This is a genomic window from Actinoplanes sp. CA-252034, assembly GCF_050956125.1.
In the GTDB taxonomy this organism is placed as follows: Bacteria; Actinomycetota; Actinomycetes; order Mycobacteriales; family Micromonosporaceae; genus Actinoplanes.
The window spans coordinates 7,805,255-7,862,925 of record NZ_CP191846.1; the positions used below are offsets into that span (position 1 = coordinate 7,805,255).

Below are 57,671 nucleotides of genomic sequence, written 5' to 3' on the forward strand. Positions count from 1 at the left end.
CCACCCAGGGTGGTGGTGTGGGTGCGGCCGGTGGCATGAGGCCGGGCGTGGAAGGCGACCAGGCGGGGCGGGTCGCGGCGACGAGCCCGGAGGCTTCGGCGAGGCCGGCGGCGGCGAGGACCTCGGCGGCGGCCTGGGCGGTACGGCAGGGAAGCGGCTCACCGCAGGCGGGACACTCGGTGATCCCGTCGTGGGGGCCGAGCCCGCCTCCGTGTGCCTCGACCATCTTGGTCGCGGTGCGGGCCAGCACACTTTCCGGTTTGACGTAAGTCGATGCCATCGCCCTGTCGCCCCCATCCCGGCCTCGTCCACCTGCCGGGACGACACGATGGTCCCGCCGGTTGTCTCGGCTCCGCTCCAGTTCACCCCTTCGGGGGTACCCGGAGGGCGGATTTCCCCAGATCAGTGCGGATCGGGGTGCGGGTCGGCGGAAATCGGGACGGGCCGCCTGACCGGGCGGTATGCAGTTAGAGGAAATTCACTCACGGTGTTTATCCGTGCTCGCTCCGTAGCATGAAGGTACTTCCAGGAGGTGACCCCCCATGGACGACACCGAGCTGCACCGCGAGCGGATCCTCCGGCACGTCAGTCCGATCATCACCGGCCGCTTCGTCGGTTTCCAGACGTCCTACACCCGTGAGGTGCGCATCGGCCGGCCGGTCGCCCTCGCCGTCTTCCTGATGGCCGGCATCGCCCAGCTCATCGGCTCCCTGTTACGGATGACCCCGGCCCGGCGCACTCTCAAGGAGCTGCGCAAGGGCCCGGAGTTCCTGGTGACCCCGGTGCGGCTGCGTGACGACCTCGGGCAGATCTACGAGATCGAGATGCACGGGCAGCTGCCGCAGTCGGCGTTGCACCGCGGCGATCTGATCCAGGTGCGCACCGAGCCGCAGGCCGATCCGACCCTGCCGGTCCGGCTGTTGCAGGTGGTCAATCTGACGACGATGCAGCCGCTGACGCCGCGCATCCCCACCCAGTGGTCACACCTGGGCCCGGCGCTGTTGCTGCAGGCCGCCGTGGGCGTGACGATCTTCGGCGCCGTCATGGCCGTCTGGCTGGGATGATTTTCCTCCCGGCGGGGTACGAACGACGCCCATGAAAGATCGTTTGGACAACTGGCGAGAATGGACGGTCCGCACCGGGCGCTCCGCCATCGACAGCCGTCATCATGTCGAGGGGGGACGGCGGCTACGGCGCCGCACGCTCCCCTGGCGTCTCTGACGGCTCGAAAGGTGGTGCGCGGTGGGCGAGAAAGTCGACCAGACCAATTTCACCCGCGAGGACCGGACCCGCTACCGGCAGAAGATCCGCCGTAGCCTCGACGTGTTCGCGACGATGTTGCGCGAGGCACGGTTCGAGTTCGAACGTCCGCTGACCGGCATGGAGATCGAGCTCAACCTGATCGACGAGCATGCCGATCCGGCGATGCGCAACGCCGAGGTGCTGGGCGCGATCGCCGATCCGGACTTCCAGACGGAGCTGGGGCAGTTCAACATCGAGATCAACCTGCCACCGCGGCGGCTGGCCGGCGACGACTTCGCCGAACTGGAGCGCGGCCTGCGGTCCAGCCTCAACCAGGCGGAGCGGCGCGCCCGGGCGGCCGGCGCGCACATGGTGACGATCGGCATCCTCCCGACCCTGCGCCGCGAGCACCTCACCGGCGAGGCGCTCACCGCCAACCCGCGGTACCAGCTGCTCAACGAGCAGATCTTCGCGGCGCGGGGCGAGGACCTGGACATCCGCATCGACGGGGTGGACCGGCTGGCCGTCACCACCGACACCATCGCGCCCGAGGCGGCGTGCACGAGCACCCAGTTCCATCTGCAGGTGAGCCCGGCGCAGTTCGCCGCGTACTGGAACGCCTCGCAGATCGTCGCCGGCATCCAGGTGGCGCTCGGCGCGAACTCGCCTCTGCTGTTCGGCCGGGAGCTGTGGCGCGAGACCCGGATCCCGCTGTTCGAGCAGGCCACCGACACCCGCTCGGAGGAGATCCGAGCCCAGGGGGTGCGCCCGCGCGTCTGGTTCGGGGAACGCTGGATCACCAGTGTCTTCGACCTTTTCGAGGAGAACGTCCGGTATTTTCCGGCGCTGCTGCCGATCTGCGACATCCACGACCCGGCCGAGATCCTGGAGCGTGGCGAGATCCCGGAGCTGAGTGAGCTGCGGCTGCACAACGGCACGGTCTACCGGTGGAACCGGCCGATCTACGCGGTCGTCAACGGCCGTCCGCACCTGCGGGTGGAGAACCGGGTGCTGCCGGCCGGGCCGACGGTCGCCGACACGATCGCGAACGCCGCGTTCTACTACGGCCTGACCCGCACGATCGCCGAGGCACAGCGGCCGCTGTGGACACAGATGAGCTTCAAGGCGGCCGAGGAGAACTTCCACAACTGCGCCCGGCACGGCATCGACGCGACCGTCTTCTGGCCCGGCCACGGCACGCTGCCGGTCACCGAGCTGGTGCTGCGCTGGCTGCTGCCGCAGGCCGCGGCCGGACTCGACCTGTGGGGCGTCGCCCCGGCCCACCGCGACCGGCTGCTCGGCATCATCGAGCAACGCTGCCTACGGCACCGCAACGGAGCGTCGTGGCAGGTGGAGACGTTGCACGCCCTGGAGGACCAGGGGTACGACCGAGACCGCGCCCTGCACGAGATGGTGCGCCGCTACCTGCCGCTGATGCACGACAACATCCCGGTTCACGAGTGGCCGGCCGCCGCCAAGTCCTGACCGGCGATCGCCGCGGTCACCCCGTCGCGGGTGGTCTTCGGCAGCATCAGCACCGCGCCGGGGCCGGCGGCCAGCAGCGCCGCGGCCTCGGCGACGCTCGGGGAGCCCGTCGCGGCGGCCACCCGCCGGCTCGGGTTCGGCGCCGGCTGGGCGGCCAGCTCCGCCGCGGTGAACCCGGTCAGCCGCCACCCGAACTCGGCGGCCAGATCCCGGAACCGGGCCTCGGCCGCCCGCCGGTCCAGGGTGGCGAGCAACCCGACGTCGGCGGGCCGGAGCCGTGCGCCGGCCAGCGCGGCCAGCACCGGCGCCCGCAGCGCGACACCGCCGCGCGCGCCGAGGCCGAGCACGATCATCGCGCCGCCGCGGCGACCAGGTTCCGGGCCAGGGACGGCGTGCCCGCCCAGTGCAGGTGCAGGTAGGACGCGTGCACCGAGCCGGTCGCGAAGCCCTCCGGGTCGGCGCCCCGCCACGCCCAGGCCGCGCCGCCGGCCGGGGACAGCAGCAGACCCGACCGCGGGTGCACGGTGGTGCGGTGGAACTCGTGCCCGGTGACCCGGGTGCCGGCAGGGGCGAGAGGGCTGTCCGACAGCGCCACCGCGTCCCGGTAGCCGAGGGTCAACGTCGGGGTCATCACCGCTTCGGCGTCGAGCACGCCGCACATCGGCTGCCCATCGAGGGTGCGGCACAGCCAGAGCAGGCCGGCGCACTCGGCGGCGACGACACCCGTGAACCCGGCCACCTCGGCGCGCAACGCCGCGTTGGCGGAGAGCGCGGCGGCGTGCACCTCGGGGAAACCGCCGCCCACCACGATGGCGCGGGTCCCCGCCGGCAGCGACTCGTCGTGCAGCGGGTCGAACGGGACGACCGTCGCCCCGGCCCCGGTCAACAGCTCGGTCGTCTCGGCGTACGAGAAGGTGAAGGCCGGGCCACCGGCGACCGCGACCACCGGGCTCCCGGGCACCGGGTCCTCCGCGGCCGGTGACCACGGGTCGGCCGTGAAGGGTGCCGCCGACCGGGCCACCGCGGCGACCGCGTCCAGATCGATCGACGCCGCGATCAGCGTGGCCAGGGCGTCCACCGAGGCCAGGGCTTCGGCGCGCCGTTCCGCGGCGGGAACCAGCCCGAGGTGCCGCGACGGCGCGGCGACCGCGTCGGCCCGCCGCAGCGCGCCCAGCACCGGGGTGCCGACCTCCTCGCAGGCGTCCCGCAGGATCTGCTCGTGCCGGTCCGAGCCGACCCGGTTGAGGATGACCCCGGCCATCCGCACGTTGCCGAAGCTGCGGAACCCGTGCACCAGCGCCGCGATCGACCGGCCCTGCGCGGCCGCGTCCACCACCATGATCACCGGGGCGTCGAGGAGCCCCGCGACCTGCGCGGTCGATCCGGTCTCGCCGGCGCCGGTCCGCCCGTCGTAGAGCCCCATCACGCCCTCGACGATCGCCAGGTCCGCGCCCGCCGACCCGTGCGCGAACAGCGGCCCGACCAGGTGCTCACCGACCATCACCGGGTCGAGGTTGCGGCCCGGCCGCCCGGCCGCGAGCGCGTGATAGCCCGGGTCGATGTAGTCGGGCCCGACCTTGAACGGCGCCACCCTCACCCCGCGCCGCGCGAACGCCGCCAGCAGCCCGGTCGCCACCGTCGTCTTCCCGTGCCCGCTGGCCGGAGCGGCGATGACGATCCGGTTCACCATTCGATGCCCTGCTGTCCCTTACGGCCGGCGTCCATCGGATGCTTGACCTTGGTCATCTCGGTCACCAGGTCGGCGGCCGCGATCAGATCCGGGTGCGCGTCCCGCCCGGTGATCACCACGTGCTGGGTGCCCGGGCGGTTCGCGAGGGTCTCGATCACGTCGGCGACGTCCACCCAGCCCCACTTCATCGGGTAGGTGAACTCGTCCAGCACATAGAACCGGAACGTCTCCGCCGCCAGGTCACGCTTGATCTGCGCCCAGCCCTCGGCGGCCTCCACGGCATGGTCGCGCTCGGTGCCGGCCCGCTGGATCCAGGACCAGCCCTCACCCATCTTGTGCCAGGTGACGGGGGCCTGCCCGGCCGCGCCGAGCGCCTTGAGGGCGGCCTCCTCCCCCACCTTCCACTTCTCCGACTTCACGAACTGGAACACCCCGATCGGCCACCCGGCGCTCCACGCCCGCAGCGCCATCCCGAACGCGGCCGTCGACTTGCCCTTGCCCGGCCCGGTGTGCACGGCGAACACCGCCTGCCGCCGCCGCTGCCGCGTCGTCAGCCCGTCATCGGGCACACTCGTCACTTTCCCCTGCGGCACCATTCCTCCTTCCGCACGGCCTCACGCCGCTCACCGTCTTCACAAACCTGCAGTGGTACGGCCACTCCGCCCGCCGAACCCACGCCGTCCCGCCGGTTCGCGCATACGCCCAAGACGCGGCTCACGCCCCTCACCGCCCCGGACCGCGAACGGTCGACGGAGTACGCAACCGCATGACCCGCCCGCGCGACGGCCCGCCGCCGATCCCGATCCGGCCGGGACGGGTCACGCAGCGCGACGGTACGCGCGGTCGGGAGTCGGAGCCGGGCCGCCCGCGGCAGAGGCCGGCGTGCCGCGACGGACGGTGGCGGCCTCGAGATGGTCGAGGGGCATGACGTCGGCGTCGAGGGCGGCGGCCAGTTTGCGGGCCAGGCCCAGGCGGATCGGGCCGGATTCGCAGTCGACGACCACGGAGGCCACGCCCGCGAGCATCGGCGCCAGGCGCAGCGGGTCGGGACCGCTGGTCGCCCGGCCGTCGGTGACGATGATCAACAGCGGACGGCGGCGGGGGTCGCGGCGGCGCTCGGTGGCGATCGTGGCCGCAGCCGCCCGAAGACCGGCGGCCAGTGGCGTCCGGCCGCCGGTGCGCAGCGCGGCCAGCCGCTGCACGCCCACCTCGTGGCTGGAGGTCGGCGGCAGCACCACGTCGGCGTCGGCGCCCCGGAACGTGATCATCCCGATCCGGTCGCGCCGCTGGTAGGCGTCCCGCAGCAGGGAGAGCACGGCGGTCTTGACCAGCGTCATCCGCTTGCGCGCGGCCATCGAGCCGGAGGCGTCCACCACGAACAGGACGAGGTTCGCCTCCCGCCCCACGTGAACCGACTCCCGCAGATCGCGCGGCAGCACCCGAATCCCCGAGGACCCCGGAGCGACGCGCCCCGGAGCGGCGCGATCCAGAGCAGCCCGGTCCAGAGCAGCGCGATCCAGAGCAGCGCGATCCAGAGCAGCGCGATCCGGAGCAGCGCGATCCGGAGCGGCCCGATCCACAGCGGCCCGATCCACAGCGGCCCGGTCCAGAGCAGCGCGGTCCAGAGCGGCCCGGAGCGTGGCGAACAGGTGGGGAGCGCCGGAGAGCTTGCCCTGTGGGGGGCGACTTCCCACGACCCGGCCCCGGCGGGCGAAGGCCGGCGAGCGGCGGCCGGCGTGGCCGCCCTCACCGCGGGCCGCGATGCGCAGCATGCGGGGGCGGTAGGCCGGGCCGGCCACGGCGGCCGCCCCGGCTCGGTGCGGCTCGGCGCCGGGCGAGGGCTCGGACGACGGCTCGGACGAGGACTCGGCGGCACGCGGACCAGCGTCGGGTGCGCCGTCGGCCGGGGAGCCCGAACCGAGAGGCGGGACGCCGGGCGGACCAGCGGACTCACGGGACGCGTCGGCCGTACCGCCGGAGGGGCCGTCACCGTCTCGCGGACCGTCACCACCGTCGGGTCCTCCCGGGCCGTCCGGGCCCGGATCCGGGTCGTCGTCCTCGTCGTCCTCGGGTGAGGCGGAGGCCGCGGCCTGGCGTTCGGCTTCGGCGAGGGCCTCGTCGAGTCGCTGCTCGTCGGTGCCGGGCGGGTCGAGGGGGTCGGTGCGGCGGCGGTGCGGGAGGGCGAGCCGGGCCGCGTCGGCGACGTCGCCGGCGGTGACCCGGTCGCGGCCGTGCCAGGCGGTGAGCGCGACCGCGCACCGGGCGACGACGATGTCGGCGCGCATGCCGTCGACGCCGTAGGCGAGGCAGACCCGGGCGATGCGGTCGAGCTCGGCGTCGGGCAGCTCGACCGACGGGAGCACCGCGCGGGCCGCGGCGATGCGGGCGGCGTAGTCGCGTTCGTCTGCGGCGAAACGGGCGGCGAACGCGTCCGGGTCGGCCTCGTAGGCGAGCCGCCGCCGGACGACCTCGGCCCGCTGGACGGCGTCGCGGGGCGCGGCGACCGTGACGACCAGGCCGAACCGGTCGACGAGTTGCGGGCGGGGTTCGCCCTCCTCCGGGTTCATGGTGCCGACGAGCAGGAACCGGGCGGCGTGTTTGACCGAGACGCCGTCGCGCTCGACGTGGGCCCGGCCCATCGCGGCGGCGTCGAGCAGCAGGTCGACGAGGTGGTCGGGGAGCAGGTTGACCTCGTCGACGTAGAGCACCCCGCGATGAGCGGCGGCGAGCAGGCCCGGCTCGTACGCCTTGACGCCGTCGCTGAGTGCCCGCTGCAGGTCGAGGGTGCCGACGACACGGTCCTCGGTGGCACCGACGGGCAGCTCGACGAGGCTCGCGGCCCGCGCCACCGACGGCCCGCCGGGCGTGTGCGGGCCGTCGGGGCAGCCGGGGTCGGGCGCTGCCGGGTCACAGGCGAACCGGCAGCCGTGCACGACCTCCACCTGCGGCAACAGGCCGGCCAGGGCGCGGACCACGGTGCTCTTGGCGGTGCCTTTCTCGCCTCGGACCAGCACCCCACCGACGGCCGGTGACACCGAGGTCAGCAGCAGAGCCAGGCGCAGGTCGTCGAGGCCCACCACGGCCGAGAACGGGTACGGAGTCGTCAAGAGGATCCCTTCCGGCGGGTGTCCACGCCCGCGCGTCGGTTGTCACGAGCGGCCGGAGTTCCTGGCTCCCGGAATCGGTGTCCGGTCACAGTGGCGGGACCGTCCCGGATTCGCACCGGGTTCCTCCGCTACCGCTCGCCGGTCACTCTTTCCTACCGGCCGGTGACCCGTCAACGCGGGGTCCGTCACGGCAGGATCCGCGCCGCCAGGGTCGTAGCGATGCCGGCGATCTGCCCGGGTGTGAGCGGCGCCTCCCTCGGGGTGCGGTTGCCTTCGAGGACGTCGAGGGTCTGGACATGCAGCACCCGTCCGTCGGCGAGCTCGACGCCGACGCGGTGGGGTACGCCATCCGCCGGTCGGGATCAGCAGCGTTCCGGCGGCCGCCCCGGCGGGGCGCAGGCCGGTCCGGCGGCGTTTCTCCCGCCGGTAGGCGGACCGTCTCCACCGTTCCACCCCCTGCTCCAGGAGCTCGTGGTCGTCCACTCGGGACGAGGTGTTCCTTCCGGTGGGCGGGGTCGTAGTCACGCGTACGACGCCGCGCCCACCGGGCAGGGTTGCACGAGGGTCAGCGACCGACCGCCTTCTCGGTGGCGGGCAGGGGCTCGGGGGCCAGCTTGTCGAGCTCGGCGACGATGTCGAGGACGGCGAGGGCGGACTTCTCCACCAGGGGGCGCAGTCGCCGGTAGAGCTCGGCGTCGTCCGGGTCGGGCCGGACCGGGTCGCCGGTCGAGACGAGCGCGGCGGCCCGGTCCAGGTCGGGCAGCTCTCCGATGGCGTGCCGGGCCAGCAGGCAGGCGCCGAGCGCGGTGCCCTCGGGCACGTCGGCGACGGTCACCGGCAGGTCGAGGGCGGACGCGAGAATGGTGATCCACAGTTTCGAGGCGGCGGCCCCGCCGGTGGCCCGGATCTCGGTGAGCGGGTGGCCCTCGGCGTCGAACGAGTCACGGACCAGCGCCAGCTGCTGGCAGACGCCCTCGACGGCGGCGCGGACCAGGTGCGGGCGGCCGTGCTCGCGGCGCAGGCCCAGGTAGCCGCCACGCAGGCCGGGCCGCCACCAGGGCGCGCGCTCGCCGAGCAGGTAGGGCAGGCAGAGCAGGCCCTCGCTGCCGGCGGTGATCCCGGCGGCCTCCTCCAGCAGCTGGGCGTCGCGGTCGTCGGCATCCTCGCCGTCGCCGCCGGGCAGGAACGTCTGGCCCGCCCAGCGGACCACCGAGCCGGCATTGTTGACCGCGCCGCCGATCACCCAGCGGTCCTCGGTGAGCGCGTAGCAGAACAGGCGGCCCGCCTCGTCGCTGGTGGGGCTGCCGACGACGGTACGCAGCGCGCCGCTCGTGCCGAGCGACACCGCCCCGACCCCGGGTGGGGTGGCGCCGACCCCGAGGTTGGCCAGCGGCCCGTCGGCGGCGCCGATGATCAGCGGGGTCTCGGCCGGGAGTCCCGCGGCGGCGGCGACGTCGGCGTGCAGGCGCAGCGCGTGGGTGGTGGGCACGACCTCGGCGAGCTGCCCGGCGCGTACCCCGGCGATCTGCAGGGCCTCGTCGTCCCAGCGCCGGGCGTGGATGTCGTAGAGGCCGGTGCCCGACGCGATCGACAGGTCCACCAGGAAGGGCCCGCCGGTCAGCGCCGCGACGATCAGCTCCTTGACGCCGCCCCAGCGGGCGGTGGCGTGCAGCGTCTCCGGGTCGTCCTCGGCCCACCAGGCGAGCTTGGTGAGCGGCGACATCGGGTGCACGGGGGTGCCGGTGCGGGCCTGCAGCTTCCGGGCGCGGTTGTCGGCGACGATCCGCTCGCACTGTGCGGCCGACCGGTTGTCGGCCCAGGTGACCACCGGGCCGAGCGGCTTGCCGGCGGCGTCCATCGGGACCAGGGCGTGCAGGAAGGAGCTGAGGCCGATGGCGATCACCCGGTCGCCCTTCGCCCGGCACTCGGCGGCCACGTCGGTGAGGGCCTGGACGGCGGCGTCGGTCAGGGCGCCCGGATCGAGCTCGGCACGACCGGGGCCGGGCACCGACAGCGGATAGTGGACGCTGGTCAGGGCTCGGATCTCACCTCCGGGGCCGGCCGCGATCCCCTTCGTCGAGGTGGTTCCGGTGTCGATGCCGATCACGACGTCCATGCGTGTCCTCCTGCCGTACCGCCTGCTTCCGGAAGCCTTTCATGCCCGGCGGGCCGGAAATGCGAACGCCCCACCGGTGTCGGCCGGCGGGGCGTTCGCGGAGAGACGGATCAGCGCTGCTCGACCGGGACGAAGTCACGGACGGGCGAGCCGGTGTAGATCTGCCGCGGGCGGCCGATCTTGTTGGCCGGGTCGACCATCATCTCGCGGTACTGCGCGATCCAGCCGGGGAGCCGGCCGATCGCGAACAGGACCGTGAACATGTCGGTCGGGAATCCCATGGCCTTGTAGATGAGGCCGGTGTAGAAATCGACGTTCGGGTACAGCTTGCGGGAGATGAAGTACTCGTCGGAGAGCGCGATCTCCTCGAGCTTGAACGCGATCTCGAGAAGCGGATCGGGCTTGTCCAGGGTGTTCAACATCTCCTGGGCGGCCTTCTTCACGATGGCGGCGCGCGGGTCGTAGTTCTTGTAGACCCGGTGGCCGAAGCCCATGAGCTTGACGCCCTTTTCCTTGTTCTTCACTCGCGTGACGAACGAGTTGACGTCTCCGCCGTCCTTGCGGATCTGCTCGAGCATCTCGAGGACCGCCGCGTTGGCGCCGCCGTGCAGCGGGCCGGAGAGCGCGCCGATGCCGGCCGAGATGGAGGCGAACAGGTTGGCCTGGGAGGAGCCGACCAGGCGCACCGACGAGGTCGAGCAGTTCTGCTCGTGGTCGGCGTGCAGGATGAACAGCATGTCCAGGATCTTGGCGACCTTGGGGTCGACGTTGTACTGGACGGTCGGCAGCCCGAAGGTCAGGCGCAGGAAGTTCTCGACGTAGTCGAGGGAGTTGTCCGGGTACGGCAGGGGGTGCCCGATGGACTTCTTGTAGGTGTACGCCGCGATCGTCGGAAGTTTCGCCATCAGGCGGATCGCGGAGATGTCCACCTGCTCCGAATCGAGCGGGTCGAGCGCGTCCTGGTAGAACGTGGACAGCGCGGTGACCGCCGACGAGAGCACCGACATCGGGTGCGCGTTACGCGGGAAGCTGGAGAAGAACGTGCGCATCTCCTCCTGCAGGAGGGTGTGCACACGGATCTTGTCCGCGAAGTCCTGCAGCTGCGCGGCGGTCGGCAGCTCACCGTTCATCAGGAGGTATGACACCTCGAGGAACGTGCTCTTCTCGGCCAGCTGCTCGATCGGGTATCCGCGGTAGCGCAGGATGCCCTGGTCACCGTCGATGTAAGTGATCGCCGACTTGGTCGACGCGGTGTTCACGAAACCCTGGTCCAGGGTGACGTAACCGGTCTCCTTCAGCAGAGCACTGACGTCGATGCCGCCCGGACCGTCGACGGCCTTCGTGACCGCCATCGACAACTGACCACCAGGGTGGTCGAGCTTGACATCCGTCATGTATTTCCCTCACTTCACCGGCAGATGTCCCAAGGATTTTGCCGTTCACCGTAAACCCTCAACCTGAATGGGTCATCAGGTGGCCACCTGTTGAGGCATTGGTCACCAGTACGTATGGGTCGTTGCGCCATAGACAATGGTCGGTATATTGCGACTTCGTTACGGGAGGGCCCATGCAGATCCCGAACCAGGGACCCGTCGTCGTGGCGGTCGGCGACCCGGTGACCGACGCGGCCGCGGTCCGCCTCGCCGCGCGGGAGGCATGCTCCCGCGGACGGATGTTGCAGGTCGTGCACGCTTTCACCGGGCCCGGCGACGCCGGCTGGGGCCCGGCCCGGCGGACCGCCTCGCACCTGGTGGAGGAGGCGGTCTCCATCGCCAAGCGTTCCACACCCGGGGTCGACGCGCGGCCGCATCTGGTGGATGGCCCACCCGGACGGGTCCTTCTGCGCCTGAGCCGGGCCGCGGTCCTGGTGGTCGTCGGCGGGCCGCTGGTCGAGGTGGTGGCGCGGGCCTGGTGCCCGGTCGCGGTCACCCGTGCCCAGCGGACCCCGTCGGGGCCGGTGGTGGCCGCCGTGGACGACTCGCCCTACGCGACGCTGGCGCTGCGGTTCGCGGTGGAGGCGGCCGGCCGGCGGGGCGGGCCGGCGCACGCGGTGCACGTGACCGAGCCGGGGCGGGAGGCCGAGGGCGAGCGGGTGCTCGACGAAGTGCTCGCGCGGATGCCGGACACGACGGGCGTACGCCGCCGGATGCTGATCGGGCACCCGGGGGCCACCCTGGCCCGGGTGTCGCGTAGGGCCGGCCTGCTGGTGCTCGGGCCGCGCGGCGCGCACGCCTCGGGCCGGCTCGGCACGGTGGCCGAGGAGGTGCTGCGCCGTGCCGCCGGTCCTGCGGTCTTCGTGCACGGTGCGCGCCGCCCGGCAGGTTTCGTGAAGCCCGGTGACGTGGTGCCCGTATTGCTACCGTTGACGCATACATAGGTCTTCGGGCTGTACGGGAGGAATGCCCGGTGCGATCGGTACTCCCGCCGGGAATCGCCCGCCGGCTCTGGCAGATCATGGCCGCGGTCGGCGTCATCGCCACGGTCCTCTACGTGCTCTTCCCGTCCACCTCCACCGGTGACACCGCGTTCGCCCTGCTCGCCGTCACCGTGATGGCCGCCTGTGTGGTCGGGCCGCTGCGCTGGAACGCCGAACCGCCGTCGGCCTGGCGGTCGATGGCCGCCGCCGCGATCACGTTCATGATCGGCGTCCTGATCCGCCCCACGGTCAGCGAGATGGCGATGCCGTGGCCGCTGCTCGCCGACCTCGCCTCGTTCAGCGGCTATCTGCTGCTCGCCGCGTTCGTGCTGATCCTGCTGCAGCGCCGGGGCAGCCTCGACCGGCACGCCCTGCTGGACGGGCTGACCGTGTGCCTGTCGGCCGGCGTCGCGAGCGCCCTGCTGCTGGCCCTGCCCGCCGCCGAGGTTCCCGGCCGGCCCGTGCTGCTCTCCGTCATCCAGGGCATGTACCCGCTGGTCGACGTGATGGTCGTGCTGCTGATGGTGAACCTCACCTTCACCGCCAGGCACTGGCCGGTCAGCCTGATCGCGCTGATCATGATGATGGTCGGCATCTTCGCCGGCGACCTGGCCTACGCGATCGAGGGAGTGGACGGCAACGTCTACGCGTCGCCGCTGCTCAACGTGCCGTTCATGCTCGCGTACACGGCACTCGGGGTGGCCGCGCTGCACCCGTCCGTGGTGGACATGGGCCGGGCCGCGAAACCGCCCGCACAGGCCTGGTCCTGGCCGCGGCTGTCGCTGCTGCTGCCCGCGCTGGCCGTGCCGTTCGCCCTGCTGCCGACCCCGGTCTCGGAGTCCACCACGGGCCGGGCCCTGATCGCCGTGGCCGGCGCCCTGTCGGTCGCGCTGCTGCTGATCCGGGCCGTCTCCGCGGTCCGCGCCCAGGTCGCCGCCCAGCTGCGCTCGGAGCACCAGGCCACCCACGACCCGCTCACCGGCCTGCCGAACCGGCAGTCCATGTCGTCGGAGGTGGCCCGTCTGGTCACCGTGGCCGACCCGGAGGGGCACGATCGGGTCTGGGTCTACATGCTCGACCTGGACGGCTTCAAGTGGGTCAACGACTCGTGGGGCCACGACACCGGCGACCAGCTGGTGATCGAGGTGGGGCGGCGGCTGCGGGCGGCCGTGCCGATGAACATCCCGGTGGCCCGGGTCGGCGGCGACGAGTTCCTGCTCGGGTTCATCGGCGAGAAGGGCGGGGCGCTGCGCCTGGTCGACGACATCCGCGGCTGTTTCGCCCGGCCCTTCCCGGTCCGCGACCACGACGTGGTGATCAGCGCGTCGATCGGCATCTCGCACGCCGAGGCCGACCCGGTCAACGCCGCGGTCACCGCCGAGGCCCTGATGCGTGACGCCGACACCGCGATGTACCGGGCCAAGGCCGAGGGGCCCGGCCGGTCCACCATCTTCGACACCAGCATGCACGCCCAGGTCCGGGAGCGGATCGAGCTGGAGGTGGCGCTGCGGCAGGCGCTGGCCGACGAGCAGCTGTACGTGGCGTACCAGCCCCTGGTGCGCCTGGAGACCGGAGTCCCGCTCGGGGCCGAGGCACTGGTCCGGTGGGTGCACCCGGAGCGCGGGCCGATCCCGCCGATGACGTTCATCCCGATCGCCGAGGACGCCGGGCTGATCAACGCGATCGGCACCTGGGTCCGCAAGGAGGCGCTGCGCCAGCTCGGCGTGTGGCGTTCGGAGGGCACCGTCACCGACGACTTCTACCTGTCGATCAACGTGTCGCCGCGTCAGCTGTCCGACCCGGAGTTGCCGTTGATCGTCTCCGGGGAGATGCTCCGGTACGGGGTGCCGCCGCAGTGCGTGGCCCTGGAGATGACCGAGTCGGTGATGGTCGACGGGTCCAGCGTCACCTCACGGGTCCTCTTCGAGCTGCGTGAGCTCGGCGTGAAGCTGCTGGTCGACGACTTCGGCACCGGCTTCTCGGCGCTCGGCTACCTGCGCCGTTTCCCGGTCACCGGCGTCAAGATCGACCGCTCGTTCGTGACCGGTCTCGGCGTCAACCACGAGGACGACGAGATCGTCCGCGCCGTCGTGGCGATGAGCCACGCCCTCGGCCTCTCGGTGATCGCCGAAGGCGTGGAGACCCCGCTGCAGCGGGAGGCGCTGTGGGCGGTCGGCGTCGTCAACGGGCAGGGCTGGCTGTGGGGCGCGGCGGTGCCGGCCGCCGAGTTCGCCGAGCGCTGGCGGGACGCCATCGTGCGCGCGCCACACCTGCCGGCGATCCTGTCGGATCCGTCGGGCCGGCACCGCCGGCCCCACTGAGCTCCGCCGTCAGACCCGGGCCACCCGGCGGTCCTCCCCGCCGTCCCGCCGGCCCCGGTTGTACCCGGAACGCCGTTCCTCCCGCCGGAACGGGGCGTCGTTCTTCGGGAACTCGTACATCCAGAACGACTGCGCGTCCAGGCGGGTCGGCTGGGCCCGCCCGGCCTCGGCGGCCCGGCTCAGGATCACCGCGATCATCCGGGGCAGCTGGTGGCGCTCCTCGTTGTACGAGCAGATGTCGAAGAACACCTTGCCGTCCACCTCGCCGATCGGGGCGTACATGGCCCGCTGCAACGCGACGAAGACACCCTGGCCCCGGTGTCCCAGCGCGGAGCCCGCGAACAGGCAGTAGAACAGGCGGCGCTGCTCGTACATCTCGGGGAAGTGGTATTTGAAGTACTCCGCCGAGATCAGCGGGATCGACTCCAGCTCGTTGGTGAGCGTGCCCATGCCGATCACCGCGCCGTCCTCGTCGTCCAGCGCCACGTATTTGCCGATCCGTTTGTCGGCCATCACCTCGTCGAACTCGCTGCGGTACATCAGGTGCCGGTTGACCGCGAGATACTGCAGGTCGCTGAAGCAGTCCTGGTAGAAGTCCCAGGACTCGTCCAACAGCTCGGCCGGCAGCTCGGGCATGATCTCCAAGCGCACGTCGTCGCCCCCTCTCTCGACGACAAACCTTCCAGGGACCCCGGCCCCGCGAGGGCAACTCCGGCAATTCACCGGGTAGAAAGCGGGTATGCGCTTCGCCACCTGGAACGTCAACTCGGTCAAGGCACGCCTGCCCCGCCTGCTCGACTGGCTGGCCGGCACCGCCCCCGACGTCGTCTGCCTGCAGGAGACCAAGGTCACCGCCGACGGCTTCCCGGAGCGGGAGGTCGCCGAGCTGGGGTATGCGACGGCGGCGTACGGCCAGGGCCGCTGGAACGGGGTCGCCGTGCTCTCCCGGATCGGCCTGGACGACGTGCGCCGCGGTTTCGCCGGGGAGCCCGGATACCCCGACCCGGAGGCGCGGGCGGTCAGCGCGCTCTGCGGCGGCATCCGGTTCATGTCGGTGTACGTGCCGAACGGCCGCACCCCGAGGACCCGCACTACACGTACAAGCTGAAGTGGCTCGCCGCCCTCCGCGACGCCCTCGTCCCCGACCTGGAGGCCGGGCCGCTGGTGGTGGCCGGCGACTACAACGTGGCGCCCACCGACGCCGACGTGTGGGACGTCACCCGCTTCGCCGGCTCCACGCACGTGACACCGCCGGAACGCGCCGCGCTCGCCGCGATCCGCGACCTCGGGCTGGCCGACGTGCCGGCCCGGCCGCTCAAGGGTGATCACCCGTTCACCTACTGGGACTATCGTGCCGGGATGTTCCACCAGAACAAGGGCATGCGGATCGATCTGGTCTACGGCAGCGCCGACGTCACCGCACGGGTGTCCGACGCGTACGTCGACCGTGAGGCCCGCAAGGGCAAAGGGCCTTCCGACCACGCCCCGATCGTGGTCGACCTGACCGCCTGACCACGGGTGCACGTAGGCTGAGGCCGATTCACACGGGTCGACGGGGAAACGGAAGGAGGCGGCGATGACATCCCGAACACCGGCGGTTGCTCCGGCGGTCACGCCGGCACCCGCCCTGCTCGCCGCCGTTCTCGACGCCGCCGCCGAGGCCGTGGTGCTGTGCGAGACGGCCGGCGACGTGGTCGTCATGGCCAACGCGGCGGCCCGCCGGCTGCTGCCCGGTACGCTCCCCGGCCACCCGGCCGGCGCGCCCCTGCCGACCGGCGGCGCCGACTCGTTCCAGACCGAGCACGCGGGCCGCCGGCTGTCCGGGACGCGCCGCACGGTCGCCGACGGGCACTACGCGTGGTTCCTGCGGGACCGGACCGAGTCCGCCGCCCTGGAGCGGGAGCGGTCCCGGACGGCGTTCCTCGCCGAGGCGGGCCGACGGCTGTCCGCGTCGCTGCACGTGCGCCGCTGCGCCCGGACGGCGGTGGAGCTGGCCGCCGCGCATCTGGCCGACGCAGCCGTGGTGGTGCTGCCCCCGCAGCATCGGCAGAGCGACTGGACCCGGCTGTTGCCCGGCCTGCCGATCGAGGAGGGCACCCTCCGGGAGCCGCAGCTCGGCGAGGTGCCCGGCCTGGTCGAGGCGCTCGATGGCTTCCCGCCCATCCCGAGCCGCTGGCTCGACCCGGCGCAGGCGCCCGCCTGGCTGGTGCCCGCCGGGTTCGGCCCGGTCGGCGCGCTGCTGGCGATCCCGCTGCCCGGCAACGCCGAGCCGGCCGGGGCGCTGATCCTGGCCCGCTGCGGCCCCGGTGCCGTGTTCACCGCCGAGGACGAGGCGCTGGCCCGGGTGTTCGCGGCCCGTGCCGGCGCGGCGATCGCGGCGGCCGTGCTCTACCGCGAGCAGGTCGACACCGCCGCCGTCCTCCAGGCCGACCTGCTGCCGCCGGAGCTGCCGCAGCCCGACGGCTTCGAGTTGGCCGGCTCCTACCAGGCCGCCGGTGACGCGCTGCGCATCGGCGGCGACTTCTACGACGTGTTCGGCCCGGCCGGGGGCGACGGCGACACGATGATCGCCCTCGGCGACGTGTGCGGCACCGGCCCGGAGGCGGCGCTCCTCACCGGCAAGGTCCGCCAGACGCTGCGCGCGCTGCGCCTGGTGCGGACCGAGCCGGCGGCCATGCTGACGGTGCTCAACGAGGCGTTGCTGCAGTCCGCACGCCAGCCACGGTTCGTGACCATGGTGGTGGGCTCCGTCCGGCGTACCGACCACGGCCGGGTCCGGCTCGAGCTGGCCAGCGGCGGCCATCCCGCCCCTCTGGTGCTGCGCGCCGACGGCAGCGTCGAGGAGGTTCCGACCAGAGGCACCCTGATCGGCGTCCTTCCCCGCACGGTGGTGCACCCGGCCACCGTCGAGCTCGCGCCCGGCGAGTTGTGCCTGCTCTACAGCGACGGCCTCACCGAGGCGCGCGGCGGCCCGTCCGGCGGCGAGCAGTTCGGCGAGGACCGTCTGCACCAGGCGCTCGCCGAGTGCCGCGGCATGCCGGGCGCCGCCACCGTCGACCGGATCCGCCAGCTCGTCGCCGACTGGATCCGTGGCGGCGGCTCCGACGACATCGCGATGCTCGCGGTCCGCGCGCCGTCCCGCACCCCGCTGAGCCTGCGTGGCGGCGGAGCACCCACCCCGTCGCCGTATGTGGCGGCCGCCCGCCGTGGCGACCGCCGCCCCCGGACCCGTCCATGACCGTCTCGTCACGACCCGCCCAGGACGGCCTCACCGAGACCCGCGCCGCCGCCGGAGGACGCTCGTGACCGCGCCCGGCGGCACCCTCACGCCGATCACCGCGCCCATCGCCGACGCCTACCTCGGCCTGGTCGCCGACGGTGACGAGGTCGGCGCCACCGAGCTGATCGGCAGCCTCCTGGCCGACGGCGTCCCGGCCCAGCGGATCATCGTCGACCTGATCGGCGGCGCCCAGAGACGTGTCGGCGAGCTGTGGGCGGCCAACCAGTGGACGGTCGCCCGCGAGCACGCCGCCACCGCCGTCGGCGAACGCGCCCTGGCCGCCGTCGCCGCTCGCACCACCGTCCCTCCGAGGCGCGGCCGGATCGCCCTGGCCTGCGTCGACGGCGAATGGCACGGCCTGCCCGCCCGCATGCTCGCCGAGCTGCTGCGCCTGGACGGCTGGCGGATCGACTTCCTCGGCGCCAACGTCCCGGGCCGCCATCTGATCGTCCACCTGCACCAGACCGGCCCCGACGCGGTGGCGCTGAGCTGCATGCTCCCCACCCGTCTCCCGCGGGCACACGCCGCGATCACCGCCTGCCGCGCCGCCGGCCTGCCGGTGATCGCCGGAGGCCGCGGCTTCGGTCCGGGCGGCCGCTACGCGCAACGGCTGGGTGCCCAGGCGTGGGCCGCGACCGGCGAGGAGGCCGTCACCCGCCTGGCCACCGACTGGCCCCCGCGCAACGTGACCGACCTCCCTCTGCCGGAGGACGAGTCCTTCCTCGGCGACGAGGAGTACACGCACCTGGCCCGCTGCCGCCCGCAGCTCATCGCGACCGCCATGGACCGGCTCCCCACGGTGTATCCTCCCGCCCGCGACTACGACCCGGTCCAGGCGGAGTCCACCAGCGAGGACATGGGCCACATAGCCGATTTCCTGGCCGCCGCCCTCTACGTCGGCGAGCCGGAGATCTTCCTCGACTTCGTCAGCTGGACAGCCGAGGTCCTGAGCTCGCGGAGCATCCCGTCGACGGCCCTGCGCCAGGGGCTGACGCTGATCAGCGACCAGCTGGTCGACTTCCCCACCGCCACGTCGATGCTGACGACGGCCCTGCAGTCGCTCCCCCGCACCTGACGGGCATCATCGCCTCATGAGCGTGCGGCAATCACGGGAGGAACGGGCGGCTGCGCTGACCACCGCACTCCGGGAGGTTCAGGTTGCGGAGCACTGGCAGCGGTACGAGCCGTCGGGCTACATCGACACCGCGGTACGCCGGTGGACCAGATCAACTCGCCCGGCCGCCGGTACCCGATCAGGCGGATCTGCTCGCGCAGCGCCCGCACATGGAGCTCGATCACCGAGGCTCTCCGGCCGGGGCGGGGAGGCGGCGGGACGGGCCGGCGGTGACCATGGGCCACGCCCGTCAGGCGCGCCGCGTCGGTGAGCGACGCGGACGTCGCGCGGTGGTCAGGGACGCGATCGTTGCGGTCGGGGGCGGCGCCGGGCGTACGAGATAATCGGTGGCGGCCGTGCGAAGGCCGGATTACCGTGGGCGCCATGCTGTGATGCCGTCCCGACCGCCGCCCGCAACCCGCCGCATCTCGCGCCGGGGCCGCCGGGCCGCGTTGTTCTCCGCATGCCGATCCGGCCGGAGTGGGATGGTTCGCGCGTTCTCTCCGTTCCGTGGTGGCACGTCCGGGTGGTGGCCTCGCGCCGCGCCCGGGCTCACGGCCGTTCACCGCTCTCGCCGGGAGACCGATCCCGGGCGTCGCGGGTTCCGCCGTCGCCGAAATGCGCATTCACGCCGACCGTGCCCGTGACGCACGGTCGCTTCCCGCTCCCCCAGCGGGAGCCGCAAGGAGGTAGCTCATGCCTGCCAAACCGTTCTCCGTGCACCTGGACCTCGACGAGATCGCCCAGCGGGACATCGCCGCGGCGCTGCGCCCGGCCATCGGCTCGGGAGCCGCCGACGACCAGCAGGGTGATGCCGCGACGGCACACCACGGCGCCCGGGACGCCCGTCAGGCAGCCCGGGACCGATCGGGCCGCGATCACGCCGGACGGGCCGGTAACGCTTCCGGCGGACGCTCCTACGCGTTCCGCCGCAGCTAGGCCGCGACCGCATACCGCCGATGCCCGGCGCCGCACGCATGCGGCGCCGGGCATCTCCGTGTCCCGGAGGCACTGACGCCGGTGTCGCGGGCGCGGCGCCGGGCATCGGGTTCGGAGGATCAGCCGACCTGGACGTAGATGTCGTCGATCTGGCCGTGGTACATGTCGCTGTCCTTGGCGAAGTTGGGCCCGCCGACGCGCAGCGGCATCGTGTTGTCGACGGCGACGGTGGCCGGGACGGCGACCTTGCCGCCGGCGGACCCGTCGACGGTCACGGTGAGGGCGCCGTTGGCGCGCTCACAGACCACCCGGTGCCAGTTGCCGTCGGCGACCGGGTTGGCGGACATGACGGAGAACGTCTGGCCGCTGGTGCGCGCGACCAGGACGCACTGGGCGCGCCCGCTGCGGCCGGTGATCTGCATCTTCCACTGGCTCTCGACGTTGGCGACGCCCTTCTGCATGACGTTGGCGTTGCCGCTGAGCTGGCCGGTGGTGAGCCGTACGCTGGCCGCCCACTTGATGTTGCGGGTGCCCGGGTCGAGGTCGGCGTCGTCGGGCGCTTCGAGGAGAGCCTTGGCGCAGGTGGTCGCGCCGGCGGCGCAGACGCCGGGGAAGGACGCGAACCGGTTGGCGCCTTCGGAGGCGATGGCGACCTGTCCGTTGGCGGAGCCGCGGATGGTGAGGGCGGTGCCGCGCCCGGAGAGGTCGGAGATCTTGCCGGCGGTCGCGCCGCCGTCGAAGTTGTATCGGGCGACGAGGGCCGGGCCGACGGGGTCGTCGGCCGCCATCGCGGGAGCGCCGAGCAGAGGCAGGGTGAGCAGTGCGGTCAGGGTCGAGAGCCCGAGGATCTTCATGAGAAGAAGATGGACTATTGGGCGTTTTGTTGCACTAAATGCCTTAAAATGTAGATCTAACGAGTCAGAGAAGTCCCTCCGCCTCCGCGACGAGGCAGACCGCGACCAGTCGCAGCAGCGGGAACCCGGCGGCCAGCCACTCGGCGCCGGACATCGGGGCGAAGCCGGGCTCCGGCAGCGGGCGGCCGCTCCGGACGGCGCCGGCGGCGAGCGACCGGGCGTAGGCCGCGAGCCCCTCGGCGTCGGTGACCCGGCCGGCGTCGAGCAGCGCCTCACGGACCGCGGCGGCGTGCTGGTCGAGGCGGGCGAGCAGGGCGGGCTCGGCGAACGCGGCGGTGAGACCGTCGACGCCGACCCGGGCCATCATGTCGTCGAGGTAGGCGCCGGCGGAACGGGCGGCGGAAACGGCGGCGATCGGGGCGGCGAAATTCGTCATGCCGAGAAACCTAATGGTCGCCGTACGGCCACGACAGAGGCGTGACCGAACGGCACCAAGGGTGCACCGAGTCGCAACCGACTACAGCGGCAGAGCGTCCATGGCCTTGAATATGCGCTTGTCGGAGACGGTGTAAGCGGTGCCGAGCGCCTGTGCGAAGTAGTTGATCCGCAGCTCCTCGATCATCCAGCGGATCTCCCGCAATCCCTCCTCGGCGGGACCGTTCGGGGGCGTGGAGTTCCTCAGTTCGCGGTACTCCGCCTCGATCTCGTGAATCTGCGTGGTGAGCTGACGGTCCCGTCCGAGACTGCCGCCGAGCCGGTCCAGCCGGTGCACGATGCCCTTGAGGTAGCGGGGCATCTGGTGCAGCTGCCGCCACCCGGCCTCGGTGACGAACCCGGGATGGACCAGGCCCTTGAGCTGCTGCCGGATATCGGCCAGGGCGGGCAGCAGCGAGGGATCCCGCAGCGACTTGAGGCGCTGCTCGACGTCGTACGCCGTGGACAGCACCGCCTGCACCTGGGTGACCAGGTTGGCGACCGCGTCGACGAGGTCCTGCCGCACGGTGTCGCGCAGCGACGCGAACTCGACCGACGACCACACCGGTCCACCGGCCTCGGCCACGAGCCGGTCCACGGCCGCGCCCGCGCAGTCGTCGAGCAGCTCGGCGATCGACCGGTACGGGTTGGCCCGGGACAGCTCCAGCTTGGCCCGGTTGTCGAGCCGCCCCTGCAGGAACCGGGCGGCCGGGGGCAACGTGAGCAGCAGCAGCCGGCGCGTCCCGGCGACCATGGCGACCCGCTGCGACGCCTCGTCCTCGAAGACCCGGATCGCCACGCTGTCGCCCTCGTCGACGAGCGCCGGCCACACGTTGACCTCGTAGCCGCCACGGACCTGGGCGACCCGCCGGGGCAGCACGCCGAAGTCGTTGACGGTGATCCCGCGCCGTTCCAGGTTGCCGGCCGCCTTGGAGATGACGGCCTGCACCTTGGGCGCCAGCTGCCGGCGCAGCACGTCGAGGTCGCGGCCCTCACCGACGGTCTCGCCGGCCTCGTTGACGACCCGGAAGTTGATCCGCAGGTGATCGGGCACCTGGTCGGGCCGCCACGCGTCGCGCGGCACCACGGTCCCGGTGAGACGCCGCAGCTCGTTGCCGAGGGCGTCGGGCAGCGACCCGCGCCGGGCCGGCACCCGGTCGAGGACGGCCTCGGCCCAGTCCGGTGCGGGCACGAAGCTGGTCCGCAGGTGCTTGGGCAGGGCCCGGATGAGCGCGATCACGACCTCCTTGCGGAAGCCCGGCACCGACCATCCGAAGTCGTCGGCGTCGATCTTGTTGATCAGCTCGATCGGGACGGTCGCGGTGACGCCGTCGTGCGCGGTGTTGGGCTCGAACGTGTAGGAGAGCGACATGCGCACGCCGTTGCTGATCCACGCATCCGGGAAGGCCTGTGGATCGACGGTGTCCCGGCCCGCGTTGACCAGGTCGTCACGGGTGAAGGTCAGCAGCTCCGGATCGTCGTGGCGCGCTTTCTTCCACCAGCCGTCGAAATGGCGCGCCGACACCACCTCGGCCGGTATTCGCGCGTCGTAGAGGGCGTACACCGTCTCGTCGTCGACGGCGATGTCCCGCCGTCGGGCCCGGTTCTCGATCTCGATGATGCGGTCGAGGAGCCGCTTGTTCTCGGCGAGGAACCGGTGGTGGGTGTCCCAGTCGCCCTCGACGAGCGCGTGCCGGATGAACAGCTCCCGGGAGGCGACCGGATCGACCCGCGAATATCCGACCCGGCGGCGCGGCACGATCGGCAAACCGTAGAGGGTCACCTTCTCGAACGCCATCACGGCGCCCATCTTGCGATCCCAGTGTGGTTCGCTGTAACTGCTCTTGACCAGGTGCGGCGCGAGTCTCTCGGCCCATTCCGGCTCGATCCGGGCATTCACCCGGCCCCATAGCCGGCTGGTCTCGACGAGTTCCGCGGACATCACCCAGCGGGGCTGTTTCTTGAACAGCGCCGAGCCCGGGAAGATCGCGAACTTGGCGCCACGCGCGCCGATGTACTCGCGCTTCTCCTGATCCTTCAGGCCGATGTGGCTGAGCAGCCCGGCGAGCAGGGCGGTGTGCACCGGCTGCGGCGCGACGCCGGCCTCCCAGTCCTCCTTCAGGGACAGATCGAGGGTACGGGCGACCTGCTTCAGCTGCGAGTAGATGTCCTGCCATTCCCGCACCCGCAGATAGTTCAGGAACTCGCTGCGGCAGAGCCGGCGGAACTGGTTTCCGGACAGTTCCCGCTGTTTCTCACGCAGATAGCGCCACAGGTTGAGATAGCTGAAGAAGTCCGATTCCTTGTCCACGAACCGGGCGTGCTTCTCGTCGGCCTGCTGCTGTTTCTCGGCCGGGCGCTCGCGCGGGTCCTGGATCGACAGGGCGCCGGCGATCACCATGACCTCGGCCAGGACCTCCTGCCGGTCCGCCTCGATCACCATCCGGGCCAGCCGCGGGTCGACCGGGAGCTGGGCGAGCTGCCGCCCCATCGGGGTGAGCTTGCGGTCCTCCAGCGCCCCCAGCTCCTCCAGGAGCTTGATGCCGTCGGTGATGTTGCGCTGGTCCGGCGGGTCGATGAAGGGGAACTTCTGCAGGTCACCGAGGCCCAGGTTGGTCATCTGGAGAATGACCGAGGCCAGGTTGGTACGCAGGATCTCCGGCTCGGTGAACTCCGGCCGCTGCTCGAAGTCCTCCTCCGAGTAGAGCCGGATGCAGATGCCGTCCGACGTACGCCCGCATCGGCCCTTGCGCTGGTTGGCGCTGGCCTGCGAGACCGGCTCGATGGGCAGCCGCTGCACCTTGAGCCGATGGCTGTAGCGGCTGATCCGGGCGGTGCCCGGGTCGATCACGTATTTGATCCCGGGCACCGTCAGCGACGTCTCGGCGACGTTGGTGGCCAGCACGATCCGGCGCTCGCTGTGCCGCTCGAAGACCCGGTGCTGTTCGGCGGCGGAGAGCCGGCCGTAGAGCGGGACGACGTCGGTGTTGTAGAGGTTCTTCTTGGCGAGCGCGTCGGCGGTGTCGCGGATCTCCCGCTCGCCGGAGAAGAAGACCAGGATGTCGCCGTCGCGGGGCAGCTCGTCGACGGCGTCCGCGATGCCGTCGATCACGTCCCGCGGCTCCTCGGTGTCGTCCTCGGTGACCGTGATCAGGGGCCGGTAGCGGACCTCCACCGGGTAGGTCCGCCCGGTCACCTCGATCACCGGTGCCGGCTCGCCCCCGGCCGAGGCGAAGTGCTGGGCGAACCGCTCGGTCTCGATCGTCGCCGACGTGATGATCAGCTTGAGGTCGGGCCGTCTCGGCAGCAGGTCACGCAGGTAGCCGAGGATGAAGTCGATGTTGAGGCTGCGCTCGTGCGCCTCGTCGATGATCAGCGTGTCGTACCGGTACAGCATCCGGTCGGTCTGGATCTCGGCCAGCAGGATGCCGTCGGTCATCACCTTGACCATGGTGTCGTCGCTCACCTGATCGGTGAACCGCACCTTGTAGCCGACCGTCGACCCGAGCGGCCGGTCCAGCTCCTCGGCGATCCGCTCGGCCACCGTGCGGGCCGCGATCCGCCGCGGCTGGGTGTGCCCGATCTGGCCGCGGACCCCCCGGCCCAGCTCCAGGCAGATCTTCGGGATCTGGGTGGTCTTGCCGGAACCGGTCTCACCGGCCACCACGACCACCTGGTGATCACGGATGGCGGCGGCGATGTCGTCCTTGCGGGCGCTGACCGGCAGGCCTTGCGGGTACGTGATGCGCGGCACCGACGCGATGCGGCTGTCCAGCCGGAGCCGGGCCCGCTCGGTCTCGGCGGCGATCTCGGCGAGCGCGGCCGACCGGGCGTCCTCGTCACGGATGCGCCTGGTCCCGTCGAGACGGCGCTGGAGCCGCCGCTGATCACGGGGTAGCAGCTCGGAGATCTGGGCACGCAGGGTGGCGACAGGCGTTATCGACATGGCGGGCCAAGGATAGGCGCAAGCGGCCGTAAACGCCTGGTGATTAACACCGCCCCGTGTCCCGGGGCCACCGTCTCTCGATATATCGGATGACGCCACACACGCAACGACAGAACGGGGCCGACGGTGATCGTAGTCGCGGAGGATCACGACGACATCCGGTACGTGCTCAAACGCTCGCTGGAACGGGCCGGCCACCGGGTCGTGGCCGCGGCCGACGGGCGGACCGCGCTGGCGGCGATCCGTGAGCACCAGCCCGACCTGGTCGTCACCGACGTCGACATGCCGAACATGACGGGCCTCGACCTGTGCCGGGCGATCCGTGCCGACGACGCGCTGCGGCACATCCCGATCGTGGTGGCCAGCGGATCGCTGATGCCCGGCGACAACCTGGCCGAGGACGCGGGCGCCTCGGCCACGTTGCTCAAGCCGTTCGTCCCGGCGCAGTTGCTGGCGCTGATCGCCCGGTTGCTGCCGCCCCGTGTGGTGTCCGAAAGTCAGCCCTGATCCTGGCGCTGCCGTTCCGGGACGGGCGCGCGCAGCCGGCCGGGCTCGGCGACGGGCGCGGTGCCGGACGGCATGGCCAGGCCGGGCAGGCGGGCGGCCTCCATCAGGGCGGCGCGTTCGGCCAGGGCGCGTTCCAGGGCCTCGCGGACGGCCTCGTCGTCCTCGGGCCCACTGGTGTCGTTACCGGTCATGTCACTGTCCTCCGTGATCTCGGCGGCGGGGAGGGTGAACCAGAAGCGCGTACCCCCGCCGGGGTTGTCGGTGACGCCGATCTCTCCGCCGTGACGCTCGACGATGCGCCGGCAGATGGTGAGGCCGAGACCGGTCCCGGCGTAGCCGGCGGCCGCCTCGGTCCGGTGGAACGTCTCGAAGACGTACGGCTTGTCGGCGTCCGGGATGCCGATGCCGGCGTCGGCGACCTCGATCCGCACCCGTTGCGGCCCGGCCGGCCTGCCGGTCACCTCGACCCGGGGCGTGCCGCCGGGCCGCACGTACTTGATCGCGTTGCCGATCAGGTTGTCCAGGACGTGGCGCAGCATCGCCGGATCGGCCTGTACCGGTGGCAGCGGGTCCAGAGACCACTGCGGGGCCGGCCGGCCGGTGCTCAGCCCGCCGATCCGCTCCTCGATGATCTCCCGGATCATCGGGGCCGGGTCGACGGCGACCGCCCGCAGCGGCGCGTCGCGGGCGGTCGTGTACGCCAGCATCGTCTCGATCAGGGCGTCCATCCGCTCGACCGCGCGCACGATCCGCCACAGCCCCTCACGGACCCCGCCGGACTCCGGCCACCCGTCCGGCACGTCGTCGAGGACGAGCTCGGCGTGCCCGCGGATCAGCGCGAGCGGCGACTTCAGGTCGTGCGCCACCACCCCCGCGAAGATCGCCAGGTCCGACTCGTAGCGGCGCAGCTCGGTGATGTCCCGGCAGACCGCGACCGCCCCGTGCTCGCCGGCGCTCGGGTCCAGCGGCCGCCCGTCGATGCTGAGCAGCACTCCTTCTGGTCGTCCCGGGTTACGGACGAGCACCTCGACGCGGTCGGCGGTCTCCCCGTTGAGCGCGCGGAACAGCGGCATCTCGGCCAGCGGCATCGGTGTCCGCCCGTCCGGGTGGTAGACGCCGAAGTGCTCCTGCCACTCCTCCGGCCGGTCCGGGAAGCCGGCGACGCCGAGCAGCTCCTTCGCCGCCGGGTTCTCCAACAGGATCATGCCGCGCGAGTCGACCACGATGACGCCGTCGCTGATGGTCAGCATGATCGCGCCGAGCAGCTCGGCCTGGCGGCGGCTGGCCGCCTCGGTCTCGCGCAGGTCGGCGGTGGCCTCCTCGACCCGCGCGCGGGCCCGGGCCCGGCCGGTCGCGAGCACGTGCACCAACCACGCCAGCAGCGAGGTGAGGGTGAGCCCGCCACCGAGCGCGACCGCGGGCAGATACCATCCGGCGCCGGCCAGATGCCGCGAGTCGCCGTGGGTCTCCAGGATCCAGTTCTGGCCCGGGCCGACCTCGACGGTCCCGGTCCGCGTCAGGTCCCGCTCGCCCTCGCCGGTCCACTCGGCGACGGTGTGCCGGGTCTGGTCCTCGTCGACCGAGATCAGCTCGCCGGAGATCTGCCCCAGCGGGCCGAGGATCTTGTCGAGGAAGGTGCCGCCGCGCAGGCCGGAGGCGACCCAGCCACGGAACTCGGGGGTGTTCTCGCGGGTCCAGACCGGGGCGGCGAAGATGAAGGACTGCTGCTGCTCGGCGGCGGGCTTCTGCCGGTCGCGCATCAGCACGTACGCCTCCGACACGGTCAGCTGGTGGCGGTCCCGGGCGGTGCGCAGCGTGGTGGCCAGCGGCTCGACCAGGCCCGCGTCGGCGCCGGAACGCACGCCTTGCTCGTTCTCGTCGAGTTTGCGCACGAAGACAGCGAAGAAGTGCTCGTCGGCGGCCGGGTCGGGGCGGAACGTCAGGCCGAGGGCGCCGCGGGACCGCCACAGCCGCTGCGCCTCGGCCAGGCCGTCGGTGGGCACCGCGACGATGAACGCCACGGGCGCCGCCCCGAGCAGCCCGGCGTCGACCAAAGGCCCCGTCGCGGTGTCGAAGTCCTCCCAGGTCAGCTCGGGATCGTTGACGATCCCGGCGGCCAGGGTCTCGATCAACTGGCGGTACCGCTGGGTCTCGGTGCGGATCGTCGCCAGCGCCGTGTCGTGCCGCTTGTCCATCTCCCGGGCGGCGGTGTCCTGCTGGGCCGAGGAGAGGCCGGCCGCGGTCAGGATGGTGGAGATCAGTCCGACCAGAAGCACGAAGACGGAGAGCAGCGGACCGGTGGCCCGCCGCGCTCCGTCCGTTCGTCGCCCCACCGTTCGTCGCCCCACCATAAGGAGCGTAAGCCGCTAATTACTTCCAGGTGTCGTACCGGTACAAATCGTAGTTCGTCATGATCTTCGTTACCTTGGTGTAGTAGTCGGGGTCGGTCGCGTACCCGGCCTTCCACACCGCCATGATGAACTTGTTCGCGTCCCTGGTGAACGCGAACGCCGGCGCGTACCGCTTGTTGCTGCGCAGGAAGTGGCCGTGGTCGCGGAACGAGCGGCCCATCGAGGCGTAGGTGCGGAACGCGTCCGACGTGGCGAAGCACTTGCCCGCCTTGTCGCACTCGGTCGTCTCGTAGACGTGGCAGCCGTTCGCGTGCGGGCCGAAGGAGCCGTTCTGGCACTTGATGCCGAAGTAGTTGCGATCCACCGCGGACAGCCCGCTGCGGCCCCAGCCCGACTCCAGGACGGCCTGCGCGATGGTGATCGAGGCCGGCACACCGTACTCCCGCCAGCCCTGTTGCGCCCCGGGCACGGCGGCCGCGATGAACTGCTCCGGCGTCAGCGCGGGCACCGTGGGAGCGGGAGTGGCCGGCGGACAGGCCCGCACCGTCGGCGAGACCACATAGGCGTGTGACACGTACCGGCCGTCGCTCAGCCGGTCCCAGAGGGTGGTCGTGCGTACCGTGCCGGCGACCTTCGCGCCGGTCACCGCGCAGACGATCTTCACGGCGGAGCCGTCGGCGGCCTTGCGGACCACCGCGTTCAGCGTCGACGGGCCGGTGCGCACGTTCACCGCGCCGTCCCGGGTCCGGATCTTCCCGCTGACGTACGCCTGTGAGCCCGCCTTGGCCTCACACGCCGGGATCACCGCCGACGTGCGGACGTAGGCGTGCGAGATGTAGCGGCCGTCGGTGAGCCGGTCCCACTGAGCGGTGGTGCGGACCTTCCCGCTCACCTTCTGACCGGTCACGGCGCAGTCCACGGCGACCCTGCGGCCGTCGGCGAGCGTGCCCACCACACCGGCCGCCCAGCTCGGCGCGGACCGCACCTTGAGCTCGCTGTTCACGTCGATCGTCGCGGAGATCCCGGCCGCCTGCGCGGCGGTGGGTGAACCGGCCAGCCCGGCCCCGGCGGCGAGCACCAGCAGCGGGCTGATGAGCAGTCGTCGGGTGGTGTGCCTCATGAAGACGTCCCCTTCGTTCCGGCAGCGCCGGATGTATCCGTCGGCATCGGATATGAAGGTCCGTCGCGGGCGTTGCGCCCACCGGGCCCGATCGGGTGCGCGCACGTTGCGGACGGTCCGGAAAACAGGGCGCTTGGAAATCGGGCGTACGGGGAAAGGCGTGTCCGCATCGCCAGCCCGCAGGAGGTCCTAGATGACGGCCGTCGCGTCCAGCCCGGTCACCGAAGAAACCACCGAACGCCCGACGGGCAGCACGTGGCACACCGTCAGCCCACTACTGCTCGCGGTCCTCGCCGCGGGCGGGGCGTACGCCGTGCACCGCCTGTTCGTCGGCACGCCGCTGGGCCAGGCCATCGACACCGCGGCGCTGCGGGGCGGCGACTTCGACCATCCGCGGGTCATCGAGGTCCTCACCCGTACCCTCGACGCCACCCGTCTCGCATCGCTCGCGCTGGTCTGTGTCCTGGCCGCCGCGTTCGGCGTCGTCCGCCGTCGCCTCGACCTGGCCGTGGCCTCGGTGTTCGTGGTGATCGCGGCCAACCTGATCACCCAGCAGCTGAAGGCGAACCTGGACCGCCCGCTCCTCGACGACTTCCCGGCGCCCAACTCGTGGCCCAGCGGTCACGCCACCGCCGCCGCGTCGGTCGCGTTCGTGCTGGTGCTGGTCTTCCCGCGGGCGCTGCGGGGCATGGTGGGCCTGGTCGGCGCCGGCTACGTGGCGATCGTCGCGGTGGCCACCGTCTGGGCCGAGTGGCACCGTCCCAGCGACGTCATCGCGGCGCTGCTGATCGTGCTGGCGTGCGGCTCCCTCGCCGTCTTCGGGGTCCGCCTGCGCCGCACCGGGCCGTCCCGCCGCATCCACCTGCCGAACCGCCTGGTCATCATCGCCCTGGCGGTCGCCGGTCTCCTCGCCACCGCGGCCGGGGTGTTCGGCATGGCGTCGGTGGCCCTCTCCGAGCGCGCCCTCCCGGACCTGGTGTCCGAGCGCTTCGCATTCCTCACCGGCACCGCCGGCATCGTGGCCGCCACGGCTGTCACGTTCATCGTCTGGGTCAGGCTGACCGCCGCGGAACCCGCACCCCTTCAGGGAGGCACCAAATGACCACGTCGTCCAACGACTCCCCCACCGCGCCCATCGCGCCGGCCGACACCACCGCCGCGATCCCCCCGGCCGACACCACCGCCGCGATCCCCCCGGCCGACTTCCCGACGGCGCCGATCCCGCCGCAGCCCGGCCCCACCGGCTCGACCGCGCCGGCCGGCCACGCCGTACCGCCGGCCTCCTCCACCGGCCACGACGTTCCGCCGGCCTCTCCCGCGGGACCGGCCGGCACTCCCGACGGCACCGGGACGCCCGTCCCGCCCGGCCCGGCCGGCGCGGTGCCGACGCTCCCGGCCCAGACGACCGGCACCGGCCTCGCGACCGGGCCCACCGCCGTCGTCGGCACCTACCCCGACTACGCGATGGCCCAGCAGGCGGTCGACCACCTCTCCGACAACAAGTTCCCGGTCGAGCGGACGTCGATCGTCGGCACCGACCTGCGTCTGATCGAGAACGTCCTCGGCCGCCTCACCATCGGCCGGGCAGCCGGCGCGGGCGCGGCCAGCGGCGCCTGGTTCGGCCTGCTGATCGGCCTGTTCTTCGGCATCTTCAGCGACTCGAGCTGGCTGGCGGTCCTGTTCACCACGGTGGCCATCGGCGCGGTCTGGGGCGCGATCTTCGGCGCCATCGCCCACGCCGCCACCGGAGGCCGCCGCGACTTCACGTCGCGCAGCTCGCTGCAGGCCGCCACCTACGAGGTGCACGCCGCCGCCGACGTCGCCGACGAGGCGCGCACCCTCCTGATCAGCCTGAACTGGCGGGCCAGCGGCGCCAAGTGACCGTCACGGCCCGCGGTCCCCTCACGGTCCGCGGGCCGTCCTCTTCACCCTCATGTCGTACGGGACACGAGCCCTCGACCGCATCGAGGCTGTCCCGTGGCTCCCGCGCGGCGTGATCCCGGCGCGGGACCGCCCGGCGACCGCCGGGCCGGGACCCCGGTCACCGTCACCCCGGGCGGGCCCTCAGCACCGTCCGCCGCCGCCGGGTCTCAGTCGGTCAGCTCGCGACGCAGCTTGGCCAAGGCCTTGGTGAGCAGGCGGGAGACGTGCATCTGCGAGATGCCGATCTGGTCGGCGATCTGGCTCTGGGTCAGGTTGCCGTAGAACCGCAGCGACAGGATCCGCTGCTCACGCTCGTCGAGAGTGGCCAGGGCGGGCCCGAGCGCCACCCGTGTCTCGGCGATCTCGTACTCCCGGTCCTCACCGCCCAGGGTGTCGCCCAGCTCCGTCGTGCCGTCCTCGCTGATCGGGGTGGACAGCGACGTGGCGTTGTAGGCGCGGGCGCCTTCCAGGCCCTCCAGCACCTCCTCCTCGGTGATGCCGAGGTGGACGGCGATGTCGGAGACCTGCGGGGAGCGGCCGAGGGAGTGGGTGAGGGTGGCGTTGGCCTCGGTGATGGCGAGGCGGAGCTCCTGCAGGCGGCGCGGGACGCGGACCGACCAGGTGCGGTCGCGGAAGTGGCGCTTGATCTCGCCGATGATGGTGGGGATGGCGTAGCCGGCGAAGTCGACGCCGCGCTCGGGGTCGAACTTGTCGACGGCCTTGATGAGGCCGACGGTGGCGGTCTGCACGAGATCGTCGGTGGGCTCACCGCGGCCGGAGTAGCGGTGCGCGAGGTGGCGGGCGAGCGGCAGCCAGCCCTCGATCGCCCGGTCCCGCAGGCGGGAGCGCTGACGCCCGGCCGGCGCCGCGGCCATGGCGGCGAGTAGCTCCGACGCGCTCGCCGTGGGCGACGGGGCGGGCGGCGACGTATCGACGGTCGGTGATTGCAGCAGGGTCATGAGTGGTCCTCCATCCGACGGGCAGAGAGCCGTGCCCGCACGCGGCGACCGTTCTGAAGTGCAACGCTAGCCGAGAAGCCTAGCGACGCCTAGCTGAAAGTATGAGTGACAACGCGTGAACGAAGACATCACGCTGCGAATTCATCCTATGGTGTCCGCCCGACAGGTACCGGGAGACGCTGGATTCGATGTCGTCCGCACGTGGTACACAGCATCAGCGAACGCAACCTGACGAAGGAAGACGGATGACCATCCTCGGCATCGACATCGGCGGCTCCGGCGTGAAGGGGGCGCCGGTCGACCCGGCCGTCGGCGAGTTGCTCGCCGAGCGGTTCCGGGTGCCCACCCCGCAGCCCGCCGACGTGACCAGCGTCGTGGAGGCGGTCGCGGAGGTCGCCGCCCGCTTCGACGGATTCGACAGCATTGGTGTCACGTTCCCGGGCGTGGTCGTCGACGGTGTGACCCGCAGCGCCGCCAACGTCGACAAGTCGTGGCTCGACGCGCCGGCCGCCCGCCTGTTCACCGAGCGGCTGGGCACGCCGGTGACGGTGCTCAACGACGCCGACGCGGCCGGGGTCGCCGAGGTGGCCTTCGGCGCCGGGCGCGACCAGTCCGGGCTGATCATGATGCTGACCTTCGGCACCGGCATCGGCAGCGCCCTGTTCCTCGACGGAGTGCTCCTGCCCAACACCGAGCTCGGCCACCTGGAGCTCGACGGCGCCGACGCCGAGCTGCTCGCCTCCGACCGCGTCCGGGAGACCGAGGACCTGAGCTGGGAGCAGTGGGCGGCCCGCGTCGAGCGCTACCTGCGCCATGTGGAGATGCTGCTCTCCCCGCGCCTGTTCATCGTCGGCGGCGGCGTGAGCAAGAAGTCGGAGAAGTTCTTCCCGCTGCTCGACATCCGCACCCCGATCGTCCCAGCCACGCTGCTCAACAACGCCGGCATCATCGGCGCCGCGATCGCCGCCGGCCAGGCCGCCGCCGGTCCGGGCGGGCAGCACCCGGGCGCCATTCCGGTCGACGCCGCCGAGCCGGCCGCCCACGCCTGACGGAAGGAGCGGACATGGCACGCACCATCGCGACGAACAACCGGGTCAGCCGGGAGGAGCTGGTCGAGTTCCTGCGGCCACGGCACCGGGCGATCCTGCTGACCACCCGTAAGGACGGCCGCCCGCAGTCCTCGCCGAACACGTGCGGCGTCGACGGTGAGGGCCGGATCGTCATCTCCAGCTATCCCGAGCGGGCCAAGGTGGCCAACATCCGCCGCGACCCTCGGGTCACCCTGACCATCCTGTCCGACGAGTGGAACGGCCCGTGGGTCCAGGTCGACGGCGTCGCCGAGGTCATCGACCTGCCCGACGCGGTCGAGCCGCTGGTCGACTACTTCCGCAGCATCTCCGGCGAGCACCCCGACTGGGACGAGTATCGCCAGGCCATGCGCGACCAGGGCAAGTGCCTGATCCGGGTGGCCGTCGAGTCCTGGGGGCCGATCGCCACCGGCGGTTTCCCGGCCCGCCTGGCCGACTGACGGACCCCGCGGCGAGACGGCGCGGGGCCGGAAACAGGGAGAGGCCGCAAGACCGGCGCCCAGGAGGACAGGAGGCACCGGTCTTGCGGCCTTCGGACCCCTCCCGTTTCCGGCGGGACCGGGCGGTCGCGTGTTTCACCCGGCCCCCGGGAGGGGGTTTGCTGAATTCAGGCCGCCAGGGGGGTGCGGTCCTGCTCAGCGTCGAGAAGATAGAGGAGCGTGTCGCGGTGCATGGCCGCGATCGGCTCGAGAAGGTCCGGGTGGCGCAGCAGGACGGCGGACTCGCGGTCGCGGACGTCGGGCTGCAGCAGGCGGCGGAACTCGCTGGGCATCCCGGTGGTGACGGCGCGCCGGGAGTGCGGGCGCGGCCGCTGGTCGGGGACGGGGATGGCGGCGATGACGGCGTCGACGCCGCGACGGGCCAGGAGCGGGTCGGCGAGCAGGCAGGCGGCCCAACTGACGACGACCTCGTCGACCCAGGTACGCCAGCCCTCCCCGTCGGCGAACTCGTCGTCGGGCTCGCTGCCGGCCTTCCAGTCGAGGACGGCGGAGCCGCCGGGGCCGGCGATCGCGACGAGCGCGGCGTCGATCTCGGTGGGGTAGCGCAGCCAGGCGGCGACCGTGACGGCCTGCCGGGCCTGCAACTCCGCGAGCGTGTGCGCCACCGTGTTGGATTCGCCGCCCGGGTAGGCCCGCGCCAGCCAGTGGGTGCTGGCGGCGATCACCGGGGACAGTGCGGTCGACGGTCCGGGCACGTTAATGCTCCTCCCTTCGTGCGCTTGCCGGGTCGTCGGCTCGCGTCGAGGATTAACTCGGTGACTCGAGGGCGCTCTTGAGCCGGGTTCCTCGATGGCAACGCAGCGCAACCGACGCACTCCCGTGGCCACGGCAGCCGGCGGACTCCCGTCGCGGCGGCACGTTCGCGATGGACATCACCGGCGTGCCACCTTCTCCTCGCGGGCCCGGACCCGGCGGCCGCCCCCGTGATCGACGTCCGGCGATGCGACTCCGCTGGGGCCGGTCGATGCCGCGAGAGGCCGCCGCACCGGGAACGTGATCTTGCTCGCCCACGCGGCGCGCGCGCTCACTCCCGCGCGGCCGGAGCGCTCACCCCCGCGCGGCCGGAGAGAGATGAACGCCTGTTGCGAACAGGTGAAATTGTCATGTTCTCCGGCGGCACACGGCCCCGTCCGGATGCGCTGTAGGGCTACCCCTCCGGTAGGTTGGGACACAGCGGCGATCGGTCGTTTCAAAAACTCCACTGCGGAGAAGTCATAGAGACGCCGGCGGTGGTTTTCCCGGTCGCCGAGTCCTCCTGCGCCCCTCTGACTACGGTGGAGATCATGACCGGACGCTTCCCGATCGAAGACGTGACACCGGCTGTTTCCGGTGGCCGCTATCCCGCGAAGGCGGTGGTCGGCGAGCTTGTCCCGGTCTCGGCGGTGTCCTATCGCGAAGGTCACCACGCGCTCGGCGTGAACGTGGTATGGCGTGGACCGGACGGGGAGATCAAGCCGTTCACCCGCATGACGCCGGGCGAGCCGGGGCTCGACCAGTGGCACGGCGCGATCCGGCCGGACTCGATGGGCCGGTGGACGTTCACCGTGGAGGCCTTCGACGATCCGTACCGGACGTGGCGTGACGCGGTGGTGAAGAAGATCGGCGCGGGACAGGGCGCCGAGGATCTGGCGAACGACCTCGTCGAGGGCGCGGACGTGCTCGATCTGGCCACCAAGATCGTCCCGGCCGAGCAGGAGGACCGGGTCCGCGACGCGGCGGTGGCGCTGCGCGACGATCAGCGGTCGCTGTTCGCCCGGGTCACCCCGGCGCTGGACCTGGAGGAGCTGCTCTGGCACAACCCGGTGCGCAACCTGGTCACCACGACCCGGTCGTTCGTGATCTGGGTCGATCGCCCGCGCGCCCTCTACTCGGCGTGGTATGAGTTCTTCCCGCGGTCGGAGGGCGCCGAGATCGGCCCGGAGGCGACGCCGATCAGGCACGGCACCTTCGCCACGGCCGCGGAGCGCCTGCCGGCCGTGGCGGCGATGGGCTTCGACGTCGTCTACCTGCCGCCGATCCACCCGATCGGCAAGATCAACCGCAAGGGCCGCAACAACACGCTGGTGGCTCGGCCGGAGGACGTGGGCTCGCCGTGGGCGATCGGCTCCGACGAGGGCGGCCACGACGCGATCCACCCGCAGCTGGGCACACTCGACGACTTCAAGGCGTTCATCGCGCGGACCGAGGAGCTCGGCATGGAGGTCGCCATGGACCTCGCGCTGCAGGCCGCCCCGGACCACCCCTGGGTCACGCAGTTCCCGCAGTTCTTCACGACCAAGCCCGACGGCACCATCGCGTACGCGGAGAACCCTCCCAAGAAGTACCAGGACATCTACCCGATCAACTGGGACAACGACTACCGCACGCTGCGCGACGAGGTCTATCGCGTGGTCATGCACTGGGTGAACGCCGGCGTCAAGATCTTCCGGGTGGACAACCCGCACACCAAGGCGATCAACTTCTGGCAGTGGCTGATCCCCAAGGTCAAGGAGACCGACCCGGATGTGCTGTTCCTGGCCGAGGCGTTCACCCGCCCGGCGATGATGAACGGGCTGGGCAAGATCGGGTTCACGCAGTCCTACACGTACTTCACGTGGCGCAACTCCGCGCAGGAGATGCGGCAGTACATGCAGGAGCTGCTGACCTCGATCGACTGGATGCGGCCGAACTTCTGGCCGAACACGCCGGACATCCTGCACGAGTCGCTGCAGCACGGCGGCCCGCCGATGTTCAAGATCCGCGCGGTGCTGGCCTCGATGCTGACACCGTCCTGGGGTCTCTACTCCGGCTACGAGCTGTTCGAGCACGTGGCCCGGCCGGGCGCCGAAGAGTACATCGACAACGAGAAGTTCGAGCTGAAGCCACGGGACTGGGCCGCCGCCGAGCGGGCCGGGCGGTCGCTCGCGCCGTACCTGACCAAGCTGAACCGCACCCGCAAGGAGAACCCCGCGCTGCACTGGCTGCGCAACCTGCGGTTCCACGAGGTCGACAACGGCGCGCTGCTCTGCTTCTCCAAGCGTGATCCCGACACCGGCAACACCGTCCTGGTCATCTGCACGTTCGACAGCAGCAACGTGCAGTGGGGCAACACCACACTGGACATGCCGGCGCTGGGCCTGGACTGGCACGACCGGTTCACGGTGGTCGACCAGATCACCGGCGCCACCTACGAGTGGGGGCAGTACAACGCGGTCCGGATCGACCCGTTCGTCGAGCCGGCGCACATCTTCGTCGTCAAGACGGAGTAGGCATCTTCGTCGTCAAGGCGGGGTAGGGGGAGCAGATGGAGCTGTCGAGCGAGCACGACCCGGCCGAGGGTAGCCACAACGAGGGCGGGGTGGTCGAGCATCCGACTTCCGACGACTTCGGGCACGCCCGCGCGCTTCCGGCGGACCGGACCTGGTTCCAACGGGCCGTGTTCTACGAAGTGCTGGTCCGGGCGTTCTACGACTCGGGCTCCGACGGCGGCGGTGACCTGCGCGGCCTGATCGAGCGACTGGACTACCTCCAGTGGCTCGGTGTCGACTGCCTGTGGCTGCCGCCGTTCTACGACTCGCCGCTGCGCGACGGCGGCTACGACATCCGCGACTTCTACAAGGTGCTGCCCGAGTTCGGCACGGTCGAGGACTTCGTGGCCCTGCTGGACGCGGCGCACAAGCGTGGCATCCGGGTGATCACCGACCTGGTCATGAACCACACGTCCGACTCGCACCCGTGGTTCCAGGCGTCCCGCACCGACCCCGAGGGGCCGTACGGCGACTTCTACGTCTGGAGCGACACCAGCGAGAAGTACCAGGACGCGCGGATCATCTTCGTCGACACCGAGGAGTCGAACTGGACGTTCGACCCGGTGCGCCGGCAGTTCTACTGGCACCGGTTCTTCTCCCACCAACCGGATCTCAACTACGAGAACCCGAAGGTGCAGGAGGCCATGCTGGACGTGCTGCGCTTCTGGCTGGACCTCGGCATCGACGGGTTCCGGCTGGACGCGGTGCCGTACCTCTTCGAGGAGGAGGGCACCAACTGCGAGAACCTGCCGCAGACCCACGCGTTCCTCAAGCACTGCCGCAAGGTGATCGACGACGAGTTCCCGGGCCGCGTGCTGCTGGCCGAGGCCAACCAGTGGCCGGCCGACGTGGTGGAGTATTTCGGCGACGCCCGCTCCGGCGGCGACGAGTGCCACATGGCGTTCCACTTCCCGCTGATGCCACGGATCTTCATGGCCGTCCGCCGGGAGTCGCGTTTCCCGATCTCGGAGATCCTGGCCCAGACACCGCCGATCCCGGACAACACCCAGTGGGGCATCTTCCTGCGCAACCACGACGAGCTGACGCTCGAGATGGTCACCGACGAAGAGCGCGACTACATGTACTCGGAGTACGCCAAGGACCCGCGGATGAAGGCGAACGTCGGCATCCGCCGGCGGCTCGCTCCTCTGCTGGAGAACGACCGCAACCAGATCGAGCTGTTCACCGCCATGCTCCTGTCGCTGCCCGGCTCGCCGGTGCTGTATTACGGCGACGAGATCGGGATGGGCGACAACATCTGGCTCGGTGACCGTGACGGTGTGCGCACCCCGATGCAGTGGACGCCGGACCGCAACGCCGGTTTCTCCACGGCGACGCCGGGCCGGCTCTACCTGCCGGTCAACCAGGACCCGGTGTACGGCTACCAGGCCGTCAACGTGGAGGCCCAGCGGGACAGCGCGACCTCCCTGCTGAACTGGACACGCACCATGCTGGCCGTGCGCCGCAGACACGAGGCGTTCGCCGTCGGCACGTTCCGCGAGCTGGGCGGCTCCAACCCGTCGGTCCTCGCCTACCTGCGCGAGCTCGGCGACGACGTGGTGCTGTGCGTCAACAACCTGTCCCGCTTCCCGCAGCCGATCGAGCTGAATCTGCAGCACTGGAACGGATACACCCCGGTGGAGCTGACCGGGCACGTCAACTTTCCCCGGATCGGCCAGCTGCCGTACCTGTTGACGCTTCCGGGGCACGGGTTCTACTGGTTCCAGTTGTGCGGGTCGGAGGAGAAGCAATGACGCTGCCGTTCGCCGAGTGGTTACCGAATCAGCGCTGGTATGCCGGGCGCAGCCGGGTCCTGTCATCGGTCAAGGAGTCGTCCGCGACCCCGCTCGGCGAGGATCTGGACCTGGTCCTCGTCGACGTGGAGTACACCGACGGCAGTTCCGAGCGCTATCAGATCCTGGTCGGCTGGGGCACCGGGCCGATCCCGGAGTACAGCCAGGTCGCGACGATCGGCACCGCCGACGACGGCCGGGTGGGCTACGACGCGGTCTACGATCCGGCGGCCGCCCGTTACCTGCTGGGACTGGTCGACCGGTCGGAGCTGGCCGGCGACGTCACCTTCGAGAAGGAGCCGGGCGTCGCGCTCCCGCTGCAGGCCTGGCCGCGGGTGTTCGACGCGGAGCAGAGCAACACCAGCGTGATCTTCGACCAGAACGCGATCCTCAAGCTGTTCCGGCGGGTCACCTGCGGGATCAACCCGGACATCGAGCTGAACCGGGTGCTCGGCCGGGCCGGCAACTCGCACGTGGCCCGGCTGCTCGGCTCGTTCCAGGCCGACGACTGCTCGCTCGGCATGGTCACCGAGTACGCGGTCAACTCGGCGGAGGGCTGGGCGATGGCCACCGCCTCGGCCCGTGACCTGTTCGCCGACGCCGCCTTCGCCGCGGACGAGGTGGGCGGCGACTTCCAGGGCGAGTCGTACCGGCTGGGCGAGGCGGTCGCGTCGGTCCACCGGACGCTGGCCGAGGAGCTCGGCACCGGACCGGCCCCGTTCCCGCTGGACGCCGTGCTGGCCCGGCTGCGGACCGCCGCCGCCACGGTGCCGGAGCTGCAGCCGCACGTACCGGCGATCACCGACCGGTTCAACGCCCTCACCGGCGAGCAGGTCGAGGTTCAGCGCATCCACGGCGACCTGCACCTCGGGCAGGTGCTGCGCACCCCGGAGAGCTGGCTGCTGATCGACTTCGAGGGCGAGCCCGGCCAGCCGCTGGAGGAGCGGCGGCTGCCCGACTCGCCGCTGCGCGACGTGGCCGGGGTGCTGCGCTCCTACGAGTACGCGGCCTACCAACTGTTGGTCGACCAGGACGACGACGAGCCGCTCGCGGCACGGGCCCGGGAGTGGGTGGACCGCAACCGGGCGGCGTTCTGCGACGGATACACGCATGTGGCGGGCACCGACCCGCGTGATCAAGCGGCGCTGCTGGCGGCGTACGAACTGGACAAGGCGGTCTACGAGGCCGCCTACGAAGCCCGGCACCGGCCCGGCTGGCTGCGGATCCCCCTGCGGTCGATAGCCCGGCTCGTCGGATGAACCCCGGAGGGCATCCCAACACCATGATCGGTCAGACCAGCACCGCACGGCTCGCCGCCGACAAACGCGCCATGGACAGCGTGATCGCCGGGGACTCGCACGATCCGCACGGCATCCTCGGGGCGCATCCGCACGGCGGCCGCACCGTCATCCGCACGCTGCGCAAGGGCGCCACCGAGGTGGCGGTCCTGCACGAGGGCGAGCGGTACGAGGCGACCCTGGTGCACCCGGACGGGATCTTCGCGGCCGAGTTGCCCGGAACCGTACTCGACTACCGGATCGACGTGGACGGGACGCAGTGCGACGACCCGTACCGTCATGTGCCCACCCTGGGTGAGCTCGACCTGCACCTGATCGGCGAGGGCCGGCACGAGAAGCTGTGGAAGGTGCTCGGCGCTCAGCCGCGGGGCGCCGGCGTCGGCTTCGCGGTATGGGCGCCCGGCGCCCGTGGCGTGCAGGTGATCGGCGACTTCGCCGGCTGGGGACCGTACGACGGGTGGCCGATGCGGTCGCTCGGCTCCAGCGGCGTCTGGGAGTTGTACGTGCCGGGCGCGCACATCGGCACCAAGTACAAGTTCAGGATCCTCGGCCGGGACGGGGTGTGGCGTGACCACGCCGACCCGCTGGCCCAGCACACCGAGGTGCCGCCGGCGACCGCGTCGGTGGTCCACCAGTCGTCGTACCAGTGGCACGACGAGCAGTGGATGCGCGAGCGGTCCGCCAAGTCGTGGCACCAGGAGCCGATCAGCGCCTACGAGGTGCACCTGGGCTCGTGGCGGCCCGGCCTGACCTACGTCGAGCTGGCCGAGCAACTCGTCGACTATGTCGTCGACATCGGCTTCACCCACGTCGAGCTGATGCCGGTGATGGAGCATCCGTTCGGCGGCTCGTGGGGTTACCAGGTCACCGGCTACTACGCCCCGACCTCCCGCTTCGGCTCGCCCGACGAGTTCCGGCACCTGGTCGACAAGCTGCACCAGGCCGGCATCGGCGTGATCCTGGACTGGGTGCCCGCCCACTTCCCGAAGGACGAGTGGGCGCTGGCCCGCTTCGACGGGACCCCGCTCTACGAGCACGGCGACTGGCGGCGCGGCGAGCACCCCGACTGGGGCACCTACGTCTTCGACTTCGGCCGCAAGGAGGTCCGCAACTTCCTGGTCGCCAACGCGCTCTACTGGTGCGAGGAGTTCCACGTCGACGGCCTGCGGGTCGACGCGGTCGCCTCGATGCTCTACCTCGACTACTCGCGCAAGGAAGGCGAGTGGACCCCGAACCAGTACGGCGGCCGGGAGAACCTGGACGCGATCAGCTTCCTCCAGGAGATGAACGCGACCGTCTACAAGCACCACCCCGGGGTCATGACGATCGCCGAGGAGTCCACCGCGTGGCCGGGCGTCACCCGCCCCACCCACCTCGGCGGCCTCGGCTTCGGCTTCAAATGGAACATGGGCTGGATGAACGACACCCTCTCCTACATGGAGAAGGAGCCCGTCCACCGGCAGTGGCACCACCACCAGATGACCTTCGCCACCGTCTACGCGTGGAGTGAGAACTACACGCTGCCGATCAGCCACGACGAGGTGGTGCACGGCAAGGGCTCGCTGACCGGCAAGATGCCCGGCGACCTGTGGCAGAAACTGGCCAACACCCGCGCCCTGCTCGGTTTCATGTGGGCCTTCACCGGCAAGCAGCTGCTCTTCATGGGCGCCGAGATGGGTGACCTCGCCGAGTGGAACGAGGGCAGCGGCCTGAACTGGGCACTGCTCGACGATCCGCAGTTCGGCGGGATCCGCGGCCTGGTCAAGGACCTGAACCGGGTGTACAGGGAAACGCCGGCCCTATGGACGCAGGACACCAGCCCGTCCGGCTTCCGGTGGATCACCAGCGAGGACTCGCAGCACAACACGTTCTCCTTCGTCCGGTTCGCGCCGGACGGCGGCGCCCTGGCGTGCGTCGTCAACTTCGCCGCCATCCCGCACGAGGGTTACCGCATCGGCCTGCCCCGCACCGGCCGCTGGACCGAGGTGATCAACACCGACAGTGAGCTCTACGGCGGCTCCGGCGTCGGCAACCTGGGCGAGGTCGAGGCGGAGAACGTCCCCTGGCACGGCTTCGACGCCTCGGTGTCCCTGCGGATCCCACCGCTGGGCGCCGTCTGGCTGCGCCACGAGAGCTGATCAGCGGCCGGCCGCGCTGACGCGCTTCACCCCGGCTGTGCGCTTCACCGCCGGGCCGGGCGCTTCACCCCCGGGCCGGGCGCTTCACCCCCGGGCCGGGCGCCTCACCCCCGGGCCGGGCGCCTCACCCCCGGGCCGGGCGCCTCACCCCCGGGCCGGGCGCCTCACCCCCGGGCCGGGCGCCTCACCCCCGGCTGTGCGGGAACAACTCGCGCAGCCGGGGAAAGTGGTGCTCCCGACTCCAGTCCGGTTTGAACGGGTCGGACCGCAGCCGGACGCCCCGGGCCAGCACCGCGTGATAAAGCGCGTCCTCCTCCTGGTCCGGGTAGGCGGGCCGTGCGACGTAGGCCAGGCACTCCCACTCCGGCCACTCGTCGTCGCTCCACGTGCCATATGGCCGGGTCGCCAGGTGCCGTAGCGCCGGCAGGTCGGCAAGAGTGTCCGGGTCGGCGGCGGCCCGCTCGAACACCTCCCGTCCCTGCCCGATCAGCCAGCACTGGAAATACCAGAACCCGTCGGTGGAGCAGCCGTCAATGATGACGTCGGCGGCCGACCACACGCGGGCGCTGTCGACGCGATCCCGAAGCTCCTGAAGCCGGATCTCGAAGTCCTCGATGTCCACCCGATCGAGCCGGCGCAGGGTGGCCGTCAGCCAGGCCTCCCGGCCGTCCTTGCCGCCACCCTCGCGGGCACTGCGCTCGATCAGCCGCCAGAACTCGTCGATGTCCATGCCGGCATCCAAGCACCGGGGTACGACAATTCCTCAGCGGCCGGGCCATTCGGTGGCGAGCAGCCCGTACAGCAGATCGTCGGTCCACTCGCCCTTGATGAAGGTCTGCTGCCGCAGCAGGCCCTCGCGCTGGAATCCGAGCCGCTCCATCAGCGCCGCCGACCGCGCGTTCCGCGCGTCGCACTCCCCGGTGACCTTGTGCAACCGCTGCGCCCGGAACAGCCGGTCCAGCACGGCGCTCACGGCCTCGGTCGCAAAACCCTTCTTCTGGTACGCCGTAGCCAGCGTGAACCCGATCTCCCCCTGGAGCAGGTTGTCGTGCAGCCGCACATAGACGTCCCCGATCAGCCGCTGCTCGTCGGCGAGCTCGATCGCATACTGGAACCGGCCCGCCGCCGTCGGTGAGCCGGCCGCGAAGTTGCGGACCGCCAGCCGCGCCGCCTCGAGCGGGAAGGGCGCGTCCCACGACTGGTAACGGGCCACCTCCGGATCGGACCGGTAGGCCGCCAGCACCGGCGCGTCGGACGCCCGGAAACGCCGCAGGATCAGCCGCTCGGTCGTCATCAGCACGGGCCCGAGAATATGTCACACCTGCGGAGCAGAATGCGGGGCATGGACTCGACGACCGAGCGGATCCGCGACATCTGCCTGCACCTGCCCGAGGCGACCGAGCGTCTCAGCCACGGCGCGCCGGCGTTCTTCGTCCGTGGAAAGAAGCAGTTCGTGATGCTGTGGGCCGACGGCCATCACGACGACGAGTTCCCACACCTGTGGTGCGCGGCCGGGCCGGGCGTGCAGGCCGAGCTGATCGCCGCCGATCCGGCCCGCTTCTTCCGGCCACCCTATGTGGGCCACCGCGGCTGGGTCGGCGTCCGCCTCGACCGTGACCCCGACTGGGCGGAGATCGCCGAGCTCTGCGAGGACGCGTTCCGCGCCGTCGCGCCGAAGTCCCTGCTCACCCGCCTCGACGAGGCCGGCGCCGGGAAGACGGAGGCCGGCCGGCCCGTGCCCTAGGGCGGCCCGCGGTTTCGGTGGCAAGGCCCTTGTTGTCGGTGGCAAGGCCCTTGTTGTCGGTGGCGAGGCCCTTGTTGTCGGTGGCGAGGCCCTTGTTGTCGGTGGCGAGGCCCTTGTTGTCGGTGGCGAGGGCCATTTTTCGCGGGGAGGTCCCTTCTCCCAGTGGCGAGGTCCGTGTTTTCGATGGTGCGTTTAGTGCGCAGGGTGCGAGGCTTTCGGCATGCCGGAGCGTGGATGAAAGCCCACAATCCGGCAATGTGTGCTCCCGTCGTCGTCATGAGCAGGATGAACGCCCACGATCAACGCAACGTGGGCGCCTACCCACGCCAGGACGTAGTCAGTGCACACGATCGGCCATCGTGTGCACTGATCGACGCTGCCGCCGTCAACCGGCCGGGAGAGACACTGCCGTCCTCAACCAGCCCGGGCAGACACTGCCGTCCCCGACCAGCCCGGACAGACACCGCCGTTCTCAACTGGCCGGGACACTGCCGTTCTCAACCGGCCGGGACACTGCCGTCCTCAACCGGCCGGACGGACGCGACGAAGCCGCCGGGGCCGGCCCGCCGACGGATCATGACCAAGCCGGAACGCACGAGCCCGGACCCTCCGTCACTCTCTGGCGGTAGCCGCTTCCGGTAAGCGCGCCGGGGCTCTCGAGGGCTTGACCGCGACCAGGCAGGATGCAGGATCTGGCCCTGACCTCCGGAACCTTGGCCCCGAAAATGGCGAACTCGGGGCCACCAGGAACGGTGATGAATCGTCAAGATCGGCGGGGAACCGGTGAAGGTGTGTGGCCACCGCACTACCCGTGCCGCAGTCGCCCGCCCGCCTGCCGGGCTCAAGCCGCGCGGACCCCAAGCCGGGCGACCCCAAGCCAGACGGCCCCAAGCCCAGCCGCCCCAAGCCCAGACGGCCCCAAGCCGGACGGCGCTCTCAGGAGCCGGCGGGCGGGACACCGCAGTTGCGGCGCAGCATCGTGTCGAGGGCCTTGCGGTCGTCGTCGTCGACCGGGACGGTGCTGTAGAGCTGCTCGCCCCCGTCGAGGGAGATCCGCACCGGGAACTCGAAGGGCTTCTTGACCTCGGCGAAGGCGTGCAGGTCGCAGCGCAGCGGTGACGCGACGAAGGGCAGCGCGGTGACCGGGGCGGCGGCGGTGACCTCGGCCAGCGGGTTCGCGACGGTGTAGGCGAGGCGGTACATGACGTTGCCGTCGAAGGAGTGCAGGCGTGCCGTGCCGGTGGCCGCCGCTGTCCGCTCGACCACGAGGCTCCCCCGGACCCCGTCGGCGCCCAGGTCGGTCCAGTCGCCGAAGCGCAGCGTCACGCTCTTGCGGACGGTCTCGGCGGCGCAGTCGTCGGCGAGCAGCCGGTTCAGCAGCTCGTTGGGGTGCGGCAGGGGCAGCCGGACCCGCTGGGTGCGGGTGTCGCCCTCGACGCGGGCCACCACGGTCACGAAGGACGGCTCAGCGGCCGCCACGCAGCCGCCGGTGCCGTAGGGCACGGTCACGTCGACCCGGAGCCCGTTCGGCGGTAGCAGAGCCGGCGTGTCGACGGGCGTCTCACCCTCGAAGGAGGGCAGGTCGGGTTCGACCCGGGAGATCCACACCGGCACGTCGCCGTCGTTGTGCAGGGCGATGCCGAGCTGCCGGGCGACCTCGTCCTGCCGCCACTGCTCGGCGGTGGCCCGCAGGCGCAGCTCCGGCAGGGCGGCGCGATCCGGCGACGACGCGCCCCCGGAACAAGCGGCGAGCCCCCGAGCAGAACAGCGACCCCCACAGCGGCAGCCCGACGGCTGGCCCGCGACCCGAAAAAGACACCACCGGCAGACCGACGTCCCGCCCGCGACCCGAGAAAGGCAGCCCGGTGACCGGCCCGCGACCCGAAGACGCCTTCTGCGGGACGGGCCCGGGACGGGGCAGCCGCCGCCACCCCGGCGAGGAGGCGGCGGGGGCTGATCATCGCCGTCAGGCTTCGACGACGTCGGCGACGATGACCGTGACGTTGTCCGGCGCCCCGTTCTGCAGGGTGCGGTTGACCAGCTCGGCGGCGCAGCCCTTGCGGTCGGCCACGTCGCGCAGCGTCTGGGCGATCACGGTGTCCTCGACGTAGTCGGAGAGCCCGTCACTGCACAGCAGGTAGCGGTCGCCGACGCGGGCCGGGATCATCCGGCCGGCCGGGCGGAACGGGCCGCCCTGCACGGCCTGGGTGACCAGCGCCCGCTGCGGGTGCCGGCGGGCGTCGTCGGGGGTGAGCACGCCCTGGTCGACGAGGGCCTGCACATAGGTGTCGTCGCGGGTGAGCTGCTGGAAGTCGCCGTCGCGCAGCAGGTAGCAGCGGGAGTCGCCGACGTTGAGGGCGGCCAGGCGGTCACCGGAGAGCAGGAGCGCCGTCACCGTCGTACCCATGCCGTCGCGGGCGTCGTCCTCGGCGACGGAGGCCTCGATCCGCTGGTTGGCGGTCTGCAGGGCGTTGATCAGATCCTGGAGTGGCTCGCCGTTGTCCGGAGCGGTGTCGACGACGCTCAGGCTCTGCACCAGGATGTCGCTCGCCAGCTCCCCGGCGGGAAGCCCGCCCATGCCGTCCGCCACCACGAAGAGTCGATTACCGACGAAGACGGCGTCTTCGTTATTGGACCGGACCAGGCCCTGATCAGTGGCGGCGACCGCCCGGACAGCAAGCGTCATGTGACAACTGTGCCAAAGGCCAAATCCGTTGTCTCTAGTACCTCCTACCAAGTGTCGGCGGATCCCTGGTATGACACCGCGGGACCCCTCGGGCCGCCACCCCCTCCGAACGGGGCGATAGCGCAGGTCAGGGGCGGTAAAGGGCCGTCGCGGGGCGATTCGGCGGCGCTGCGCGGCACGTTTCGCGGCGAACGGAGCCGTCCGCGCCACCGCGACACGCCGGTCAAGACCGACGTGACATTCCCGACAACGGGGTACGGGCGGCACCTCACGGGCGGTTCACGGGCGGGTTCCGGACGTCCCTCGCAAGCGGTACGAGACGTGCTCCCGGTGAGCCGCCGCACGCGGGCCGGACGATCGCGCGCGGGTGACAGAGCGGGGTGGCGCGACACGACGGGGCGGGCTCGGTAACAATCGTCGACGTGACGACAGCTATCCATCAGCGCATCGCCTCGGAGCTCGGGGTACGGGAAGGGCAGGTCACCGCCGCGGTCGAGCTGCTCGACGGCGGGGCCACGGTGCCGTTCATCGCCCGCTACCGCAAGGAGGTGACCGGCATGCTCGACGACGCCCAGCTGCGCACCCTCGAGGAGCGCCTGGGTTATCTGCGGGAGCTGGAGGACCGGCGGGCCGCGGTGCTGGAGTCGATCCGCTCCCAGGGCAAGCTCGACGACGCCCTGGAGCAGCAGATCCTCGAGGCCGACACGAAGGCTCGCCTGGAGGACATCTACCTCCCGTTCAAGCCGAAGCGGCGGACCAAGGCGATGATCGCCCGTGAGGCGGGCCTGGAGCCGCTCGCCGACGGCCTGCTGGGCGACCCCACGGTCGACCCGAAAGCGGCCGCAGCGGCGTTCGTGGACGCCGAGAAGGGTGTCGCTGATCCGCAGGCCGCCCTGGACGGCGCACGGGCGATCCTGATCGAGCGGTTCGCCGAGGACGCCGACCTGATCGGTGAGCTCCGTGAGCAGATGTGGACGCGCGGCCGGCTGGTCGCCAAGGTGCGCGACGGCAAGCAGACCGACGGGGCGAAGTTCTCCGACTACTTCGACTTCGCCGAGCCGTACTCGAAGCTGCCGTCGCACCGCATCCTGGCGATGCTGCGCGGTGAGAAGGAGGATGTCCTCGACCTCACCATGGAGCCGCACCCGGAGGAGGACGAGGGCTACTTCGAGGGCCGCATCGCCGGGCGCAACGGGATCAGCGACCACGGCCGGCCCGGCGACAAGTGGCTGGTCGACACGGTCCGCTGGGCCTGGCGGACGCGGATCCTCATCCACCTCGGCGCCGACCTGCGGGTCCGGCTGCGGGAGGCGGCCGAGGACGAGGCGGTGCGCGTCTTCGCGGCCAACCTGCGTGACCTGCTGCTCGCGGCGCCGGCCGGCACCCGTACCACCATGGGTCTCGATCCCGGTTTCCGGACCGGGGTGAAGGTCGCCGTCGTGGACGCGACCGGCAAGTGCGTCGCCACCGACGTGATCTACCCGCATGTCCCGCAGAACAAGTGGGACGAGTCGATCCACCGGCTGGCCGCGCTGGCGTCGAAGCACAATGTCGAGCTGATCGCGATCGGCAACGGCACCGCGTCGCGGGAGACCGACAAGCTGGCCACCGAGCTGATCAAGAAGCACCCGGACGCCAAGCTGACCAAGGTGGTCGTCTCGGAGGCGGGCGCGTCGGTCTACTCCGCGTCGGCGTACGCCTCGCAGGAGCTGCCCGGCATGGACGTGTCGCTGCGCGGCGCGGTGTCGATCGCCCGGCGCCTGCAGGACCCGCTGGCCGAGCTGGTGAAGATCGACCCGAAGTCGATCGGTGTCGGCCAGTACCAGCACGACCTGTCCGAGGTGAAGCTGGCCCGCTCGCTGGACGCGGTGGTCGAGGACTGTGTGAACGGTGTGGGCGTGGACATCAACACCGCCTCCGCCCCGCTGCTGACCCGGGTCTCCGGGATCACCGCCGGCCTCGCCGAGAACATCGTGATGCACCGCGACTCCAACGGCCCGTTCCGGAACCGCAAGGAGATCAAGAACGTGGCCCGGCTCGGCCCGAAGGCGTTCGAGCAGTGCGCCGGCTTCCTCCGGATCCGCGACGGCGAGGACCCGCTCGACTTCTCCAGCGTGCACCCGGAGTCGTACCCCCTGGTCCGGACCATCGCGGCGGACGCCGGGTCGGACGTGAAGACGCTGATCGGCAACAGCCCGCTGCTGAAGGGCATCCGGCCGGACAAGTTCGTCACCGACGCGGTCGGCCTGCCGACCATCACCGACATTCTCAAGGAGCTGGAGAAGCCGGGCCGTGACCCGCGGCCGGCGTTCACCACGGCAACCTTCGCCGAGGGCGTCGAGAAGATCGCCGACCTGAAGCCGGGCATGGTGCTGGAGGGCCAGGTGACGAACGTGGCCGCGTTCGGTGCCTTCGTCGACATCGGTGTGCACCAGGACGGTCTCGTGCACGTGTCGGCGCTCTCCGACAAGTTCGTGCAGGACCCGCGTGAGGTGGTCAAGTCCGGTGACGTGGTGAAGGTCCGTGTCCTGGAGGTCGACCCGGTCCGTAAGCGGATCTCGCTGACCATGCGCCTGAGCGACGAGCCGAACCGGGGCCGGCAGCCGCGGGAGGACCGCGGGCAGGGCGGCGGCCAACGTCAAGGCGGCGGCCAGGGCGGCGGTGGCGGCCAGCGTCAAGGCGGCGGCCAGGGCGGCGGTGGAGGGCAGGGCGGACAGCGCGGCGGCGGCCAGGGCGGCCAGCGCCAGCCCGGCAGGGCGGCGGACAGCGCGGCGGGCAGGGCGGTGGCGGTGGCGGTGGCGGGAACAGCTTCGGTAACAGCGCCATGGCCGACGCACTGCGCCGGGCCGGCCTGACCCGCGACTGACCGGACGGACAGCGGGAGGCCTCCGGCTTCCCGCTGTCCGAAACGGCGAACGCCGAAACCGCTACCTGACGTCCCAGATCTTGAGGTCGGTGTACGCCACCTCGTACGGCCCGACGTCCGGCGCGTCCCGCTCGTTGTAGACGCCGAGCAGCACCCGCCCCTCCTGGAGCTCCGGGCGGGTGAGCGGGGCGGTGTCGACGAGCGCGCCGTCCCGGTACACCTCGACCTTGTCGCCCTTGGCGATCAGCCCGATCCGGGCGCCGTCGCCGTGCAGGGCGATCGGCGCGTCCCCCAGCGGGATCGTCTTGTGCACGGCGATCTTGCCGTCGCCGTCCTTGTTGTGCAGGCCGATGTAGATGTTGCGCTCGCAGATCCGGGCCTGGTAGCCGACCTGGCCGTTGTTGCGGAACCAGATCGCCGCGCAGCTGTCCGTGGTGTTCAGCCGGACCGTCACCTCGATGCGCATGTCGGCCGGGATCTCGTCGAGCGGCCCCCGGCACTTGTAGGTGCCGGAGCGCTCCCGGCGGGCCACCAGTGCGTCGGCGAAATAGCAGCTCGCCTGCTCGTCCGGCTGGTCCTTGGCGCTCCACAGCGACGGCCGCCGCAGGCTGTCCTGCAGGCGCGGCCCGGCCTGGCCGGGGACGGTGACCGACGGCGCGGGCGACGTGGTGCGCCCGTCCCCGGCCCGGCCGCGGCCGTCGTTGCGCAACTCCAGGGCCACCAGCACGGCACCGGCCACGAGGGCCGTCACGAAGACCGCGAGCAGCGCCGGCATCGCCCAGCGACGACCCTGACGGGGCGTGGGCGACGACGCGCCGGTCATCGTGTCGGCCGGTGGGGCGGAGATCGGCACCGTGACGATCGAGTTCTCGTCGTAGCCGACCATCCCCGGCGGGATCGACAGGGTCGGCAGGCTCACCGACGGGTCGGCGGCGACCCCGGTGACGGCCTGCGCCTCGGTCGCGGCGACGCGTAGGTCGGGCTGGTCGGCGAACGCCGCGGCGGTGGCGGCCGGCCGCTGCTTGCCCGAGATCAGCAGGTCGAGCAGCTCGCGTGAGCTGGGCCGGTCGGCCGGGTCCTTCTCGAGGGCGTGGGCCACCAGCTCGCGCAGCGGGCCGCTCAGCCCGTCGAGCCGGGGCGGCTGGGTGAGGATGCGGGCCGCCATGGCCGGCGGCGAGTCGGCGAAGAACGGGGTCTGCCCGGTCCCCGCGTACGCCACCACGCTGCCCCAGGCGAACACGTCCGCGGCCGGGGTGAGCGGGGTGTCCTCGTCCGAGGAGAACCTCTCCGGCGCCATGTACGCCACCGTGCCGACCATCTGGTCGGTACGCGTGTTGGCGCTGGTCGCCTCCATGGCCCGGGCGATCCCGAAGTCGATCACCTTGGGGCTGCCCGGCGCCAGCAGCACGTTGCGCGGCTTGAGATCACGGTGGATCACCCCGGCGCCGTGGATCGCGGTGAGCGCGGTCGCCACCCCGATCGCCACGCCGTGCAGGTTGGCGCTGGTCAGCGGCCCACGCTGCTCGACCACGTCGGCCAGGGTGGGTCCGTCGACATACTCGACGACGAGGTAGGGCGACTCGTGGTCGGGGTCGGCGTCGAGCACCTCGGCGGTGCAGAACGGCGGCACCTGCCGGGCCCGGTTGACCTCGCTGCGGAACCGCCGCCGGAACTCGTCGTCGTGGGCCAGGTCGGCGCGCACCATCTTGACCGCGACCAGCACCCCGGCGGTGGTACGGGCCAGATAGACCGTGCCCATCCCGCCCTCGCCGAGCCGCCCGAGGAGTCGATAGTCGCCGAGGGTCTGCGGATCGCCCGTGCGCAGCGGCTGTGTCCGCTCACCCGGCGATGTGCCGTCGACCATTCCGCTGCCCCCCGGAGCGCCCCCTTACGTATGCGCTCGCACTGTATAGGGCCGTGTCTCTCTCCCGACAGGTGGCGGCCTCATGGAGATCCCCGATACGAGGATCCGGGCCATGCCCGATGTGGGAGGGCCCCGTCCGGCGACACCATGGAGTCATCATCTCACCACGAGTGAAGGCAGGGATCCCCTCATGAACGCCGTGCACGACTCGCTCGCCCGTCAGGGCCTGGTCCGCCCGCTGGACGGCCGGATGATCGCCGGCGTGTGCGCTGGCCTCGGCCGCCGGTTCGGCATCGACCCGTGGATCGCCCGGATGCTGTTCGTGCTGATCCTCTTCGTCATCCCGGGCAGCCAGATCCTGGTCTACCCGATCGCCTGGCTCCTGATGCCGTCGGAGAAGCCGGCCTGGCAGGCCCCCACTCCGACGACCTTCTGACCCTCTCCGGGGCCGGCCGCTCAGGCGGTCAGCTCCCGGACCTTCTCGGTCAGCTGCAGGTCGTCGAGGTAGCCCTTGTACGCGACCTTGCCGGTGCGGTCCAGCATCACGTACCAGCTCTGCTGGACGATGCCGAACCTCTTCCACAGCTTGCCGGCCTTGTCGTTGAGGTGCGGCATCTTGGCGAGCTCGAAGTCGGCGACGAAGTCGTCCATCTCCGGGACACTGCCGAGGCTCGCTATCCCGAGGATGCCCAGGCGGTCGGCGTACTCGTCATGGATGTCGGACAGCGACTGCGCCTCGCTGGCGCAGGTCGCGCACCAGGGTGCCCAGAACCAGAGGATGGCCGGCTTGCCGGCCATCGACGCGGCGTCGAACTTCTTGCCCGCCAGCGTGGTCCCGGTGAAGGTCAGCGTCTTCGGGACGGTCACCGCTTCCGCGGTGGCCGCCCCGGAGGCCGGAGGCGCGGCAGCGGCCGGGGACGGTCCGGCCGCCGGCGCCTCCGGGGACGCGTCCGGCGTGGTCCCGCACCCGGCTGCCGCGAGCACGGCAGCCAGGGCGAGGGGCAACATCAGCCGGGGTACGCGAGACCCGCGCATCATTTCGACGGGGTGGGCTCGGTGAGCCGCAGCGCGAGCGCCGGGCACACGTTGACCGCCTTGCGGGCGCCGTCCTCGAGCCACGGCGGCAACGGCGTCTGCGGGAACGCCGGGAAGCCGTTGTTGTCGAGCCGGATGATCTCCGGGGCGACCGCCGAGCACAGGCCGTGCCCGTCGCAGCGTGACCAGTCGAGCGCGAGCTTGCGGGCGCCCTTCTCGGCCGTGTAGGGCAGCGGCAGGATGCCACGGACCTGCTTGCCGCAGCCCTCGCCGTTGGCGTGCGCCCGGACGTCCTCGTGGAAGACCTCGAGCGCCGACAGGGCGAACCGGGACGAGCCGTCCGGGTGGCTGCACGCGCCACGGCCCTTGACCATGCCGGCCGCCTGCCGCACCTGCTCGACCGCGTTGCCGCCGAGCGACACCAGGGTGACCGCGCGGGCCAGGTCGGGCAGGCCGATCCGGCACGGGCCGCACTGACCCGCCGACTCGCCGGCCAGGTACTGCACGACCTGGGCGACCTCGCCGACCGGGCAGGTCTTCGAGCCGATCGGGATGAGCATGCCGGCGCCCAGGGTGCCGCCGACCTTCGCGAACCCCTTGCGGGAGATGTTGATGGTCTTGGCCTGCTCGGCGGTGACCCACTTGCCGTGGTAACCGCCGACCAGCAGGCCCGGGCCCAGGTCGGCGCCGCACATCTCGAGCACCTCCATGAGCGGGGTGCCGGTGGGCGCCTCGACCACGGCCGGCGCGGTGGCGGACCCGCCGACGGTCAGCATGACCGTGCCGGGCTCCTCCGGGATGCCGACCGAGTTGTACTCCCACGGGCCGAGCCGGGCCGCGATCGCCAGCTGCGAGTACGTCTCCGCGTTCGACAGCAGGGTGGGCAGGCCCATCACGCCGTTGTCGCTGGACCGGACCTTACGGCCGGGCGGGATGTGCGCCTCACCGTTGATGCCGCGGACCAGCGCGCCGCCCTCACCGGAGATGAACCGGTGCGGGACCACGACGATCCGGGTCGGGCAGGGCATCTTCCGCTCGGCCAGCGCGGCCGCGAGGGAGTTCTGGCCGACACCGTCGTCGGCGACGCCGATGACGATCTCCTCCGCGTCCAGGGCGGCGGCGGCCAGCGCCGCGCCGTCCAGGATCAGGTGCGGGCCCCGGGTCAGGACCGCCTTGTCCTTCCAGGACGGCGGCTCGCCCTCGGTGGCGTTGACCACGATCACCGGGGGCAGATCCTGACGGCGGCAGGAGTCGACCACCGCGCGCACCTTACGGGCGAACGGGAAGCCGGCGCCGCCGCGACCGCGCAGCTCGATGCGGTCGGCGAGGCCGATCAGCTCCCCGGAGGAGAGCGCCGCGAACCCGCCGTGCACCTCCTGGTGGGCCAGGAGGTCGAGACGGCCGTACTCGTCGAATCCCGCGGTGATGCGGGGCGTGCCGATGGCCGTGACCGGTGGAACCTGTGCCGTGCTCAATTCGTGTCCCTCGAGTCACCGCGGAGCTGGGAGAAGTAGCCGTCGTCGGCCTCGTCCCGGCCCCTGCGTCCTGCACCGCGGCCGGGTTCGCCACGGCGGTTCCGGCGGGAGCCGCTGTCCACCAGGGTGGGGGTGTCGTCGGCCGGGTAGGCGGGCCCTTCCGCGAAGTCGACGAACTCGCTGCGGCTGGGCCGCCGGGCAGGCGGCTCCTCGTAGCGGGGCTCGTCGTAGCGCTCGCCACGAGGGAGCGGGGTGGGCTCGTCCTCGAATCGACCGCCACGGACGCGGGGGGCGTCCTCGTACTCGTCCTCGGCGCGACGGCGACCTCGGGGGCGCTCGTCGTACTCCGGCTCGCGGCGCCGCACCCGCGGGGCGGGCTCGTCGTCCTCGAACCGGCGCATCCGGGCGCCGGTGGACTCGATGTCGTCACGGCGCATCCGCGTGCCGGTCGACTCCACGTCGTCACGGCGCATCCGCGTGCCGGTGGACTCGATGTCGTCACGGCGCATCCGGGCGCCCGTCGACTCGATGTCGTCACGGCGCATCCGCGTGCCGGTCGTCTCCACGTCGTCACGGCGGCGCGGGCGCGGGGCCGGCTCGTCGTCCTCGAACCGGCGGCCACGTCCACGGCCGTCGTCGTACATCTCCGATCGGGCGCCGCGGGTGCGCGGGGCGGGCTCGTCGTCGTACCGGTAGCGCTCGTCCTCGAGGTCACGCCGCGACATCCGGGTCTGGGTGTCGTAGCGCTCGTCGTCCTCGACGGCCCGGCGCGGCCGGGGCGCGGGCGCCTCCAGCTCGGGCCGGCGGCGGGGCGGGTAGTCGTCCTCCACCGGAGCGGGGGCCGGGCTGACCGGACGGGCCACGGGAATGGGCGCCGGGCTGACCGGACGAGCCGCCTGCGGCGCGGCCGGCTGGTTCCAGACCGGCACGGACGGACCCGCGGACGGGGCTCCGGTCGGCTGGTTCCAGGCCGGCGGCGCCATCGTGGTGGGCTCGGCGCCGGCCGGGGCAAGCAGGTCGACCGCCGGCTGACGCGACGCACGGCGGATCGGGGCCGACGCGGTGGGCAGCAGCGTCCCGGTCTCCTGCGGCTTGACCGCGCCGACACCGGCCGGTGAGGCGAAGTCCTTGCGCCGGTTGAGGCTCACCGACAGACGCACGGCGAGACCGACGACCACACCGAGCACGCAGACGACGTAGCTCACGGTGACCCAGGTGGCCGCTGTCCGGCCGGCGGAGAGGCCGTGGGTCAGGGCGATCGGCCACATCAGGTACGAGATGGAGTGCACACCTCGCCACATCCACGGCCTGCCGCGGCCGATGAACCGGGCACGGGCGATGCCGGACCACATGACCAGCACCATGATCCAGGCGGAGATCGTGCCGAAGCCGATGTACCACTTGTTCAGGCCGTCGGTGAGGAACGGCACGAAGATGTCGATCAGGCCGATGAAGTCCTTGGCGTACTTCGTCCAGACGTGCAGGAAGAGCGCGCCGACCGCGATCACACCGGTGGTGCGGTGCGCGGATTGCAACAGCACCCGCTGACGGACGCTGAGGACGAGCCGGTCGGTGGCGACCAGACCGACCATGATCGTGACGGACAGCGACACCAGGCTGATGACGCCGACGTAGTAGTCGGCGTAGGCGAAGAAGTAGTAGTACGCGACGCGACCCGGAGCGGTCATCATCGCCACTGCCCACAGCGCGGCCAGGATGCTCAGAATGAGCATGGCCACGGCTGATCTCGACGCCGGACGGGTGCCGGTGGATCCGACGTCGACCGCCGCCACGCGGGGAGCGGTTGCCTTGTTGTTCTTCGAGCGGGCCATGGACTCCTCGTTTTCCTTGGTGCGGTCACGTCCCGTGGGCGGTGGGACGCCGGCGTCCGTGGGGAACGCCCCGCGCTCAAGCGCTGTTGCTGGACCCGGTCCTCGGCGGTGCTTTCCCCTGCGTGCTCCGGTCCGTGTCCTCCCCGGATTACGTGCCGGGGGCGGGTTCGGATGAACGCTCGCTCAAAATTTTGCGTAGCCGGGCCACTACGTTCCGCGCAGGCCCGCTGAGCTGCACGAATAACGGAAACGTTGCCCGCGTAAGGAAAAAATAAGGATTCCGGGAGGAGTGACGCGGGCCACCCGGTGAACCATTCTCTCCCGGCAGGCGAACTAAGTAGTGATGACGAATCGAGGGCAGGCCGTGGAAAGGGGGACCGTCATGCGTCACCGGATCACCGCGCTCGCCGGCGCGGTCGTCGCGGGCGCGGTGCTGAGTGCGCCGTTCGGAGCCGCGCCGGCCGCCGCCGACGTGCCGGGATTCAGCGTGCGCGTGACGGCGCCGGACACGTTCACCGCGGCCCGGTCCGCGGAGACGGTGACCGCCGTCGTCACGTCGGAGAGCCGCCGGTGCCGCAAGGTCCGCTGGGTGCTGATCGTGCGCTCGGAGGTCGACGCCGGCCAGTTGCGGGTGACCCGGGTCGAGGAGGACGGCGAGTTCGACACGAGCACCAGCACCGACGGCGACACCACCACGATCATCGACGAGGCGCTCGACCCGGGCACGCTGTGCCGGGGCCGCACGGTGACGGGCCGCTGGCAGGTCTCGTTCGACGGCCCGGACGGCGGTGACGTGCGGTTCGAGGCGCAGGCCTTCGACGAGCAGGAGACGCTGCTGACCACCGCGGGCGCGTCGTCGGCGGTTCGCGGGCAGCGCGCCCCGAGCCCGTCGCCCGAGCCGTCGGAGACGCAGGGCGCCGCCGAGGAGGAGGACGCCGAGAACGACGACGCCGGCGACGACGGCGGGGCGGCGATCGTCCCGGACGCGGGCGACGCCGAGACCGCCCTGGTCGCCCAGCAGACCTCACTGCTCGGGCCCGGTCTGATCATCGGCGGCATCTGCGTGTTCCTCGGCGTGCTGCTGCTGATCCGGTTGCGCATGCGGGCCAAGGTGGTCCAGGTCGAGGAGCAGAGCCTGCCGACCGGCTTCTACGGGATGCCACCGCGCCGATAGGAGCACTTCCTCCGGGTGAAATACCCGCATGACGGGCGGGAAGTGACGCTGTGCCGTTTAGCGTGATGGCGCAGCGTCACCGTCCATAGGGGAGGACTCCGTGGCTCAGCGCCCGTCTGCCGTACGCTCGTTCGCCCACCGTCGCACCAGGGTCGCCGCCGCGTTCGGCGCCCTGGCCGTCGTCTCGGTGGCCGTGCCCGCCGGCGTCTCGTTCGCCGGGACCGACCGTGTCCCGGCCGCCGCTCCGGCGCCCGCCGCGCCGTCCGACGGATACGGCGTCGACCCCCGGGTGCCCGACGAACTGGCCCCACCGCCCGGCCACGTGCTGCACGCCGTGCTCAAGGCCCGGGGTGTGCAGGTCTACGAGTGCCGCTCCGGCGCCTGGGCGCTGCTGGAGCCGGCCGCCTCGCTGACCGGCGTCACGGTGCGCCCGGTCAAGCGGGTGAGCGTCCTGCACTTCCGTGGCCCGAGCTGGCAGTCGGACCAGGACGGCTCACTGCTGGAGGGTGACCCGCAGGGCGTCGTACGGGTGGCGTCCGAGCATCCGGGCAGCATCCAACAGCTGCGGATCCGGGCGAAGACCACCCGGGGGACCGGCACGTTCGCCAAGGTGACCTGGATCCAGCGGATCGACACGGTCGGCGGGCTGGCGCCGGCCGGCCCGTGCACGGGCGGGACGGTCTCCGCCCCGTACCGCGCGGTCTACCGGTTCTTCGTCGCGGCCTGAGCCAGGAACTCGCGGGCTGCCTCGACCAGGGCCTCCGGATCGTCGGCGTGGAAGCGGACGGTGGACGCGGGCTGCCCCTTGGCCTTGCGGACGGCGAGCACCAGGGGCTCGGTAAGGCGCACGTCGATGCTGGTCTGACCGGCCATACCGAGGGAGAGCACGCCGTCCTCGAGCTGGGTCTGGCCGCCCGGCGGCATCGACCGGCGGCGCACGTCGATCGCGGCGATCCGGTCCCAGGCGATGCCGACGTCGAGGGTGAGGCTGTTGCGGATGCGCAACCCGGACTCCCCGACCAGGTGGGGATGCACGACGATGGTGGC

Annotated in this window: 43 protein-coding genes, 2 pseudogenes and 1 riboswitch (1 of these 46 cut by a window edge); of the genes and pseudogenes, 22 read left to right on the forward strand and 23 right to left on the reverse strand. The window is 71.7% G+C overall.

Translation table 11 applies throughout. The features are described 5' to 3' along the window. The first annotated feature begins 542 nt into the window (after positions 1 to 542). Positions 543 to 1,064: a hypothetical protein gene (locus ACQPZW_RS35475; RefSeq protein ID WP_433790366.1), complete on the forward strand. Its 522-nt coding sequence runs from the start codon at positions 543 to 545 to the stop codon at positions 1,062 to 1,064. A gap of 178 nt (positions 1,065 to 1,242) precedes the next feature. Then, a complete protein-coding gene (locus ACQPZW_RS35480; protein ID WP_433790367.1) occupies positions 1,243 to 2,727 on the forward strand; it encodes a glutamate--cysteine ligase in 1,485 nt (494 codons plus the stop codon). Here the strand turns inward: ACQPZW_RS35480 and ACQPZW_RS35485 are convergent. The 6 genes from ACQPZW_RS35485 to ACQPZW_RS35510 form a co-directional block, all read right to left on the reverse strand. Next, complete coding sequence (locus tag ACQPZW_RS35485; RefSeq protein WP_433790368.1) at positions 2,697 to 3,080, reverse strand: cobalamin biosynthesis protein; 384 nt, start codon at positions 3,078 to 3,080, stop codon at positions 2,697 to 2,699. The two genes, ACQPZW_RS35480 and ACQPZW_RS35485, sit on opposite strands and share 31 nt — an antisense overlap. Next, positions 3,077 to 4,417 carry a cobyrinate a,c-diamide synthase gene (locus tag ACQPZW_RS35490; RefSeq protein ID WP_433790369.1) on the reverse strand — a complete coding sequence of 447 codons (1,341 nt, stop codon included), beginning with the start codon at positions 4,415 to 4,417 and terminating at the stop codon, positions 3,077 to 3,079. The genes ACQPZW_RS35485 and ACQPZW_RS35490 overlap by 4 nt, the downstream gene beginning before the upstream one ends. Beyond that, positions 4,411 to 5,010: a cob(I)yrinic acid a,c-diamide adenosyltransferase gene (cobO, locus tag ACQPZW_RS35495; RefSeq protein ID WP_433790370.1), complete on the reverse strand. Its 600-nt coding sequence runs from the start codon at positions 5,008 to 5,010 to the stop codon at positions 4,411 to 4,413. The genes ACQPZW_RS35490 and cobO overlap by 7 nt, the downstream gene beginning before the upstream one ends. 225 nt (positions 5,011 to 5,235) lie before the next feature. Continuing rightward, positions 5,236 to 7,524 carry a VWA domain-containing protein gene (locus ACQPZW_RS35500; protein WP_433790371.1) on the reverse strand — a complete coding sequence of 763 codons (2,289 nt, stop codon included), beginning with the start codon at positions 7,522 to 7,524 and terminating at the stop codon, positions 5,236 to 5,238. 33 nt (positions 7,525 to 7,557) lie between these two features. Beyond that, a riboswitch (cobalamin riboswitch) is annotated at positions 7,558 to 7,675 on the reverse strand. A gap of 414 nt (positions 7,676 to 8,089) precedes the next feature. After that, positions 8,090 to 9,640, reverse strand: a complete 1,551-nt coding sequence (locus tag ACQPZW_RS35505) for a gluconokinase (RefSeq protein WP_433790372.1) — start codon at positions 9,638 to 9,640, stop codon at positions 8,090 to 8,092. A 110-nt stretch (positions 9,641 to 9,750) separates the two neighbouring features. After that, a complete protein-coding gene (locus ACQPZW_RS35510; protein WP_433790373.1) occupies positions 9,751 to 11,034 on the reverse strand; it encodes a citrate synthase in 1,284 nt (427 codons plus the stop codon). A gap of 173 nt (positions 11,035 to 11,207) precedes the next feature. Between ACQPZW_RS35510 and ACQPZW_RS35515 the strand changes: the two genes are divergently transcribed. Together ACQPZW_RS35515 and ACQPZW_RS35520 are read left to right on the forward strand one after the other, a co-directional pair. Continuing rightward, positions 11,208 to 12,017: a universal stress protein gene (locus tag ACQPZW_RS35515; protein ID WP_433790374.1), complete on the forward strand. Its 810-nt coding sequence runs from the start codon at positions 11,208 to 11,210 to the stop codon at positions 12,015 to 12,017. 29 nt (positions 12,018 to 12,046) lie between these two features. Then, the gene (locus ACQPZW_RS35520; RefSeq protein WP_433790375.1) at positions 12,047 to 14,377 is read left to right on the forward strand and encodes a putative bifunctional diguanylate cyclase/phosphodiesterase; all 2,331 of its coding nucleotides are present in this window, start codon (positions 12,047 to 12,049) and stop codon (positions 14,375 to 14,377) included. A gap of 9 nt (positions 14,378 to 14,386) precedes the next feature. Here ACQPZW_RS35520 and ACQPZW_RS35525 read toward each other — a convergent pair whose 3' ends face one another. Continuing rightward, positions 14,387 to 15,028, reverse strand: coding sequence for a hypothetical protein (locus ACQPZW_RS35525; protein WP_433790376.1), 642 nt, complete (start codon positions 15,026 to 15,028; stop codon positions 14,387 to 14,389). A gap of 88 nt (positions 15,029 to 15,116) precedes the next feature. Here ACQPZW_RS35525 and ACQPZW_RS35530 point away from each other — a divergent pair. The 4 genes and pseudogenes from ACQPZW_RS35530 (at position 15,117) to ACQPZW_RS35545 (ending at position 19,710) form a co-directional block, all read left to right on the forward strand. Beyond that, positions 15,117 to 15,889: pseudogene (locus ACQPZW_RS35530) on the forward strand (exodeoxyribonuclease III). 64 nt (positions 15,890 to 15,953) lie between these two features. Beyond that, a complete protein-coding gene (locus tag ACQPZW_RS35535; RefSeq protein WP_433790377.1) occupies positions 15,954 to 17,615 on the forward strand; it encodes a PP2C family protein-serine/threonine phosphatase in 1,662 nt (553 codons plus the stop codon). Positions 17,616 to 17,679: 64 nt separating this feature from the next. Further along, positions 17,680 to 18,732: a cobalamin B12-binding domain-containing protein gene (locus ACQPZW_RS35540; protein WP_433790378.1), complete on the forward strand. Its 1,053-nt coding sequence runs from the start codon at positions 17,680 to 17,682 to the stop codon at positions 18,730 to 18,732. Positions 18,733 to 19,467: 735 nt separating this feature from the next. Next, positions 19,468 to 19,710 (forward strand): hypothetical protein, encoded by a 243-nt coding sequence (locus tag ACQPZW_RS35545; protein WP_433790379.1) that lies wholly within the window; start codon positions 19,468 to 19,470, stop codon positions 19,708 to 19,710. 119 nt (positions 19,711 to 19,829) lie between these two features. Here ACQPZW_RS35545 and ACQPZW_RS35550 read toward each other — a convergent pair whose 3' ends face one another. The 3 genes from ACQPZW_RS35550 to hrpA form a co-directional block, all read right to left on the reverse strand. Continuing rightward, positions 19,830 to 20,564, reverse strand: coding sequence for a LamG-like jellyroll fold domain-containing protein (locus ACQPZW_RS35550; RefSeq protein ID WP_433790380.1), 735 nt, complete (start codon positions 20,562 to 20,564; stop codon positions 19,830 to 19,832). 64 nt (positions 20,565 to 20,628) lie between these two features. Beyond that, positions 20,629 to 21,000, reverse strand: coding sequence for a DUF6401 family natural product biosynthesis protein (locus ACQPZW_RS35555; protein ID WP_433790381.1), 372 nt, complete (start codon positions 20,998 to 21,000; stop codon positions 20,629 to 20,631). Between the two features lie 81 nt (positions 21,001 to 21,081). Beyond that, positions 21,082 to 24,984, reverse strand: a complete 3,903-nt coding sequence (gene hrpA / locus ACQPZW_RS35560) for an ATP-dependent RNA helicase HrpA (RefSeq protein WP_433790382.1) — start codon at positions 24,982 to 24,984, stop codon at positions 21,082 to 21,084. A gap of 126 nt (positions 24,985 to 25,110) precedes the next feature. Between hrpA and ACQPZW_RS35565 the strand changes: the two genes are divergently transcribed. Then, positions 25,111 to 25,491, forward strand: a complete 381-nt coding sequence (locus tag ACQPZW_RS35565) for a response regulator (RefSeq protein WP_433790383.1) — start codon at positions 25,111 to 25,113, stop codon at positions 25,489 to 25,491. Here ACQPZW_RS35565 and ACQPZW_RS35570 read toward each other — a convergent pair. Further along, positions 25,482 to 27,824 carry an ATP-binding protein gene (locus ACQPZW_RS35570; protein WP_433790384.1) on the reverse strand — a complete coding sequence of 781 codons (2,343 nt, stop codon included), beginning with the start codon at positions 27,822 to 27,824 and terminating at the stop codon, positions 25,482 to 25,484. The genes ACQPZW_RS35565 and ACQPZW_RS35570 overlap by 10 nt on opposite strands. Before the next feature lie 37 nt (positions 27,825 to 27,861). Beyond that, positions 27,862 to 28,962: a sporangiospore maturation cell wall hydrolase GsmA gene (gsmA, locus tag ACQPZW_RS35575; protein ID WP_433790385.1), complete on the reverse strand. Its 1,101-nt coding sequence runs from the start codon at positions 28,960 to 28,962 to the stop codon at positions 27,862 to 27,864. A 193-nt stretch (positions 28,963 to 29,155) separates the two neighbouring features. On the opposite strand from gsmA, the gene ACQPZW_RS35580 reads away from it, so the two are divergent. Both ACQPZW_RS35580 and ACQPZW_RS35585 read left to right on the forward strand, forming a co-directional pair. Beyond that, positions 29,156 to 30,064 (forward strand): phosphatase PAP2 family protein, encoded by a 909-nt coding sequence (locus ACQPZW_RS35580; protein ID WP_433790386.1) that lies wholly within the window; start codon positions 29,156 to 29,158, stop codon positions 30,062 to 30,064. A gap of 278 nt (positions 30,065 to 30,342) precedes the next feature. Further along, a complete protein-coding gene (locus tag ACQPZW_RS35585; RefSeq protein ID WP_433797718.1) occupies positions 30,343 to 30,843 on the forward strand; it encodes a general stress protein in 501 nt (166 codons plus the stop codon). A 209-nt stretch (positions 30,844 to 31,052) separates the two neighbouring features. Here ACQPZW_RS35585 and ACQPZW_RS35590 read toward each other — a convergent pair whose 3' ends face one another. Further along, positions 31,053 to 31,844: a SigB/SigF/SigG family RNA polymerase sigma factor gene (locus ACQPZW_RS35590; protein ID WP_433790387.1), complete on the reverse strand. Its 792-nt coding sequence runs from the start codon at positions 31,842 to 31,844 to the stop codon at positions 31,053 to 31,055. Between the two features lie 245 nt (positions 31,845 to 32,089). On the opposite strand from ACQPZW_RS35590, the gene ppgK reads away from it, so the two are divergent. Then, the gene (gene ppgK / locus ACQPZW_RS35595) at positions 32,090 to 32,893 is read left to right on the forward strand and encodes a polyphosphate--glucose phosphotransferase (RefSeq protein ID WP_433790388.1); all 804 of its coding nucleotides are present in this window, start codon (positions 32,090 to 32,092) and stop codon (positions 32,891 to 32,893) included. A 14-nt stretch (positions 32,894 to 32,907) separates the two neighbouring features. Then, positions 32,908 to 33,372, forward strand: a complete 465-nt coding sequence (locus tag ACQPZW_RS35600) for a PPOX class F420-dependent oxidoreductase (RefSeq protein WP_433790389.1) — start codon at positions 32,908 to 32,910, stop codon at positions 33,370 to 33,372. A 167-nt stretch (positions 33,373 to 33,539) separates the two neighbouring features. Here ACQPZW_RS35600 and ACQPZW_RS35605 read toward each other — a convergent pair whose 3' ends face one another. Then, positions 33,540 to 34,127 carry a hypothetical protein gene (locus ACQPZW_RS35605; protein WP_433790390.1) on the reverse strand — a complete coding sequence of 196 codons (588 nt, stop codon included), beginning with the start codon at positions 34,125 to 34,127 and terminating at the stop codon, positions 33,540 to 33,542. Between the two features lie 588 nt (positions 34,128 to 34,715). Between ACQPZW_RS35605 and ACQPZW_RS35610 the strand changes: the two genes are divergently transcribed. The 4 genes from ACQPZW_RS35610 (at position 34,716) to glgB (ending at position 41,948) form a co-directional block, all read left to right on the forward strand. Beyond that, the gene (locus ACQPZW_RS35610) at positions 34,716 to 36,680 is read left to right on the forward strand and encodes an alpha-1,4-glucan--maltose-1-phosphate maltosyltransferase (protein WP_433790391.1); all 1,965 of its coding nucleotides are present in this window, start codon (positions 34,716 to 34,718) and stop codon (positions 36,678 to 36,680) included. A gap of 35 nt (positions 36,681 to 36,715) precedes the next feature. Beyond that, complete coding sequence (treS, locus tag ACQPZW_RS35615; protein WP_433790392.1) at positions 36,716 to 38,473, forward strand: maltose alpha-D-glucosyltransferase; 1,758 nt, start codon at positions 36,716 to 36,718, stop codon at positions 38,471 to 38,473. Continuing rightward, positions 38,470 to 39,771, forward strand: coding sequence for a maltokinase N-terminal cap-like domain-containing protein (locus ACQPZW_RS35620; protein ID WP_433790393.1), 1,302 nt, complete (start codon positions 38,470 to 38,472; stop codon positions 39,769 to 39,771). The genes treS and ACQPZW_RS35620 overlap by 4 nt, the downstream gene beginning before the upstream one ends. Positions 39,772 to 39,842: 71 nt before the next feature. After that, on the forward strand, positions 39,843 to 41,948 hold the full coding sequence (gene glgB / locus ACQPZW_RS35625) for a 1,4-alpha-glucan branching protein GlgB (protein WP_433797719.1): 2,106 nt from the start codon (positions 39,843 to 39,845) through the stop codon (positions 41,946 to 41,948). Between the two features lie 184 nt (positions 41,949 to 42,132). Here the strand turns inward: glgB and ACQPZW_RS35630 are convergent, their stop codons facing one another. Further along, the gene (locus tag ACQPZW_RS35630) at positions 42,133 to 42,678 is read right to left on the reverse strand and encodes a DUF4240 domain-containing protein (protein WP_433790394.1); all 546 of its coding nucleotides are present in this window, start codon (positions 42,676 to 42,678) and stop codon (positions 42,133 to 42,135) included. A gap of 33 nt (positions 42,679 to 42,711) precedes the next feature. Beyond that, complete coding sequence (locus ACQPZW_RS35635) at positions 42,712 to 43,242, reverse strand: GNAT family N-acetyltransferase (RefSeq protein WP_433797720.1); 531 nt, start codon at positions 43,240 to 43,242, stop codon at positions 42,712 to 42,714. Positions 43,243 to 43,290: 48 nt separating this feature from the next. On the opposite strand from ACQPZW_RS35635, the gene ACQPZW_RS35640 reads away from it, so the two are divergent. Continuing rightward, complete coding sequence (locus tag ACQPZW_RS35640) at positions 43,291 to 43,692, forward strand: MmcQ/YjbR family DNA-binding protein (protein ID WP_433790395.1); 402 nt, start codon at positions 43,291 to 43,293, stop codon at positions 43,690 to 43,692. A 936-nt stretch (positions 43,693 to 44,628) separates the two neighbouring features. Here the strand turns inward: ACQPZW_RS35640 and ACQPZW_RS35645 are convergent. Then, positions 44,629 to 45,306: a hypothetical protein gene (locus ACQPZW_RS35645; protein WP_433790396.1), complete on the reverse strand. Its 678-nt coding sequence runs from the start codon at positions 45,304 to 45,306 to the stop codon at positions 44,629 to 44,631. A 352-nt stretch (positions 45,307 to 45,658) separates the two neighbouring features. Then, positions 45,659 to 46,378: a PP2C family protein-serine/threonine phosphatase gene (locus ACQPZW_RS35650; protein ID WP_433790397.1), complete on the reverse strand. Its 720-nt coding sequence runs from the start codon at positions 46,376 to 46,378 to the stop codon at positions 45,659 to 45,661. Positions 46,379 to 46,800: 422 nt separating this feature from the next. On the opposite strand from ACQPZW_RS35650, the pseudogene ACQPZW_RS35655 reads away from it, so the two are divergent. Next, positions 46,801 to 49,244 (forward strand): annotated as a pseudogene (locus ACQPZW_RS35655) (Tex family protein). A gap of 61 nt (positions 49,245 to 49,305) precedes the next feature. Here the strand turns inward: ACQPZW_RS35655 and ACQPZW_RS35660 are convergent. Then, a complete protein-coding gene (locus ACQPZW_RS35660) occupies positions 49,306 to 51,108 on the reverse strand; it encodes a serine/threonine protein kinase (protein ID WP_433790398.1) in 1,803 nt (600 codons plus the stop codon). 190 nt (positions 51,109 to 51,298) lie between these two features. On the opposite strand from ACQPZW_RS35660, the gene ACQPZW_RS35665 reads away from it, so the two are divergent. After that, positions 51,299 to 51,544: a PspC domain-containing protein gene (locus ACQPZW_RS35665; RefSeq protein ID WP_433790399.1), complete on the forward strand. Its 246-nt coding sequence runs from the start codon at positions 51,299 to 51,301 to the stop codon at positions 51,542 to 51,544. 20 nt (positions 51,545 to 51,564) lie between these two features. On the opposite strand, the gene ACQPZW_RS35670 is transcribed toward ACQPZW_RS35665, so the two are convergent. From ACQPZW_RS35670 to ACQPZW_RS35680, 3 genes are read right to left on the reverse strand one after another with little or no spacing between them, the layout of a single operon-like run. Beyond that, complete coding sequence (locus tag ACQPZW_RS35670) at positions 51,565 to 52,116, reverse strand: TlpA family protein disulfide reductase (RefSeq protein ID WP_433790400.1); 552 nt, start codon at positions 52,114 to 52,116, stop codon at positions 51,565 to 51,567. A gap of 26 nt (positions 52,117 to 52,142) precedes the next feature. After that, positions 52,143 to 53,618, reverse strand: a complete 1,476-nt coding sequence (locus ACQPZW_RS35675; protein ID WP_433790401.1) for an NADH-ubiquinone oxidoreductase-F iron-sulfur binding region domain-containing protein — start codon at positions 53,616 to 53,618, stop codon at positions 52,143 to 52,145. Beyond that, the gene (locus ACQPZW_RS35680; protein WP_433790402.1) at positions 53,615 to 55,450 is read right to left on the reverse strand and encodes a translation initiation factor III; all 1,836 of its coding nucleotides are present in this window, start codon (positions 55,448 to 55,450) and stop codon (positions 53,615 to 53,617) included. Before ACQPZW_RS35680 ends, ACQPZW_RS35675 begins: the two co-directional genes overlap by 4 nt. Positions 55,451 to 55,832: 382 nt before the next feature. On the opposite strand from ACQPZW_RS35680, the gene ACQPZW_RS35685 reads away from it, so the two are divergent. Further along, positions 55,833 to 56,624, forward strand: coding sequence for a hypothetical protein (locus tag ACQPZW_RS35685; RefSeq protein ID WP_433790403.1), 792 nt, complete (start codon positions 55,833 to 55,835; stop codon positions 56,622 to 56,624). 100 nt (positions 56,625 to 56,724) lie between these two features. Further along, positions 56,725 to 57,351: a DUF3455 domain-containing protein gene (locus ACQPZW_RS35690; protein WP_433790404.1), complete on the forward strand. Its 627-nt coding sequence runs from the start codon at positions 56,725 to 56,727 to the stop codon at positions 57,349 to 57,351. Here the strand turns inward: ACQPZW_RS35690 and ACQPZW_RS35695 are convergent. Then, positions 57,327 to 57,671 carry the 3' portion of a PH domain-containing protein gene (locus ACQPZW_RS35695; RefSeq protein ID WP_433790405.1) on the reverse strand. 276 nt of this gene lie beyond the right edge of the window, so the window shows 345 of its 621 coding nt (coding positions 277-621); the start codon falls outside the window, past its right edge; it ends in the stop codon at positions 57,327 to 57,329. The two genes, ACQPZW_RS35690 and ACQPZW_RS35695, sit on opposite strands and share 25 nt — an antisense overlap.

Excerpts from the sequence above, each read along its gene's own strand:
- ACQPZW_RS35475 (WP_433790366.1), top strand. The coding sequence starts at position 543 with ATGGACGACACCGAGCTGCACCGCGAGCGGATCCTCCGGCACGTCAGT.
- ACQPZW_RS35485 (WP_433790368.1), bottom strand. The coding sequence starts at position 3,080 with ATGATCGTGCTCGGCCTCGGCGCGCGCGGCGGTGTCGCGCTGCGGGCG.
- ACQPZW_RS35490 (WP_433790369.1), bottom strand. The coding sequence starts at position 4,417 with ATGGTGAACCGGATCGTCATCGCCGCTCCGGCCAGCGGGCACGGGAAG.
- ACQPZW_RS35505 (WP_433790372.1), bottom strand. The coding sequence starts at position 9,640 with ATGGACGTCGTGATCGGCATCGACACCGGAACCACCTCGACGAAGGGG.
- ACQPZW_RS35510 (WP_433790373.1), bottom strand. The coding sequence starts at position 11,034 with ATGACGGATGTCAAGCTCGACCACCCTGGTGGTCAGTTGTCGATGGCG.
- ACQPZW_RS35515 (WP_433790374.1), top strand. The coding sequence starts at position 11,208 with ATGCAGATCCCGAACCAGGGACCCGTCGTCGTGGCGGTCGGCGACCCG.
- ACQPZW_RS35535 (WP_433790377.1), top strand. The coding sequence starts at position 15,954 with ATGACATCCCGAACACCGGCGGTTGCTCCGGCGGTCACGCCGGCACCC.
- ACQPZW_RS35545 (WP_433790379.1), top strand. The coding sequence starts at position 19,468 with ATGCCTGCCAAACCGTTCTCCGTGCACCTGGACCTCGACGAGATCGCC.
- ACQPZW_RS35550 (WP_433790380.1), bottom strand. The coding sequence starts at position 20,564 with ATGAAGATCCTCGGGCTCTCGACCCTGACCGCACTGCTCACCCTGCCT.
- ACQPZW_RS35555 (WP_433790381.1), bottom strand. The coding sequence starts at position 21,000 with ATGACGAATTTCGCCGCCCCGATCGCCGCCGTTTCCGCCGCCCGTTCC.
- hrpA (WP_433790382.1), bottom strand. The coding sequence starts at position 24,984 with ATGTCGATAACGCCTGTCGCCACCCTGCGTGCCCAGATCTCCGAGCTG.
- gsmA (WP_433790385.1), bottom strand. The coding sequence starts at position 28,962 with ATGAGGCACACCACCCGACGACTGCTCATCAGCCCGCTGCTGGTGCTC.
- ACQPZW_RS35580 (WP_433790386.1), top strand. The coding sequence starts at position 29,156 with ATGACGGCCGTCGCGTCCAGCCCGGTCACCGAAGAAACCACCGAACGC.
- ACQPZW_RS35590 (WP_433790387.1), bottom strand. The coding sequence starts at position 31,844 with ATGACCCTGCTGCAATCACCGACCGTCGATACGTCGCCGCCCGCCCCG.
- ppgK (WP_433790388.1), top strand. The coding sequence starts at position 32,090 with ATGACCATCCTCGGCATCGACATCGGCGGCTCCGGCGTGAAGGGGGCG.
- ACQPZW_RS35600 (WP_433790389.1), top strand. The coding sequence starts at position 32,908 with ATGGCACGCACCATCGCGACGAACAACCGGGTCAGCCGGGAGGAGCTG.
- ACQPZW_RS35610 (WP_433790391.1), top strand. The coding sequence starts at position 34,716 with ATGACCGGACGCTTCCCGATCGAAGACGTGACACCGGCTGTTTCCGGT.
- treS (WP_433790392.1), top strand. The coding sequence starts at position 36,716 with ATGGAGCTGTCGAGCGAGCACGACCCGGCCGAGGGTAGCCACAACGAG.
- ACQPZW_RS35620 (WP_433790393.1), top strand. The coding sequence starts at position 38,470 with ATGACGCTGCCGTTCGCCGAGTGGTTACCGAATCAGCGCTGGTATGCC.
- glgB (WP_433797719.1), top strand. The coding sequence starts at position 39,843 with ATGGACAGCGTGATCGCCGGGGACTCGCACGATCCGCACGGCATCCTC.
- ACQPZW_RS35630 (WP_433790394.1), bottom strand. The coding sequence starts at position 42,678 with ATGGACATCGACGAGTTCTGGCGGCTGATCGAGCGCAGTGCCCGCGAG.
- ACQPZW_RS35635 (WP_433797720.1), bottom strand. The coding sequence starts at position 43,242 with ATGACGACCGAGCGGCTGATCCTGCGGCGTTTCCGGGCGTCCGACGCG.
- ACQPZW_RS35640 (WP_433790395.1), top strand. The coding sequence starts at position 43,291 with ATGGACTCGACGACCGAGCGGATCCGCGACATCTGCCTGCACCTGCCC.
- ACQPZW_RS35650 (WP_433790397.1), bottom strand. The coding sequence starts at position 46,378 with ATGACGCTTGCTGTCCGGGCGGTCGCCGCCACTGATCAGGGCCTGGTC.
- ACQPZW_RS35660 (WP_433790398.1), bottom strand. The coding sequence starts at position 51,108 with ATGGTCGACGGCACATCGCCGGGTGAGCGGACACAGCCGCTGCGCACG.
- ACQPZW_RS35665 (WP_433790399.1), top strand. The coding sequence starts at position 51,299 with ATGAACGCCGTGCACGACTCGCTCGCCCGTCAGGGCCTGGTCCGCCCG.
- ACQPZW_RS35670 (WP_433790400.1), bottom strand. The coding sequence starts at position 52,116 with ATGTTGCCCCTCGCCCTGGCTGCCGTGCTCGCGGCAGCCGGGTGCGGG.
- ACQPZW_RS35680 (WP_433790402.1), bottom strand. The coding sequence starts at position 55,450 with ATGGCCCGCTCGAAGAACAACAAGGCAACCGCTCCCCGCGTGGCGGCG.
- ACQPZW_RS35685 (WP_433790403.1), top strand. The coding sequence starts at position 55,833 with ATGCGTCACCGGATCACCGCGCTCGCCGGCGCGGTCGTCGCGGGCGCG.